The organism is Kribbella sp. NBC_01510 (assembly GCF_045040325.1).
Lineage (GTDB): Bacteria > Actinomycetota > Actinomycetes > Propionibacteriales > Kribbellaceae > Kribbella.
The window spans coordinates 4,526,878-4,582,460 of sequence record NZ_CP109418.1 but is presented as its reverse complement, the minus strand read 5'-3'; the positions used below and the strand labels follow the sequence as shown (position 1 = coordinate 4,582,460).

Here is a 55,583-nt window from a genome sequence, read left to right as displayed (position 1 = left end):
CCGCGGTACAGGCCGGCGATCACCACCTCGGGCCGGGCGATCGGCCCGAGCACGCCACCGATCAAAAACTCCCGGGAGGCCCTGTGCTTCACCTTCAGCCACTCGCGGCGGCCTCCGACGTACCGGGTCGCCGCGCCCTTCACGACCAGACCCTCGACACCCATCGCCGCAGGCAATACCTCGAACCACTCCCGGGCTTCCTCGAGGTCCGCGGTAACCGGTGTCAGCTCCAGGGGGGCGAGAAGCTGCCGGCGAGCTGCTCCAAGCGGCCGCGGCGAACAGTCCACCGCTGGGTGCGCAGATCGACCCCGGCCACCGCGAGCAGACCGAACGCGACGTACGACGCCGGTACGGCGCCGACCAGCCGCCTCGCCTTGGCCGGTGATGTGACCAGGCGGCGCTGCAACGCGTCGAAGGACAGCCGGCCCTCGACCAGCATCAACAGCTCCCCGTCCAATACGACGCCCTCCTCGACCTGGCGAACCGCGGCCGCGGCAATGTCGGGAAACCGATCGGTCAGGTCTTTGCACTGCCGTGCACAGCCTCGCCTGGTCACCGCGCCGAACGATGGTGCAGCGGCTCCGTCCCACTTCGGTTCGTAGCGCGATCCGCCCGGCAACGCGCGCTCCCCCGGGATCTCATCAACGGCCTTGGCCAGCTCGAGGTCGTCCGGACCGACCAGATCCGCAGGCAGCCGGACCACGCCCGCGTCAGCGCGGCGAGCCGGACTCATCAACATCCCCGTCACGGCCGAACCGCGGCCACACCACCCGGACGATCCGCTTGATCTCCAGGCGCTGATCCCGCTTCGGGCACAACCGGTGATGCTCCGGGACATCCGCCCCACGTGATGCTCGAGTCGTTCCTGCGGGAGGGTCGCCAGGACCTCGACCCGACCCGGGAGCTGACCCACGGGCAGTCGATCACCGACGCCTGCCTGGGCTGGGAGACCACCGAGAAGGTGCTCGAAAACCTGTGGGACGCGGCGGTCGCCCGGCGGGGATAGCCGTTTCATCTGCAGCTGACCCGTGACGTCCGAAGAAGTGAGGGTCAGAGCCCTCGCTTCTTCGGACGCCAGCGCGTTGTCAGTCCTGCAGGGTCGCGGCGCCGGTCATGATTGCCACGCCTTCGCTCATCGTGTGGCTGGCCGGGGTGATGACGCCGGCGCATCGGCCGAGCCGCTGGATGTGGATCCGGTCGGCGACGTCCCATACGTGCGGCATGTTGTGGCTGATCAGGATGACCGGCAGGCCGCGCTCGCGCAGCCCTTTGATCAACTCCAGTACCTGGTTGGATTCCTTCACCCCGAGCGCGGCGGTGGGTTCGTCGAGCACCACCACCTTGCTGCCGAACGCGGCGGCCCGTGCGACCGCCACGGCCTGACGCTGTCCTCCGGACAAGGTCTCGACCGGTTGCTGGATGTTCTGGATGGTCTGGATGCCGAGGTCCTGCACCGCGCCGGCCGCACGCTTGCGCATACCGCGGTGGTCGAGCATCCGGAACACCGATCCGAGAATCCCCGGCCGTCGTTCCTCGCGGCCGAGATACAGGTTGCTGGCGATGTCGAGTGCCGGCGCGACGGCCAGTGTCTGGTACACGGTCTCGATGCCTGCCGCGCGAGCGTCCTGAGGGCGCCGGAAGGTCACCGGCTGGTTCTCCAGCATCAGGTCACCGGCGTCGGGCACGAGCGCGCCGGTCAGGCACTTGATCAACGTGGACTTGCCGGCGCCGTTGTCGCCGATGATCGCGAGCACCTCCCCGGCGTGCAGGTCCAGGTCGACACCGTCCAAGCCGATGACACGGCCGAACGTCTTGACCAGCCCCCGTGCGGACAGCACCGGGACCTTGACCTGGGTGTCCTCGGCTTTGCTGATGATCGCTGTCATGAGCGCACCTTCCTGATCCACTGGTCGACCGAGACCGCCACGATGACGAGGACCCCGACGGCCAGCAGCCGGTACTGCGCGTCGACTCCGGCCAGCGAGAGCCCGACGGTGAACGACTGGACGATAAGTGCTCCGAGCAACGTTCCGAGCAGGCCGCCCCGGCCGCCGAACAGGCTGGTCCCGCCGATGACGACGGCGGTGATGCTGTCGAGGTTGGCGTCGACGATCGCGTTCGGGCTGGCGGCCCCGGCCCGGCCGATCAGGACCCAGCCGGCGATGCCGTAGATGAGTCCCGCCACAGCGTACACGCTGAACAGAACCCGCCCGGACCGTACGCCGCTGAGCCGTGAGGCCTCCGGTTCGTCACCGACGGCGTACACATGGCGACCCCAGGCCGTTTGGCTGAGGGCGAACCCCACGACCAGGTACAGGGCGCCGACGATGACGACCCCGGTCGTGACCCTGAAGCTCCCGATCGAGAAGCCTTCGCCGGTCCAGTTGAGCAGTGCCGGCAGCTGGTTGTTCTGGATGCTCTGACCGCTGGAGTAGAGCAGCGCGATCGCCGTGAAGATGCTCAGTGTTCCGAGCGTCACGATGAACGGTGGCAGGCCGACCCGGGTCACCAGGAACCCGTTCAGCGAGCCGGCAGCCAGTCCCAGGACGATCCCGGCCCCCAGTGCGAGCGGCGCCGGCCAGCCGTTCTCCGCGGCCAGGGTCGCCATCACCATGGTGGACAGGATGGCGATCGCACCCACGGACAGGTCGATGCCGGCGGTCAGGATGATCAGCGTCTGGCCGACGGCGAGGGCCGCCACGACCGCGGTTTGCTGGACAAGCAGGGACAGCGCCGCCGGGTTCGCGAACCGGCTGTTCACGATGGTGAAGCCCACCACCGTGAGCACGAGGATGATCGCCGGGCTGAGCGCGGGCCGCTGGTGGAGCAGATGCTGGACCCGTTGTCCGAACGTGTGCTCACGACGGGCCAGCTCCTGCGCCGCGGCTCCGGGGGTGGTGCTCTGAACGGTCATGTCGTCACTCCTGGACGTGCCTGTGCCCTACGGCAGAGGGCGATTCTCAGCCCCAGCACAGCGAGGTTCCCTTCGTGGTGTCAATGCTTGGGACGCCGGCGGCGGCCTTGTCGGTCACCAGGGCGACTCCGGTGTTGTAGAAGTCGAGACCTTCGGTGTTCTTCGGCTTCTCACCGCCGCGGGCGATCTTGGCGATCGCCTCGACGCCGAGCGCGGCCATCTTCAGCGGGTACTGCTGGGACGTCGCCCCGATGACCCCGTCCTTCACCGACTTCACGCCGGCGCAACCGCCGTCGACCGAGACGACCAGCACACCCTGCGCCTTGCCTGCCGCCTTCAGGGCGTTGTACGCACCGATGGCCGCCGGCTCATTGATGGTGTAGACCACGTTGATGTCCGAGTTCTTGGTGAGGCAGTTCTCCATCGCCGACCGGCCGCCGTCCTCGGCGCCCTGGGTGGGCTCGTTGCAGACGATGGTGTAGTTCCCTCCGCTGTAGGACCCGGTCTTGGCCTCGTCGCCGTTCTTCTTGGCGTCCTTCACGTCGACCCCGAGACCGGTCAGGAAGCCTTGGTCACGGTTGTAGTCGACCGAGACGACCTTGTCGTTGAACAGGTCGAGCATGGCGATCGTGGCGGGCTTGCCGGCCAGTTGCTTGCCGGTCCACTGACCGATCAGCTTGCCGGCCTCGAAGTTGTCGGTCGCGAACGTGATGTCGACGGTGTCGGCCGGATCCGGCGGAGTGTCCAGCGCGATGACGAACAACCCCGCGTCCCGGGCCTTCTTGATCGCCGAATTGACACCAGGTCCGTTCGGCGTGATCAGGATGCCCTTCTGGCCCTTGGCGATGGCGTTCTCGATCGCCTGGACCTGCCCTTGCTCGTCGCCGTCGGCCTTTCCGGACGCCACCGTGAGGTCGACGTTGCTCTTCGTCGCGTCCTCCTTGGCGCCCTTCTGCATGGCCACGAAGAACGGGTTGGTGGAGTCCTTGGTGATGAGCGAGACGCCGACCGGCTTGGTCGAAGAGGACTGGTTGTCGTTGTTGGACCCGCCGCAGGCCGCCGCGGCCAGCAGGCCGGTCAGTGCGGCCGCGACGGCGCCGAGGCGCGCCGTACGGGCGAAGAAACGCATGGTGGATCCCTCCAGGAGAACAACTCACAAGGTTGGTTTACGTCAACGTTGACGTAAGCAGGAGACACTCCCGAAGCCTTGTGGTCAAGGTCTTGGTCAGAAATACTTGGTTTCATGACGACAACGATGACGCAGCCGGGTGCCGACGGCGCGAGGCCGAGCAGGGCGACGATGAAGGACGTTGCCCGGCTGGCCGGCGTGAGCATCAAGACTGTGTCGCGGGTGGTCAACGGGGAGCCTGGAGCCGGCGACGCGGTGCGACAGCGGGTGCTGGCTGCCGCCGACCGGCTCGACTACCGTCACAATCACGGCGCCAGCACCTTGCGGCGCAAGGACGCCCGGTCCGGCATCGTGGGAGCCCTGCTGCAAGACGTCGGGAACAGCTTCTCGGCCGGCCTGTTGCGCGCGCTCGAGGACGCACTGCGGGGCGCGGGTCTGTCGGTCCTGGCCGCGAGCCTCGACGAGGAGCCCGAGCGGGAACGCGGCATCGTCGCGGACCTGGTCGCCCGGCGCGCCGACGGACTCGTCCTGATGCCGGCTTCACGGCGCCACGAATACCTGATCAGTGAGTACCGGGCCGGTCTTCCGCTGGTCTTCGTGGACCGCGAACCGCACGGCTTGGACTGCGACTCCGTCACTGTCAACAATCACGGCGGCGCGCTGGCCGCGACCGCTCATCTCATCGCCGCTGGACACCGCCGGATCGCAATGCTGAGCGACCTGCACGACATCGAGACGGCCGTGCAGCGCAGAGCCGGATACCGGGCCGCGATCGACGCGGCCGGGATCGCGTTCGATCCCGCGTTGCTCGTCCACAGCGTCCGCAGCGAGCAAGAGGCCGCTGAGGTGGTGACGCGACTGCTCGCGCTGGCCGATCCACCGACCGCGATCCTTGCCGGACGCAACATCATTACCATCGGATCCGTCCGGGCGCTGCGGACCGCGGGACTGATCCACCAGGTCGCCCTGGTCGGCTTTGACGATTTCCCCATGGCCGACCTGGTGGAGCCGGGGCTCACGGTCGTACGCCAGGACGTCAGGCGGATCGGTGCCGAGGTGAGCCGCATCCTGCTCGACCGCCTGGGCGGATCCATCGCCCCACCTCAGCACGTCGTCCTTGAACCCAGCCTGGTCCTCCGCGGCAGTGGTGAAATCCGGCCGGGTCCGCAGGCCCGCACACGGTGATGGTCAGCGGGCGATGGCCGCCGTACGGGCCTTGGTGACGGCGATCAGCTCGGCGGGAGACAGGCCGATGTCGAGACCGCGCCGGCCGCCCGAAACGTAGACCGTCGGGTGGCCGGTAGCGGTGTTGTCGACATCGTGGGCAGAGCGCGCTTCTGGCCGATCGGGCTGATGCCGCCGACGGTCGGCTCCGCGCGCAGCACCTGAATCGCATCTGCCTACGACTGTCTGATCCACAACTCCCCCTGGCGTAGACCACTCCCCCAACAACCACCATCGCATCAGTCTCCCGACGACGGCATACCGCGCGCGTCACCTGGAACTGGGGTTGTTGGTAAGGAACGTGTCACCAGCGGCAAACGGTGAGGGTAGCGCTGGGGGCGGGGAGGATCGCCGATCTGGCCGTACTGTTCACGGTTTCGCGGCCCACGGTGTACCGAGTCCTCGAACGCCACCGCGCCAGCACCGCTGATGCCTAGCGGACCTCGTTTGCCGCTGGTGACACGTTCCTTACCAGCACCCCAACGAGGTAGAAGCCCAGGGCATCAAGGCCATGGAGCTCGCCGCAGCAGCGTGACGCAGCCACCCCGGGAGACGCGACCCGTAGCCGCGCCTCCCGGGGCTGCGCGGGAGGCGAATCTGCGGGGCATCGAGCCCGCAGACACGACGCTGCCGCCCAGTGGCCGGGTGCGATCTGCACCCTCACCGAGATGCGCCCTCAGCAGCAACGAACGACCAGGACCACCGCGCCGTAGCATCGAACCGCGTCATGTGGCTGCTGCTGCCGGGAAGGTCGGCACGTCGTCAGGGGCCAGATCCAGCTGTGCGGGGATGTCTTGCGGGATCTGGGCGGTGCGCTGGGAGTAGGCGTTATCCGAGTCGTGCGGTATGGCCGGCATGGGGGCGGTCAGTCGGCCATGCCCGGAAGCGGCCGAGGCCAGCTAGCTCGTCTCGAGGGTGGCCACCGACCATGCCGCGACCTCCACCACCCAGGTTGAACACACTATCTCGACCGCCTAGCCGGACGCGCAACTTCACCTGCGCCGCAGGGATCGTCAGCGGGGGACGGCACCTGCGTCGTCGATGAAGTTGTAGATCGTGTAGACAACGCCGTCCAACTCGAAGGTCTTCTTACCCGGCAGCGCACATGCGACGCCGTTGTTGTTGCCCTGCTCATCGACGTTGTTGTCGGCCTGGTACGGCTCCGTTGTCACATCCCAGCGGATGTAGCCGCTAACCGGTGGCGGACAATGCCCTTCGGCCACCCCAGCCCACGCGGGCCCAGGCACTCCCAGCAACCCTGCGACAACGAATCCCCCAACCACGAACTTCCTCATGACAACCCCTCCCCTTGTCTCCTGCCACGCTCCTCCCGCTACGACACGTCGTCCAGTACCTGCGCGAGAACTCTTGAATTTCTACGGTTTGATTGAGCAACCTCTCGTCGAGAGGGGTTGCAACTCAGCCTCGGCAGCCAGCTCTCGCCACCGAGCCCTTCGACCAGGACCAGCCGGGCAGACCCCGGCAGCTCGCCACCATCCCCTGTTGCATCTAACGCAACATTGAATTACGTCGATTTCTTGATCGCGGAAGTATCTCGCGCCAAGGTCTGTCATGTCTTCGTCGAACCACGGTGGATGGACCAGGGCGACTCGGTGTACGCCGAAAGTCTTCAACGCCTGCGTGGCGGCGAGCCCGCTTGTCACAACCGGCACGCCAGCCATGTGGTGGAGGCGTCTGATCAGGTTGGCCTCGGCCGCGTGCCCGATCGCGTATCCGGACGTGGTTGAGGCGTGAGCGATGACGTCGACCGACGCCTCGCGAAGCGATGCGACGGCCGGCCGCAGGGCCGAGGGGGTAGCCAGCGCGCGAAGGTGCGCGGCCGCGGAAGGGGGCTTCGGATTGGGCACGGTGGTGTCAGGCCGTCGCGATATGCGCTCGATTACCACGTCGAGAGTTGCTGACGCCATTTCGGGGATCTCGACTTCGGGCCCCGACGCGGCATGCGGCGTCAGCACTCCAACCGTGAGCGCCGCGGTAGCCGCGTCGGTTGGTTGCCTGGTCCTGGTGCTGATTGTCCTGTGGTGCCGCACCCTGATGTCCCTCCCGCGGGTCACCGTGGAACCGGGAACACGAGGTGGGTGACCCGGTCGCCCTGGACGCATGCCGTCTGGTTGCCGAGCAGGACCTCTGAGGAGAGTTCGCCGAAGAAGGGCCGGTTTCCATCGCCCATCACCACCGGCACCAGGTCGATGGCCACATCGTCGAGCAACCCCAGTTCCAGGCACTGCCGGGCGATGGTCCCCCCAGCGATGGCGACGACACGATCGCCGGCGAGCTCCTGGGCCCGTCCGACCGCGGCCGCCACCCCGTCGGTCACGAAGGAAAACGGCGCGTCGGGGTGGGCCTCGACCCAGACCGTGGGCACCCGGTGTGTCACCACGACAACGGGGACGTCCAAGGTGTGCCGACCCTGCCAGCCCTCGGCCACATCGAACAGGGTTCGACCACAGACCAGCGCGCCCAGCGAGGACACCCACCGCCGCAAGTGTTCCGCGCTCGGCGGGGTGAGGTGGACGGTGAAGTCGCCGGCGGGAGTCGGGATCGCGACCTCGCCGTTTTGCATCCAGTCGAACAACCGGCCGATGGTGTTGTCCTGCTTGGCGACGTACCCGTCGAGCGACATGTTCGCCTGCGCCACCACCTTGCCCATGGTGCTTCCCTCCTCAGGTGTGCTGCGGCCGGTAGGTGTGTACGACGACGCCGTTGGGGAAAGGTGTGGCCTCGACGAGCGTCAGGTGCCGCGACTCCGGCAGCTGGTCGAACAACGCCCGCCCTCGACCCAGGACCAACGGCTGGATCAAGAGGCGGTACTAGTCGATCAGGTCCGCCGCTGCCAGGGCGCCGGCGAATCGAGCACCGCCCCACGCGATCACGTCCGGGCCGGACTCGGCCTTGACCGCGGCGATCTCCGTCGCGAGATCACCGCGCGCGACCCGGCTGACCGGCCAGGACGCCTCGGAGTCGCGGAGCGTCGTGGAGAAGACGACCTTCGGGATCTCGTTCATCGGGGCGGCGTACGGGTCGTCCGACTGCGGCCAGGCCGACGACATCTGTTCGTACGTCACCCGGCCCATCAGGTGTGCTCCCGCTTTGCTGATCCGGTCGAGCTTCCACTGCTTGAGCTCAGCACCCTCGCGGATCGCCATCCCGGGGAGCTCGCGGTCGCTGTCGACCAGCCCGTCCAGCGACATCGACATGTACAAAATGACGTTTCGCATGACTACCTCTCGTTGCTCGTGTCGCTCCGTTACTCCTGCCTCGACGGTCGCAGGCGGCCAAGCGGGCATCAAGGTCGGTCTCGGTCATCCATCGTGTAGCGTGACTTCGCGATGGTCGACATCGAGCTGCGAGAGCTCCGCCTGTTCCTCGCGCTGGCCGAGGAACTGCACTTCGGCCGCACCGCGGAACGGCTCGGGCTCACCACGTCGCGAGCCAGCCAGACACTGCGAGCCCTGGAGCGCAAGCTCGGCGGACGACGCTTGTTCGACCGCACCAGCCGCGTGGTCACACTGACCGCGGCCGGACACGCCCTCCACGACGAGCTCGCACCCATCGTGACCGGCTTGGACAACACGCTCACACGCGCCCGAGTGCGGGCGGCGGGCCCGGGGGTCATCCGCCTAGGGGTCCTCAACGCCGCGTCCGGAACCCTCGTACTGAACGAGGCGGTACAGCTCTTCGAAGAGGCTCACGACGGCGCCGCCGTGCGACTGGTCGCAACGCCCCTGAACGACCGGCTCGGGCCGCTCCGCCGACGCGAGGTGGACCTGTCGGTGACTCGGCTGCCTCTCGACCAACCCGACATCGTGATCGGCCCTCTGCTCTCCCAGGATGATCCCCGTGTGGTCACGGTGGCCATCGACCATCCACTCGCAGGTCGGCGCCACGTCTCGGTGGAAGACTTCGCGGACTACCCGGTGCGCAAGCCAGCCGACGTACCCGAGTTGGCGGAGGCCAGCTGTCCGAGCCACACGCCCAGCGGCTGCCCGATCGTGCCCTCCGACGTGGAAGTCAACGACATCTCTGAGCTGCTACTGCTCATCGCCCAGGGACGGCTGATCCACCCGACCGTGGCCCCGTTCGCGGAGCACTTTCGACACCCGGGCATCGCCATCGTGCCGGTTCCGGACCTACCACCCTCATCGACCGCGCTGGCATGGCTGAAGGGGTACGAACACCCTGCCCGCGACACCTTCGTGGCCACCGTCGAACAAGTCGTCGCGACACGCCCACTGCCCGCCCGGCGCACCTGATCCACCACAACACGACGCCGACAACGAGCCCGGCTTGACTTGTTCAGTGAAGGCTAGTTGACTGAACTCTTAAGCGCGCCGATGGAGGTCTTGGATCGAGCGTGGAGGCTGGAGAAGGTGCCGGGAGCCTACAAATCGAGTGCCTGGAGCGGGACTGGATCTCCTCCCACTGCGGCCGGGTGGGCTCGGCGAAGCGGTAGATCGTCAGGCCCGGCCAACCCCGTCGTTGCCCCCGAGCCGTGGCGATCGTGCCGCGAGCTCGGCGATCAGGTCGCCCGTGGTGATCAGCTGCTCCAGCTGGGACATCGACTTGTCCGCCTCCTCACCATTGGCCTCACACGCCGCTGAGGCGGGCTCATTCTACGTGACCCCGATCACATCACCGGCCAAGGGTGAACGGGTCTCGCGCGACAGTACGCCCGAGTCGTCGCCGCCTGTCACGAAGTCCCACGGCGGAGGAACGAGTCCTTCTTGACACAGAGGGCGGGCCATGAGCGGTCACGCTGTGCCGTCCATGTCAGTGGCATGTGCCGACTCACCAGCGTCGTCGACTCGCTCTGAGGAATCAGGCTCCATCGGGGTGGCGCTCCAGCTGGACAGCAGCGCGAGCTTCTCCTCCGAGGGCGAGCCCTTGTCGGCGGGTGTAGACGATCACGGTCTGTCCGTGATCACCGGGCAGCGGAAGGGCCTCGTAGTTGAGCTGCATCTCGCCGACAGCCTCGTGGAAGAACCGCTTGATGCCGTGGGTGTGCTCGAAGAGCCGGTAGTCGGCCCAGAGCCTGGCGAACTCCGGGGAGGACACGCTCAGCTCGCCGACCAGCTGGACGAGCCGGTCGTTGCAGACACCGGCGACCGCCGCAGCCCGCAGGATGGCGACCATCTCAGCGGCGATGTCCGCCCAGTCGAGATAGACCTGCTTCGCTCGTGGGTCGAGGAACATCCAGCGCGCCATGTTGCGCTCCCGGATCGGCATGGCGTCGAAATCGTCGAGGAGCGCCTTGGCCGCCTGGTTGATGCCGAGCACCCTCGAGATGGGGGCCGTGGATGACCGCCGGCACCGGGTCGAGCGCGTTGATCATCGCGAGTGCCGCGGGCCGCGCCTTGACCGTCGGCGCGGGCCGGGGCGTGTGGACGCTCTAGGAGCTCAGCAGCGACCGCAGGTGCTGGCGCTCCAGCTCGTCCAGACGCAGCGCAGCCTCGACCGAGGCCAGCACCTGCTCAGAGATGTTGCCTACCCGGCCCTGCTCGAGCTTTGCGCAGTAATCGACGCTGACCCCAGCCAGGATGGCGACCTCCTCGCGCCGCAGTCCCTTGACCCGACGGTGCGAGTGCGAGGGCGGCAGGCCGACCTCCTCGGGGGTCAGCGACGCCCTCCTGGAGGTGAGAAAGTCGCGCAACTCGCGACTACCGTGCATGTTCACCATTATGCCGTCGGTCGACCGCAGGAGCGTGGGCGAAGGTGGCTCGCTGAGTACCAGGATGAGCCGTACCAGGCATCGCCTTCTGTCGGCGGTCCGACGCGGCTGGAATCGAGGTATCGACCGGTCGCACCGTGCGACCGGCACAGACACAAGGACCATTGGATGCCTCTGCCCCCAGCCCCGGCGATTATCACCACCTCGCCGTTTTCCTCGATGCGCGGCCATCACGCCGCGATCCGCTACCCCGACTTCGAGGCGGCCCGTTCGTTCTGGGTCGACACGATGGACTGGCGGATCCTGCAGACCTGGCCCTACGGCGACCTGACCCTGGCTTACGTGATGCCGCCCGAGCAGAACGACTTCCACCTCGAGATCTTGGCCGGACCAGGCGCCGGCGCCCAGACCCTCTACCCCGATGTCGACGCCTGCCTGTCCGCGCCGGGCTTCAACCACGTCTGCCTGTCCGTCGACTCGGTCGACGACACCCTGGCGGCCCTGCGCGAGCGTGGCGTCGACGTCGTCAACCCACCCTTCGAGATAGACGACATCAGCGCCCGCCTGGCCTTCTTCCGCGACCCATGGGGCAACATGTTCGAACTCTCCGAGCGCACCGGCCCGAACGACCACGGAGCGATCTCTTTCGCCCGCCCGTTGGCAGGCTGGCTCGACTCTTCCCAGACATCATGAAGCGGTCCTCCGGGTTGGATGACAAACGCGACGAGGTACCTGTGGCGCAGATCGCTGGGCGGAGCGCTGCAGGCGGCGAGGAGCTGACGCTGGCTTCGGCGTGGCAAGCGATCAGCGGTGACGGGTTTACCGACGACTTGCTCGCATGGCCGCCTGACGTGTTCGCGCTCACCAATGTGCTGCTCGATCGCTCGGAGGCGTTCCGTTTCGCGTTGGCGCCACCGGCGGGGGCGCAGTGGCCGCCGGCCGGTGCGGATGACTGGTCCGCTGCCGTGGTGGACGCGGGCCGGGAGTGGAGCGCGTGGGTCGAGGATCCTAGAGGTTCGCTGCCGAGCATGGTGGCCGAGGAATGGGCTATCGCACTGAAGCACGCCGATCTGCCGCTGGCCGATCTGGCGGCCGGCCACGATTGGCGGGCCTGTCAGGCGCTGTTGTCGCTGCATGCGATGGCCGACGAGGCGTGCGCCGGGCTTGGGAGCGCCACCGAGCGCGCGGAGGGACCGGGCGCCCGGTATCGCGCTCGGGCGCGGGAGGTGCTGGCAACGACGGGATCACTGGCGCGAATAGCGCCGCGGCGGGTGCGTGTGCTGCCGAAAGTCCGTACGCCGCCGAGCGGGCGAACCGCGTTCTCACGCTACGCCTCCGTGCGGGGGGCCGGACCCGAGGCATCCTGGCACAAGACGCCGTCCCGTCACCTCGGGACCGATCCGCGGGCGGAACATGTCAACTTGTTGTTGCTGCCCTGGCCGCTGCGGATCCGCGCGTCCGACTTCCGCGCCGTGGAGGGATCGGTGCAGCGGCTGGAGCGCGACCCATTCGGATTCTTCGAGTTCGCCCCCGCCGAGCGGCTCGACCTGGACCTCGTGGATCGTGTGCTCACCGCGGCTCTCGAGGAGGTCGACGACGTCGATGTCGTCGTACTGCCGGAGGCCGCCATCGATGAGACCGAGATCGAGGACCTCGAGGCCGTCCTGCGCCGGCACGGGGTCACCTGTCTCACCGCAGGGATTCGTCAACGCTCACCAGGCCCGTGCCAGCTCCCTCGCAATGGGGTGCATATCGGCGTGGATCCAAGGCTGCGCAAGGGCGCAGGGCCGCCCGACGGCCCTCACCGGGAGTGGTTTCACATCCGCCAGAACAAGCACCATCGGTGGTCGCTCGACGAGAACCAGATCTACCAGTACCACCTCGCAGGTGCCCTGCACCCGCAGGTGCAGTGGTTGGAGGCGATGGACGTACCGCCTCGCTCGCTGCAGTTCGTGTCGCTCGGCGAGGAGATCACGATCGCCTCGCTCGTGTGCCAGGACCTGGCAGAAACCGACGAAATCGCCGACGTCATCCGGGCCGTCGGCCCCACCGTGGTGTTCGCGGTCTGACTCGACGGACCGCAACTGGCATCTCGATGGGCGGCGCGGTACGCGAGCGTCTTGGCCGACGACCCAGGATCGGTGGTGCTCACGCTGACCTCGTTCGGGATGGCGCAGCGAAGCCGCCCGCCGGGTCACGAGGCCTCTTCGATCGTTGCGCTGTTGAAGGACGCCGACCAAGGGTTCCGCGAGATTCCACTCGAGCCGGGCGCGCAGGCGGTGCTCCTGACGGCAAGCGGCTCGCACGCGACCCGGCGTACCGCCGACGGCCGCCGACCCGTCGACACCGGCACGCACTACTTCGGCACCGCCGTGCACCAGATCCGCGCCTCCGACGCCGGCTCGAAACCATCGGCGGCCGAAACCCGGGCTCCTGTGCCCCGAGTCCTTGACGTCGACGACCTCACGATCCTGACCGGGTGGGCCGAGGCGGTGGCAGAAACCCTCGCCCACGCTCCCGAGCGCATCCCGGCACTGGTAGCAGATCTCCGGCCGGGCGCACCGTGGCGATCCGAGCTCGGGATCGCAGAACCCTCGCAACGCCTCGTCGGGGCGATCGAGTCCCTCAATCACACGATGCAAGCGGCCGCGCGGACAGCCGGCACACCGACATTCGACGCCGTGCTGGCCGCCGTCCGCGAAGACCGGGCGGACGAACAGCCACTCGACGAGCTCGTGCGCGCCGTACTGCGATCCACCCTCGAGCAACTCCGCTCCCGCCAGGCGGCAATGCCCGAACGACCTGCCGCCTCTTGACACACAGGGACCGCCACCCGACGACGCCTGGAGTCCGCCGCGAAGTCTCCTCGACCACGGCCTGCCGGACATCGTCGGGTACACCCCAGCCGACGTCACGACCGGACAGCTCGACCCTGAGGGCGAAACGATCCTGCGCCGAAACGCGTACGGCATTCACCCCTCAGGGATGATCCGTGTCGTCCCAACGCAATGTCAGCCTACTGGGATGCCTTCACCTGCGCTTCGGGAGGTCTATCGTGGCACCGACTACTGAGCAGCGAGCCGACGCGATCCGTCCGTTCTCCGTGGCTATACCGCACGAGGCTCTCGATGATCTGAGGCGTCGCCTTGCCGCGACGCGCTGGCCGACCAGGGAGCTCGTCGAGGACCGCTCACAGGGCGTGCAGCTGGCCGCGATGCAGGCGGTCTGCAGCTACTGGGCGAACGGTTACGACCTAGGCCGGGTCCAGGCGCGGCTGAACGCGCTGCCGCAGTTCACCACCGAGATCGATGCTGTGGGCATCCACTTTCTGCACGTGCCGTCGCACCACGACGACGCACTGCCGCTGATCATGACGCACGGCTGGCCCGGCTCGGTCATCGAGCTGCTCGATTCCATCGGACCGCTCACCGACCCGACCAAGTACGGCGGCACCGCCCAGGACGCGTTTCACGTGGTGCTACCGTCCCTGCCCGGATACGGCTTCTCCGCCGAGCCGGCCGAGGTCGGCTGGGACCTCGGCCGCACAGCTCGCGCCTGGGCAGAGTTGATGCACCGCCTCGGCTACACCCGCTTCGTGGCGCAGGGCGGCGACGTCGGCGCCGGCGTCACCGACGCAATGGGCCGCCAAGCACCCGACGGACTGGTGGGCATCCACACCAACCTCCTCGTGCCCGCACTGAACGACCCCGCCGCCCTGCCTTCGGGAACCGAGCAGGAACGTGCGGCGCAGGCGGCGATCAAGACGTTCCAGACCAGCGGCAACGGCTACTTCGTTGAGCAGTCCACCCGCCCGCAGACGCTCGGCTACGCGCTCCAGGACTCGCCCGCAGCCCTCGCCGCCTGGATGCTCGACCACGACACCGACGCCTACTACAAGATCTCCCGGGCCTTCGTCGACGGACAACCCACCGGCAACCTGACCCCCGACCACATCCTGGACAACATCACGACGTACTGGCTGACCGGCACCGGGACCTCGGCCGCACGGTCGTACTGGGAGGCATACGGTCCCGACGCACCCGCCGCGCAGAACCAGACGCCGCCACCCCCGGTCCAGATCCCGGTCGGGTTCACCACCTTCCCCGGCGAGATCTGGCAGACACCGCGCAGTTGGGCCGAACAGGCCTATCCCACCCTCAACTACTTCCATCAGGCCGAGCGGGGCGGTCACTTCGCGGCGTGGGAAGAACCCGAGCTGTTCGCGGCCGAACTCCGGGCCGCATTCCAACCGCTGCGGGCAGACAGCATTACCGAGCCGAGTCGCTGATCCCGGCTCACCCACACGCAACAGGATGTCCCGAAGAAGGAACCTGCCGCTCCTGGCGGCCCCTCCGCAGGAGGTTCTGCTTGCCACGCCTCGCACGTCGAGCAACGAGCGCCGCCAACCCGCGACCCGACCCGTATGCAGTGCAGTTCCGCACCGAAAGAGTCCCGGCGATTCCGAGACGCTGAAGATCCCTAACCGACTGGTTTCCCGACGAAGGTACCGCTCGTCGGCACGCACGCTATTCGGCTGCCATGTGCCTGCGTCGGCCGGCGGCAGCACGGGTCGCCAGGCTTCAAGCTGGCACAAATCAGTTGGCGGACATGTGTCGCGCCGCTGCGGGCGGATCACTGTGCTGAGTGATTCTGCCCAGCAAGCCAGGCGCAGTCTCCGCTGCAAATCAGCGGGTTCGGGGTTCGAGTCCCTGGCGGCGCACAACAGCCCAGGTCACCAAGGTGACCTGGGCTTCTTCATGCCCGCTGCATCCCTTTTACGTCACTCTCTGCTGGAACTTGGCCATCGGGTCCGGCCTCACCTCACCCTCACGGCCGATCGAGCGAGCCGGTCGATCTTCACCTGATCGTGACTGTGCGTCACGTCACATCAGTTCGCATCGTTCCCGGATACCCGGATTCTCGGTGACGAGCACATCGAGCTTTCCGGCGTGTCCCTCAATCGTGCTGAAGAGATGATCCAGGTCGGTGAGGTCGGACATGTCACTCACAATCGCCGTCACACCAGTGCCGCGATTGTGAACAGGCACGAACTGCAGGACGCCGGCAGGCGTACGGTGAACGGGGATCTGCGCTCAGTCGTTCACTCGTTCGACTGAGCCGCCCGGTACGAGTTGGGCGGGGAGGAATCGCACAACGGGCGACCGCGGTAGAGGGGGGCCGGAGCCATCGAGTCGTCGGCGCAGCAGATCGGCGGCGCTCGTCGCGATGTCCTGGGTGGGCTGGGCGATGACGGTGAGGCGCGGCACCGTGGCCTGAGCGAGCTCCGCGCCGTCAAAGCCCACGAGCGAGATGTCGCGTCCCAGCCGAAGGCCCGACTCGTTGATCGCGATCAGGGCACCGAGCGTGAGCTCGTAGTTGGCGCAGAAGATTGCGGTGGGCCGGTCGCGCATGGCAAGGAAACCACTGATCGAATCATGTCCGGTACGGACGACCAGTGGACCGCGCGCCTCGTACTCCGGGGACAGGACAACGCCCGCCTCCGCGAGCCGCTCGGTGAAGCCCGATGCTCGCAGGCGCATGGTGGAGACCGAGGGATGCCCGGTCACGATCGCGATGCGCCGATGCCCGTGATCCAGCAGGAGGCGAGCAGCCATCGCGCCCGCACCAGCATTGTCGAGGAAGACCCCATCGGTATGGAGTTCGTCCGCCGCCCAGTCGATGAGCACCACCGGCACCCGCTGCATTGCCGTGCGGAGGGGCTCGATGTCGTGAGCGGACGGCACGGCAATGATGCCGTCCACCATCTGGCTCAGCAGCAGTCCCACCGTATCCTCCTGGCCAGACGGGCTGGCGGCAACGATGACGTTGATGCCGGCGGATCTGAGGGCAGCCTCGACTCCAGCGATGATCGTCAGATGGAAGTCGTTGTTGAGCGCCGGCAGGACGACGCCGATGGTTCCCGATCGCCTCGACCGTAAGCCCCGGGCCATCGCATTGGGCCGGAAGTCGAGCGCGGCAGCGGCAGCCTCGATCGCAACGCGATTCGACTCGAGCACGGTTCGGCCGTTGAAGTACTTCGAGATTGTGGCAAGAGACAGACCCGTCTCGCGCTGGATGTCCTTGTAGGTGGCCATCCCCCTCCTCTCATCCGCGCAGGCTGTCGACCAGGAGCACGAATCGTATCGTTTCGTCGGCTCCAAGTAAGTACATGACGCGACCGAGCGCCGCGAAATCTCCCGCAGATCTGATCGTAGACAGGGCGAAACGTTACGTGCTAACTTGCCTGACAAGCTGACTGGTGAGTCGAATATGCAGTCGCAAACGACAGCTTCGACGAGGAGTATCTGGTGTTGATCGAGTCCAATCCCGTGGCGAATGCCAGTGCCGAGGGCAACGCAGCTGATCGCGTCGAGTGGTTCCGCGACCTCGGGCTGGGGTTGTTCATCCACTGGAGCGTCGATACGCAGCTCGGCTCGGACGTGAGCCATCCGCTCGTCGGCGCGTCCCAGGATTTTGTCGAGAGGTACTACGACGAGCTCCCGCGGCGCTTCCGTCCACGGCGCTTCGACCCCACGGAATGGGCCGAGCTCGCCGACCTCGCGGGGATCCGATACGTGGTGTTCACCACCAAGCACCACAACGGGTTCTGCATGTTCCGCACTGCCACGACCGAGCGCCATGTGGGCAACACCCCGTTCGGCAGGGACACGACCGCAGAGATCCTCGATGCCTTCCGGGAGCACGGAATCGCCGCCGGCGTTTACTTCTCACCGGACGACTTCGCGTGGCTCTGGGAGCACGACATGCCGATCCAGCGGTCGATTCCGAGCGTGCAACCGGCCGCGAATCCAGGGCTGATGGAGCTGGCAAAGGCCCAGATCACCGAACTGCTCACCGAATTCGGCCCGGTTGATCTGGTCTTCTTCGACGGCGAGGCCGAAGGTCTACGCGAACATGCGTGGGCGACGGACCCCGGTGTCGTGGTGACTCGCGGCGCGCTGCCTACCCCCGAGCAGTACATCCCGGGCCAGCCGATCGACGGTGCCTGGGAATCCAACCTCACCATGGGCACGCAGTGGACCTACAAGCCGACGAACGAGAGCTACAAGTCCGGAACCCGTTTGATCGAGATCCTGATCGAGACCCGGGCCAAGGGCGGCAACCTGTTGCTCAACATCGGCCCGAAGCCGGACGGAACGATTCCGGTCGAGCAGGAGGCACGGCTCCAAGAGCTCGGACTGTGGATGTTCGTCAACCGGGAGGCGATCTACGCCACCCGCCCATGGGTCGTCACGAATGAAGGCGAGCTCTGGTTCACGGCATCGAAGGACGCCAAGACCGTGTACGTCGTTGTCACCGGCGAGCGCTGGAAGTGGGGCGAACGGCGGGAGTTCGTACTCCGATCGATCAAGGCCACCGAACTCACCGAGGTGTCCATCTTGGGGCAGAGCGGACAGCTGATGGAGTACCGGCCGGAGCTCGACGTGACACCGCGTTGGGAGCAGACGGAGGCGGGGCTCGTGGTCTCGGCTCTGAACGCCCAGCGGCTGTACAACGACAAGAAATGGCCCAACCCGGTCGTCATCAAGCTGACCAACGTGGACCCGGCCGCCGAGCCGACCCGGATCTCTACGGTGGACGCCTCGTGGGAGGAGGTCAGCTCAACGGTCTCGGTCGGGGTGGCGGTTCTGGCCCGCGGGTCGTCGGAGTCCGTGCTGCTCGGAGCGGAGTACCAGGACATCACCGGCATGGACACCATGGAACGCCCGGACGAGTGGACACCTACCGAACTCGTCGCCGAGGTGGACACCGGCGTACGTGCTGTATTCCCAGCGGAACCCGGCCGGCTTTATGCCGTCCGTGCGCTCGGCCGGACCGCGCTTCTCGACGTACGCGGCCCGGAGCTGAAGATCCGCACATCAGGTACAGCGAGCAACTGACGCCTCTCAGGCTCGGCATGAACACGGTTCGACATTGTCATTGAGGAGGAATGATGCATGTACCAAGCATTCCTGCAAAAGCGGGATTGAGCCGGCGCACGTTCTTGCGGGCGGCGGGTGCAACCGCGTTTGCGGCCACCGGGGCGAGCGCCCTCGCAGCGTGTTCGTCGTCGAGCCCGACCACGACCTCGTTGGTCGAGTCCAAGCTCTACCCTGCCGCAGGCGCCCAGAAACTCAACGACAGCTTCGATTGGGGGAAGTCGGCCGTGGCCGACCCGAAGTCATCGGTGACCATCACGGTGGCGCATTCGTGGTCGCCGGCGGACTTCGTACGTCAGCAGCAGTTCGACTACTTCTTCCAGAAGCGCCATCCGAACATCAAGATCGTGGCCGAGAACGCCGGTGACAGTTCAGCCGACTACTTGAAGAAGTACTCGAGCCAGGCCGCGGGCGGCAGCCTGCCGGACGTCATGTACAACGGGTTCGGCTTCGCGCAGAACTTCATCGGTTCGGGTGCGTTCCTGGCGCTCAACGACTACATCTCCGCCGAGCCCGGCTTCGATCCCTCGGATTTCGCCGACGTGTCGACCGGGTATTACAAGCGCGACGGAAAGCAGTATTCGGTGCCGTACGACTGCGGACCCGTCATGATCTACTACAACAAGAGTATTTTCTCGAAGGCGGGCGTCGACCTGCCGAGTGCGAGCTGGAAGTTCGACGACCTGCGCAACGCGGTCCTTGCGACGACCAGCGGCCAGGGCGGCTCCAAGATCTTCGGCCTGTCCCTGCCGGTTACCCCCGCGGACACGTTCTGGGACCCGGTGCGCCTGGCTCCACTCGGTGGCCACTATCTGAGCGACGACGAGTCGCAGGTCCTCCTGGACCAGCCCGAGTCGATCGCCGCAGTGGAGTGGTGGGTGGACATGTACCTGCAGAAGGGTGTGTTCCCCTCTCCGTCGGAGTTGCAGGGGTTGTCGCAGGCCGACGCCTTCACCCTCGGCCGGGCCGCCATGAAGGTGGACGGATCCTGGGGAGCCCCATCGCTGCGCGAGCAGGCGAACTTCGAGTGGGGCATCGCGGACTGGCCGGCCGGCCCGAAGGGCCACTCCACGGCCGCTGTCGGCAGCGCCTACTCGATCACCACCAAGAGCGGGAACAAAGACGCGGCCTGGATCTACCTCAACGAGTACCTCTCGACGTCGGGCCAGGTGTTCATGTTCGCCAGCACGGGCAAGGGCAACATGACGAGGAAGTCGGCATGGCCGGCATATCTCAAGTCGGAGGCTGCGCCGGAGGGCGTCGACGCCATCTACCGCGCGCTCAACACTTATGCGACCAGCAAGGGCGTCGTGTTCGGTCCGGCGACCCCGCAGATCACCAATGCGGCGACCCCGATCTGGGATCAGGTGATGGGAAAGTCGCTCGGCGTCTCCGACGCGTGCAAGAAGATCGCGGCGACGATCCAGCCGCTCCTGAAGAAGAACGTCGCGGGCTGAGACAGGAATCGGTATGGCACAGGCTGCACCCGCACTCGAGACGAGGACTCGACGGACTCGACCGAACCGGCGCACCAGCAAACTGGCGCGCCGCGAGGCGCGAGCATTCTACGGCTTCGCGTCTCCGTGGATCCTCGGCTTCATCCTGTTCGGTGGCGGCCCGGTCGTTGCCGCACTCCTGTTGAGCTTCGCCCACTGGTCGCTGCTCTCCACGCCCAGCTGGGCAGGCCTGGCGAACTACCGCAAGATGTTCGCAGACCCCCTCTTCTACAAATCGATCGTCAACACTGTCTACTTCGGCGCGGGCTCAGTCTGCCTCGGGGTGGTCACGAGTTTCCTGCTCGCGATCCTGCTCAACCAGAAGGTGCGCGGCCTCGGGTTCTTCCGCACTGTCTTCTACCTGCCTTCTGTCGTGGCCGGCGTCGCCACAGCCATCCTGTGGGTCAACATCCTGCAACCAGACTCAGGCCTTATCAACAGCTTCCTGAGGTTCCTCGGCATCAAGGGACCGGGCTGGCTGGTGGACGAGCACTGGGCGATCCCCGGTCTCATCCTCATGTCGGTGTGGGGCGCGGGCAACACCATCGTGATCTACCTGGCCGGTCTCCAAAGCATCTCCCCCACGCTCTACGAAGCTGCCCGCCTCGACGGCGCCGGATGGTGGAACCGGTTCTGGAACGTCACCGTTCCGATGATGTCGCCGGTCATCTTCTTCAACGTCGTCACGAGTCTCATCGCCAGCTTGCAGGCCTACACGCTGGTCCTGGTCATGACCGAGGGCGGACCGAACAACGCGACTCTGATGCTGGGTCTCTACATCTACCGTCAGGCGTTCGAGTACTTCGACATGGGCTACGCGGCCGCCCTGTCGTGGGCGATGTTCGCCCTCATCGGCGTTGCGACCGCCCTGCAGTTCGTTCTCGCTCGCCGCTGGGTCCACTACGACGCCTGACCCGACCATGGATCGGAGCTCCACCATGACCTTGACAGCGACGCGGCCCAGCCAGGCCCGGCCGGTGCAACCCCGGCCCCGCACCCCCAGCCAGACCTCCGTCGCGCGAGTCCAGAAGACGAGCACCTACATCCTGCTGATCGCCGGCACCGCGGTCTTCGTCATCCCGTTCCTGTGGATGTTGACAACCTCCCTGAAAACTGCGCAGGAAGTGCTCGCCTACCCGCCCAAATTGCTGCCGGCCACGCCACAGTTCGACAACTATCCCACGGCGTGGACCTCGCTGCCGTTCACCACGTTCCTCATCAACTCGATCATCATCACCGGCCTGTCGGTGATCGGGAACCTGGTGTCGTGCGTGCTACCCGCGTACGCGTTCGCCCGCCTTCGGGCCCGCACCCGATCCGCGATGTTCGCCCTCATGGTCGCAACCATGGCGATCCCCGCCGAGGTGACGCTGGTGCCGACGTTCATCATGTTCAGCAAGTTGAACATGGTGAACACCTACTGGCCGCTGTTCCTGCCGGCCTGGTTCGGCTACGCCTTCTTCATCTTCCTGCTGCGCCAGTTCTTCCGGTCCATCCCACAGGAGATCACCGACGCTGCCGCCATCGACGGCGCCGGTCACCTTCGCACCCTCTGGTCGATCTTCCTGCCGATGTCCAAACCAGCGATCGCGGCCGTCGCCATCTTCAGCTTCGTCGGCAACTGGAACAACTTCCTCACACCGCTCATCTATCTGCGGACGCAGAACAACTTCACGCTCGCCCTCGGCCTCAGCTTGTTCAAAGGCCAGTACGAGACGCAGTACAACCTGATGATGGCGGTCGGGATCATCTCCCTGCTCCCGATCCTCATTGTCTTCTTCCTCGCACAACGGACATTCGTCGAAGGCGTGCGGCTGAGCGGACTGGGGGGCCGATGAGCACCGTGTATCTCGTCAGCGAAGTGCGGTCACCCCTTGTGGACTTCGGTCTCGCAGAGATCCGCCAGGCTCTCCAGACAGCCGGCCACGATGTCGTCGGTCCTTCGCCGGTGCTCCGCAACGACCCACGTCTCACGCCGGTGATCGTCGTACGAGCAGCCGGCTCGTACGACGAGGTCGACGCGTTCATCGCCGGAGCCGACGGCCGGCCAGGCCCGACGTACCCGGACGAGTCCTTCACCATCGCCGGCGACGGGAGCCGGATCGTCATCGAAGCCGCCCACCCCCGCGGTCTCCTGTACGGCTGCCTCGAGGTCGCCGACCTCGTCCGGGCGGAGAGATGGGCCGATGACGGACTCGAGGTGACGAAATCGCCATCGCTCGCGGTCCGCGGCGTCAAGTTCAACCTGCCGTACGAGCCGTACTCCAACGGCGATCCGTTCAAGCAGAACCTGGAGACCTGTTTCGATCTCGAATTCTGGCGAGACTACCTCGACGAGCTCGCCCGCAATCGCTACAACTGCCTGAGCTTGTGGTCGCTCCACCCGTTCCATCTGATGGTGAGCTCTCCCGAATTCCGCGACGCGAATCCTTTCACCGACGAGGAGATCGCCGACCACGAGAGGTTCTTCCACGCGCTGTTCGGCCACGCCCGCGATCGCGGTATCGACATCTATCTGTTCACCTGGAACATCTACCTGCCCGAACCGGTGGCTCGTGGCCTCGGCCTGCCGGCCGCCTTGGCGAACAGCAGCGAAGGCACCGAGACCATCAATCGCTGGGATGCTGCGCGCGCCAGGCAACGCGCCCCACAGGTGTCGGCCTACTACGAGGAGATGATCTATCGCCTCCTCATCACCTATCCCGAACTGGACGGCATCGGCACCAGTGGTAGCGAAGCCATGAGCGGGACGGGCAGCGAGAAGGAGCAGTGGGTGGTCGACACCTACCTCCGGGGAATCGAGCGGTCGGGGCGGCGGGTGAAGTTCCTGAACCGCACCAATATGCAAAGCACCGCCGACATCATCGCCCTGGCGAAGCCGAGGATAGACCCGAGTCGCTTCTACATCAGCTGGAAGTACTCGATCGCGCACTGCTACTCACATCCCCGTCCTGCCTTCGAGGACTTGATCCACGCGTGGGACGGGGTGGATCTCGAGGAGACACAGCTCCTCTTCACCGTGCGGAACGACGATGTCCACACGCACCGCTGGGGTGACGTGGAATACGTTCGGGAGTATGTCCGCGGGATAGTCGAGAAGACCTACGTCCACGGCTTCTACTGGGGCGCGGACGGGTATCTCTGGGCCCGTGACTTCCAGCATGTCGACCACGGCCACAAGGCCTGGCGCTGGGATTTCGAACGACACCGATTGCAGTTCCAGCTTTGGGGCCGGCTTGCCTATGATCCCGACACCGCTTCGGAGGTCTTCGAACGCTTGGCGCGAATCGACTACGGCGACGACGCTTCGAACCTGTACGAAGGGCTCCGGCACGCGTCGAGAATCATCCCCGCGGTCAATCGACTGTGTTGGCGGGACCTCGACTTCCAGTGGCATCCAGAAGGATGCCTGACTCGCGACCACGGGCTTCGGACCGTGCTCGACTTCCTCGACAGCTCTCCCATGCCGGGTGCCGGGACGCTGGGTATCCGCGAGTTCGCGCGGGCCGAACGACGCGGCGAAACGTCTGCCGAGACTCCCCTCGACGTGATCGCAGTACTGACCGAGGAGTCACGCGCGGCCGAAGAATTCGCAGCGGCGGCAGAGGACCGCAACCCGGAATGGCGAGAACCGCTCGCCACCTGCGCCATCCTCGACCTCCGAGCCACGGCTGCACTGGGCAGGTACTACGCGGCGAAGATCGAGGCAGCATTGGAGCTGGCCCGTGCCGAGGAGCGCGGGGAGCCGGAGCGCGCCGTACGGTCGGCCGAACTGCTCGACGAGGCAGTCGAACACTGGACAGCCCTCGGCTTCTTCTGGAGTCAGCACTATCGGCCGTACCAGATGGCTCGCGTCGACCGAATCTTCGGCTACCCCTTCTACCTCGACGACGTGCGCCGCGACGTGCACCTTGCGCGCAGTTTCGGGGACAACCTTCTACTAGGAGAACTCACGCCATGACGTTCCTGCCGACCGAGGTTGATCCTGGTCTGGTGCCCTCGCGGGTGCTCGCATCCGGAGCACCTATCCCCCCGATCGGAATGGGCACCTTCGGCTCCGACCGCTATTCCGCGGACGAGATTGCTACCGCAGTCGCGGGGGCAATCCGCAGCGGCTATCGCCTCATCGACTGCGCCGCCGTCTACGGCAACGAGTCGGAGATCGGCGTCGTACTGGAAAGCGCCATCGCGGAAGTCGCACCTCGCGAGGACCTCTTCGTCATGTCGAAGGTCTGGAACGATGCGCACGCCCCCGCAGATGCAGTGGCCTCTGTCCACGAGTCCTTGCGACGGCTTCGACTGGAGTACCTCGACGCCGTGTTCGTGCACTGGCCGTTCCCCAACCATCACCCGCCGCACGCGGTGGCCGAGATGCGCGACCCGCGGGCCACGCCGTACGTGCATGAGCGGTACATGGAGATGTGGCACGCTCTTGAGAACCTCGTCGACGCAGGTCTGGTGCGCCACCTGGGCACGTCGAACGTGACGATCCCGAAGCTCGCGCTCATCCTCCGGGGCGCTCGAATCGCTCCCGCTCTCATCGAGATGGAGCTCCACCCGTGCTTTCAGCAGCCGGAGTTGTTCCGGTACGCCGTTGACCACGGCGTCCAGCCAATCGGCTACTCCCCCTTGGGCTCGCCATCACGTCCCGAGCGCGACCGCAGCGAAGACGATCTGGTTGACGTGGATCACCCCACCGTCCGTCGCATCGCACGCAACCATGGAGTGCATCCGGCCCTCGTCTGCCTGAAGTGGGCCGTCACGCGCGGTCAGATCCCCATCCCGTTCTCTGTCAAGCCGGAGCAGTACGCCGCGAACATCGCCGCCGTCCTGTCCGACCCGCTGACGCCCGCCGAGATCGAGGACATGCGCGGAGTCGAACGCAACAACCGCCTCATCAAGGGACAGGTGTTCCTCTGGGAGGGATCGGAGTCGTGGCTGGACCTGTGGGACGTCGACGGCACGATCCCGGGCTGGAACGGCTACGGATCCCCGCGCGCCCAAGACGACCGCTGATCAGGGAGAGAAATCCATATGCTCAACCACGAGCTCATCCACCCACCGCTCCTCGAGGCCCTGGCAGTTGCCGGGCACGGTTCACGGATTCTTCTCGCAGACGGGAACTATCCCTACCTGACGATGATCAATCCGTTGGCCCGTCTCGTGCATCTCAATCTCGCACCCGGCATGCTCACGGTGACCGACGTCCTGCCGCTGATCCAAACCGCGGTGAACTTCGAGAGCGCCGTCGTGATGCGCCCCGCCGAAGGAGTGGACGCATCCGTGCAGGAGGAGTACCGCCAACACCTCGGGAACGACGTGCCGATGGAGCAGGTCGACCGATTCGACTTCTACGACATAGTCCGCTCCCCCGATGTCGGCCTGGTGATCGCGACCGGCGAAGAGCGTTTGTACGCGAACCTTCTACTGACCATCGGGCTTCGCTCCGCGGCAACGGCGAATCCAGTCGATTAAGATGCGCATACCGACCGAGACCCGAGTCGGGTGCACAAGCTGAAGGAGGCGGCACGAGTGAGTATCGAACTCGAGAACACCTCGCTGACCGACTCGCTCACCACGGCACTGCGCAAGCAGATCATCACCAGTGAGATCCCACCGGGTGAAAAGCTCTCGGAGATCTGGGTCGCAAATCGATTCACTGTCGCCCGGCCCACCGCCAAGGCCGCCCTGGATCGACTCACGAACGAAGGACTTCTCCGCCGCGGCCCCCGCCGTACCGCCGTCGTGCCGCAGCTGTCGGCCGATGATGTCAGTGACCTCTACTTCGCCCGGGAGCCGATCGAGTCCCGGGCAGTGGTGACGCTCGCGCGCCGCGCCGAGGTGCCCGGTGACGCGGACCGCTCGTTGGTTCTGATGCGAATGGCCGCCGACCGCAACCAGCACGGCGAGCACACCGAGGCCGACATCTCGCTGCACCGAGCGTTGGTCGCCGCCACCGGCAGCAAACGCCTGCGCCGCATGCACGAAACCGTGATGGGCGAGACGCAACTGTGCATCGCACAGGTTCGCGCCCACGCCGGCGTCGACCTCATGGCCCTGACCGACCGCCACGCTGCGATCCTCGATGCCATCCGCGGCGGCAATCCGGACGAGGCCGTGACCGCGCTGCTCACCGACCTCAACAACTGCCGCGACACCCTCCTGTCCGATCTCAGGGCCGCACAACGGCGAGGCGAGGTCGGAGCCTGAGCGTGCATGCACCATCGATCACCTCGATCGTGACCGTTAGGTTCTCACCGGCACGGCGTTCCAGGACGCCACGGAAGAACGCGATGACGTCGGCGCGGACGTGCACCGGGCGGTCACCACGGCCGTCGAATCACCAACCGGCCAGACCGCGACCGTCCATGTCCGCATCGTCGAAATCGACCTAGAACCTCACCACGGCTGACGTTCACCGGACTATGACCACGGCGTTGTGCAGAGCCGCTCGAGCCGTTCGGGCGCGGCGGGGCCTGGTCGGCGGTCTGTACCCGCCCGGTACCGTCGGTGGCCCGAACAGTCAGCTTGTGGTTGCCTGACGTCGCATTCCATCGGAAGACCCACTGCCGCCACCTGTCGACCGTGTCCTGTACAGCGAGCTGAGCCTCTTACCACGGACCGTCGTCCACCTGGACCTCGACCTTCCGCACACCACGCCGCTAGGCCAAGGACGCGATCATCGGGCCGCCCGTCAGTATGACGAGGCCGATCAGCCAAGGACCGAGGAACAGCAGCGCCCACTTCCCCTGGCCGCGGCGGCGCACCCTTCCGTCCTGGACGTCCAGTGAGCCCGCCGCTTCGCCGGCGCAGTGCTCGGCCTCAGGTCCAACTCGGGCCGAGACGCAGCCAGTAGGGTCACGCGTAACAGCGCTGACCAGCCTGAGTCCGCCTCGACCCGTGGAGACTCCAGATGGACGTGAAACACCGAATGATCGTGTTCGACGCCGCGGACATTGACGCCGAGAGCGCCTTCTGGGCCGGGCTGCTCGGCGGAACAGTGGTTGAAGACGGCACACACTGGCGCAACATCTGGGTCGACGGCGAGTGGCAAATAGGCGTCCAACTGGCTCCAGACCACGTCCAGCCAGAATGGCCCGACGGTACGCCACAGCAAGTCCACTTCGACTTCTACGTTGTCGGCACCGAAGGGCTCGATGCCGCCCACGACGAGGTCATCGGGCTGGGAGGCCGGCTGTTGAAAGCTGCCAACGATCGTACGGCCGCGCGAGGAGTTCAGACCTACGCCGACCCTGCAGGCCACCCCTTCCGCATCTGCTGGCTGCCCGCCGATTGACACTGGGAGCCCTCCGATGCCCGTCCACCGTGAGGACACCACGGGACACCCACCCCACGTGGATGTTCACGCGGTCACCCCCGACCGCTGGAACGATCTAGTCCGACTGTTCGAACGCAAGGGCCCACGCGGCGGCGTTCCGATTCCGGGCCACTGTTGGTGCATGCTCTGGCGAGACGAGCAGGGGCCGACCGACCTCCGCAGAGCGGCGCTGAAGGCCACCGTCGATCAAGGCCGATATCCAGGGCTGGTCGCCTACATGGACGGCCGTCCGGCTGGCTGGGTCGCCGTCGCGCCGCGTGAGGACCACAGCAGGCTTCAACGGTCTCGGCAGTACGGGCCCATGCCTGGGGACCATGATGTCTTTGCTGTCACCTGTTTCTACGTCGATCGCGAAGTCCGGGGAACCGGGGTTGCCAGCGCGTTGCTAGACGCAGCGATCGACCACGCGCGAGATTCGGGCGCCGTCGCTCTTGACGCGTTCCCGAAGACGAACCTCGCGCCGCACGCGCTAGCCAGCCGCAGGGCCGAGGAGAACGACAGTTGGATGGGACGCCGCGCCTCGTATGAGGCGCGCGGGTTCGTCACCATCCGCGACGCCGGTGCCAGAACCGTGATGCGCCTGACGTTCAACTCCGATCGATCGCACTCCCCACGACCACCACGGGACTTGACCAACTAGGCGAATCATGAAGGCGGCTGGGGATGCTTTGTCCGACGCGGGCGATCGTCACCCAAGGCCAAGCCCCGCAAGGAGCCTCGGCAAAACGCGGTTGACCGCGAGAGGGGGATGGCGAAGGGTGCTCAGCATGCTGACAGATGCCGAAGTTGCGTCGTTCCTGCGGGACGGGTTTGTCGTCGTTCGCGGAGCCGTGCCGCGTGCGGTGGTGGATGCGTGTGTGGATGTGATCTGGGAGGAGCTGGAGGAGCGCGGCATCAGGAGGGCTGATGCCGGGTCCTGGAAGGCACCTGCCGAGCGGATCATCTGTCCCGAGGAAGGCGACAAGGCACGGCCGTTCGCCGACGCAGGCACAGCCGGCGTGCTGTGGGAGGCGTACGACCAACTGATCGGCCCGGACATATGGTGGAAGCGCGACGGAATGGGCGGCACGATTCCCGTTCGCTTCCCCCATCCCGCCGATCCGGGAGACGCAGGCTGGCACATCGAGGCCAGCTACTGGGACGGCACCGATTGGCGGGCAAACGTCCGCAGCCGCGAACGCGGTTTGCTCTCCCTGTTCCTCCTCACCGATGTCGGCTCAAACGACGCCCCGACACGAATCCGGGTCGGCTCACACACCGACGCTGCGCGCGTCCTGGCTCCAGCAGGCGACGCCGGACTCACTCCGGCTGAGTCAGGTCCGCCGATCGTCGAGGCAAGCGCCGACCGCCCCGTCATCGAGGCCACGGGCACCGCAGGTGACGTCTACTTATGCCATCCCTTCCTCGTCCACGCCGCCTCGTGGCCACACCGCGGTACCAGCCCACGGATCATCACCCAGCCCGGAGTCGCTCTCCTGGAACCCTTCGAACTGACCGACCGAACCACCGCCCACCCCGTAGAAGCCACCATCCTCACCGCAATCTCCGGATAGCCAACCGAGCGCCGTCCGCACCCATTCCCGTCGTGCGGCGCAGCCTGAACTATGCGTGAGTTCGCGCAGCCGTCGTCAACAGCGTCCGGTATGTCTGTGTCAGGCGCTCAGGCCACGGAGTGAAGTGGATCAGTGCGTCGTCAGCATGGGTGAGTTGATCGATCGCGCCAACGGCGGTCATCTTGCGCAGCGCCGGATCGGTGATGGCCGCGATTGTCGCTGCGACGAAGTCCGAGGTGTTCAGGACCGGGTATGGCCGGACGGCGTCGTTGATGTTGACTTGGAAGTCGCCGATGACCGGTTTGACCGGTTCGGTCAATGCCAGGGCTGTATGGCGATCGCCGAGTGTGGTCAGGGCGCGGGAGATCGCGCTGTCTACTCCGATTTTGGGGGTGTGTTCCAGCGCGGCGTCTACGAGGGGCCCGAGAGTTGCTGCCGCTTCGAGCTCGGCGAAGGCGGTGCCGAGCCACTTGTCGTAAGGCCAGTAGCGACGTTCCTGAAGGAACGCCATGTGAATGGTCAGCTTGCACAGCTTGGCGGTGAGGAGCCGTGCGCCGCGTTGGTCGCCGGCTTCCAGAGTGCGTCCGATCAGGGGTTCGGTGTTTCCGATGAGATACCACTGGCTGGCCAGAAGCCATCGCCAGACGTCGGCGGGGTACCAGGCGAGCGCCGAGCGCACGCGCGAGAGTTCACCGTCATCATCCCTGAAGACTTTCCCGCGCGTCACATACAGCAGTCGCTGCTGCGCCAACCCGAGCCAGGCGGCGTGATCCATGCCCTGCCGCGGGTCGGTCCCGATCTGGCCGAGGATCCACTCGTCGAACGTCGTGACCTCGATGTGGTGCGTCACAGTGTTGGTCGCCAACGAGTACCACGCCGTGGGGAGCCCATCGTACTCCGTGGGCAGGCTGCGAGTGATCGTGCTGTGGACGCGATCAATCTGGTCTGCGCTCACGAATATCTGGACCCGCGGACCCCACTCGTGGTCAGTGGATCGGGCGCTGTCGTAACCGAGAATCTCGGATCCCTCGCCGAGCAGGCAGGCGGTGTGTGGGACGTCGATGAGCGGGGCAACCACATCTGCATAGAAGGCCTCGGCGAGCGCAAGACCGGGTTTGAAAGCGGCGCTTGTCATCTCGTGAACGCTATTGGATCTCGTCCGTGTGTCAACGGGCTTTCAGTCTCCCGGCAGAGTTGGTCGTCTTACAGTCGGCGCTGAGACAGATCCAGCACGGACGAAGCGATCGTAGAGGTCAGGCTTCAACAAGGACGTCGCTCGCGCGAGCCAACGCGAGACGGCGCACCTCGGTGATGGGTGGGTACATCGAGTCGGGTCGAACGCTGTGTTGCTCGTCCGCCAGCCGCTCCCGAATGCGCACCTTCCACTTGGCCGGGATCCGGGTTGTCCACCCGGTCGCGGGCCAGCAAGCATTTCGCGCCGTGCGTAGCTGTTTGAGGAAGTTGATCCCCAACGACGTGACGTCCGCGAACTCGTCCTTGGGCACGCGGTACAAATTGCGGCCGGCGCTGCGTCGGTTGAGTCCGCCGACAAGAAACCTTCCGCGCTGAGCACGCATCCGGGGATCGAGTGGGTCGGCGTCGACCAGTGCAAGAGTCTGAGTCCACTGGTTTTGAGCTTGAAGCTTGCCCCAGCGCCGTAGCTCGCCATGGAAGGTCATCACCCGGCGAAGTGAAGACGCGGTCGCCGGCACGCCTCGCGTCCAAGCGGACGATGAATAGCCTCCCATCGGCTGCGTCTTCCTTCTCAACGGCGAAGAAGAGAGCTTCCAGCGGTCCCGTCGATACGTCGACAAGCCGGGTGGGAATGCCATGGTGCTGAAGCACCTGTAGCAGCTCCAGGTCGGTCATCAACCGGCCAAGTCCCTCGGATCGCATCGCTTCGAGCGATCGCCGACTCCGCTGTCACCAGGTCGGATTCGCGGACGACGCGACGAAGCTTCTGCTGACAGTGGCGGTACAGGGACGATGTCAGTCCGTACTGTGCGTTCGGCTGGCCTCTGTACACGATGTCAGGGTGCGCAAGAGCAGCCGAAGACGATCCGGAGACAGAGGTCCTGGCACCGGCCGCAAGCCAGTCGTACAGCGAGTCCGCGGAGCTGAACTCCAGCTGTGAACGAGCGTCGATCGACGCAAAGAACCTTCCTGCCCGTGTCGGCGACGGGTCATACTTTGTGAGATCGACGGCCACAGCTTCCCCCGGCTTGATCGTAGGACAGTCGCGCATGAACACCGGCCGACACTCTGGCAGGATCGCTACAGACCACGTACTGAGAGAGCCCGGTGTGGCGCCGATCGGGATTGACGCAATGCCTCGGCATTCGGTGTACGACGTGCGGCGGTGACCTTGGTGCGCGGCGCAACCAGTCGCGACAAGGCAGTCGACGCCGGCGGGAATGAGAACGACATCTGGGAGAGGTTTAGCGAACTACTGACCAAGTCTGGGGACGGCTAGCTACTGGAACTGCAGCGGATCCAGCACGACCGTTCCGTGCTTGCCGGCAACCTACTGGCAGGACGGCTGCCGACCACACGCACCGAATCAGCTTCTCGTATCTTCCGCGATCTGCTCGTGGTGGCGAATGACCTCGCTGATGATGAAGCCGAGGAGCTTTTCAGCGAAGGCCGGGTCGAGCTTGGCGGTCTCGGCAAGTCGGCGCGGCCGGGCGATCTGGCTGGCTTCGCGGGCGGGGTCGCCCGGCGGCAGAGCGTGCACGGCCTTGAGTTGCCCGACCTGCTGCGTGTACTTGAAGCGTTCGGCGAGGATGTGAACGAGAGCCGCGTCGATGTTGTCGATGCTGTCGCGAAGACGGTCCAACTCGGCGCGGACCGCCGGGTCGACTTCCAGCTGCCGTGCGGCGTTGCTCATGGTCATGACGTTCAGCATAGGCAGCCCATCCAGACGCGGACCGACACGGCTCTCCCAGACCGTTCGCCTACGCACTGTGGTCGTCGTCACGCCGGCAGCGCCCTGCGCGAAGGCACCCTCGGTGTGACTCGCGCCGGCTTGGACTCGTGAACTTCGCAGCCGAGCACCACTACCGGCGCACCTCCTTACGCACCTCTTTACGCACTCAATCAGCGCGAGAGGATGGTTGCCGATGAGAACCTATGTGCAACAGGTCGCCATGCAACCCGTTATCAGTAAGAGCTTTCGCCCATCGTCGACAAACGATGATCAACCTCCGCTGGAAATCAGCGGGTTCGGGGTTCGAGTCCCTGGCGGCGCACAGTAGCCCAGGTCACGCAAGTGCCTTGGGCTTAGTCATGCCAGGCACGGGCCCTTTACGTGCCTCTTTGCCAGAACTTCCCCTCGCAGCGAGCTCTCACCGTCTTCATCAGATCGGTTTGCACCCCTTGGCCTGATCATTACTGTGCGTCACATCACGTCGGTTCGCAACGCTGCGGACTTCTCGCACTCTCCGCCGCGCCCAGCGTTGAGCAGGGCCAACCATCACCCCGGTTGGCGGCATGACATGTCGAGACCACCGATGTCGATCGGAAGCTGTCAGCCCCGGTGGAGACTGGTCGATCAACCAGCGCTCGAGGCTGGCGACGAGATGACTCTCGATCTGAGGTCGGCCGGCAGGGACCTCAGAGTCATCCGGTTTCGCCAGAATCTGGCCGCGATTTGCGTTCGGCGCTGGCTGGACGGGTCTCGGCTCCTCGAGACGGAACGCCTTCGCCGGCAGGCCACACCTGATCCGGGGACGCAGTCGACCGCCATAGTCGGCTCGGGGCGCGGGTGTGTGGGCGTCCACGAGCCAACGTTGGTTTAGGTTGTCATTCGGTGTGCCGGGAAGCCTGGTCGGCTGTGCTCTTCTCCGCATTGGAGCACCGGGTGTTCTTCCGGTCTCCGCGGGGTCGAGCTGGCACGATCGAGGCAACTACTCGAGGGAGGAACCACCGTGGCTGACAACGAGAACTCCACGGCCCATGCAAGCATGGGTCACGATGACCGGCCGTGAGGAGACGTCAGCCAGTTCGTCGACGTCTGACAGCACGAGCTCTCGCGCCGCCTTGCGTTTCGGGTCCTCGATCGCCTTTGGCACGGCCGGCGTTACGGTCGTCGCCTTCGCCTTGGCGTTGACGGCTCTTCCGAACGACGTCCCCTATCCGTTCGCGAGCGATGTCATCGCCGAGCAATGGCCGGGAGACTACCTGTGGATGTACCCGGCCATGCTGGTGCTGCTCCTCTTCGTCGCGTTGCTCGCGTCGGTTCACGAGTACGCCGCTCCGAGGCGGAAGATCTTCAGCTTGCTCGGGGTGTGCCTCGCGACTATCGCTGCCGCGGTGCTTCTGATCGACTACTTCATCCAAGTCACTGTGATGCAACCGAGTCTCGAGAAGGGCCAGCTCGACGGCTGGGCGATCCTCACGCAATACAACCCGAACGGCGTCTTTATCGCTCTCGAGGAGCTCGGATACTTTCTGATGAGCCTCGCCCTCGCTTGTGTCGCTCCGGTCTTCATGCAGGGGAGCAAGATCGAGCGCACGATCCGCTGGCTCTTCGTTGGGAGCTTCGCGGCCGTGCTCGCCGCGCTCGTCGCCGTCTCGGCAGCGCGCGGAATCGATCGCGGAGATCTCTTCGAGATCATCGTGATCTCCATCGTCTGGTTGACACTCATCGTCGCCGGGCCGCTCGTCGCGGTCGTGCTCCGGCGTGCGGCTGCCTGCTCCCAAAGCGCGTGACGCGCGGGCTGGGACCCGATGACAGGCCACGCCCGCGTGCGCTACGTAGCTCCAGAACCGCGGGGACTGGCGACGAAGATGGGGTGCAGGATCGCACGAGCGCGACAAGCTGTCTCCAGGCGCTTCGAGGACGGCCACTGTCCGAAATCGAACCGACAACCTTCTCATTACGAGAAGGACCGACACCGTGTGATTCAGCCTCTACCAGCAGTTTTACGTACGGCCATTCCCGCATCACACCCGGATTTCCTCCTCGGTACTGATGATTTCGCACCACGACCGGCACCACGCCTCGCCGGCTGACTGCTCGTCGGCTCGTCGTCAAAGGGCCCGCAGGTGACGCCCGCGTACCCACCCGGCTTCGGCGCCTCGGAAAGGATGACCATCGACTCAGCCTGAGCGCCCTCATGACTGAGCTGCCGCCACTCAAGGGTCTGGTGAGCACTTCGTTGCGCTGTTCTGAGGCCGCACGCCCCGCGATTGCATCATGACTTCAACTGACAGTCTGGCCGCCTTTGGGTCAATGAAAACCCTCGGTGTGGGCCGCGTACCGCTTGAGGTACTCGACACCGTTCTGCCTGCTGGCCTCGGTGACTCGCAAGAAGAGGTCCAGCAGGCCGTCGGGGCCGTTGTCGACCGCATTGACGCTGCATGTGACAACGGTGGTCCACCTGTGCATTTCTTGGCGGTTGGTCGGTCAGCTGGTGGCACGGGCGGCGTCGACGATCACGCCGGTCACCGCGTCCGGGTCGGAGATCATCGACAGGTGCGGCGCGTCGACCTCGGTGATGTGCGCGCCGGCGCGATGTGCCATGACTTCCTGCTCCGCCGGTGGCAGCACCTTGTCCGCCGTACCGATGAGATCCCAGGACGGGATGGTCTTCCACGCCGGAACACCGGCGAGGGTCTCACCGAGCGTGCTGGAGGTCAGTGGCCGCTGGGTGGCGGCCAGGACGGCGGCCTGCTTGGTCGGGATGCCACCGGCGAACAGGCCCGCGAACTGATCTGGCTTGATGTACACATCGGCGTTGATGACGTTTCCGCTGGCGTCGTGGATCGGCACCGCGTTGATCGAGCTGTTCGGGTCCAGGTCCGAGCCGGGCTGTGCGGCGGCGAGCGCGCCTACGCTATCGCCTTGGTCGGGGATGAAGGCGTCGACGTAGACGAGGGCCTTGACGTTGGGGTTGCCGGTGGCAGCGCTGGTGGTCACCATGCCGCCGTAGGAGTGCCCGACGAGCACGACTGGGCCAGGGATGGTGGCCAGCAGATCATGCAGGTACTGCGCGTCGGAGGCGAGGCCGCGCAGCGGGTTTGCCTCGACATCGACGGTGTATCCGGCGCTCTGCAGCTTTGATGTGACGGCAGACCAGCTCGAGCCGTCAGCCCACGCGCCGTGCACGAGCACGATCGTCGGTTTGAGCGGCTTGTCGTTCTGCAGGGTGTGCGCGCTGCTGCTGGTCGCGGTGCCGATGCCCAGCGCGAGCACGCTAGTGGTGAGGACCGCGACGGCCGCGGGGAGTGACTTCTTCGGTGTACGCATGGCTTGTCCTTTGCGGGTGTGGTTATCTGCTCGGCGGGCTCTCCGAGTTGGGGTCAGCGGCGGTGCCGAACTAGCAGAGGAGCTTCAGCAGCGCGGCGTTGACCTGCTCGGCGCGCGTCCAGATGATGGCTTGCCGACCGCCCGCCGAGGACACCGTTCGTGGTGTCGGAATAGACGCTAGGGCGCGACGCAGCCGCCGGCGCCGTTGCGCGCGTTAGCCTGCACAACGTGCAGATAGCCGTGCACGAGTGGTCCACCGCCGCCTTCGCGCCGTACGAGATGACCGACCGGCAGCGGCAAGAGCTCGACCAACTGCCACCCCGCTGAGGTAGCGGCCATCGCTAGACAGCAGCTTCGGTAGGTCGACCTAGGGTCGGCCTCGGCGCGGTCTGCGCTCCTGGTGACCGATCTCCGAGAGCGCGTAGCATGATCTATTGCGAGCCGGTGCCGACAGCGCATGTCGCGCCTTGCTCGCGGCACGCTCAGCCTGCGCTCGGGGAGCAGGGGGAACTACGAAGGACTAGGCCCGTGATCCAGATCGTCGACTCGAGGACGATTGCGGCCGGCGTGCGGGCCGAGTCCATGCACGCGGTGGCCGCCAGGATCATTCCGGTCGAGCTCGACTTCCCCGTAACGGGCCCTGTCGTGCGAGGCATGCTCGCCGACATTGGTGCGTTGCGGATCTCCTCCATCCGATCCAACGTCACCAAAGTCGAGCGGAGCCCGCGCCTGGCGCGCGATGATCTGGCACCCAGCCTGATGCTCGGTCTGCAGGTCAGCGGGTCGAGCCTCGTCGTTCAAGAGGGCCGCGAAGCTGTTGTGCGCCCGGGCGACCTGGTGGTGTACAGCTCGACATCTCAGTACACACTGGTCGACTCCGAGGGTTACCGACAGCACCAGTTCCGCATGCCGTTGGAGAAGCTGGCCCTGCCGTGGGATGTCGTGCGGCAGGTAACGGCAACGCGACTGAGTCCTGGACATCCGGTCGCAGACTTGGCCGCGGTCTACTTCCGGCGCCTCGCGGGCCGGCCGAGAGCGTTCGCGGACGCCGGCGCCAACGCGGTAAGCCAGCCCTCGATGGAACTCATCCGGGCAGTGATCAGCACGCACCTTGACGTCACCTCAACGGCGGCCAGGGAATCACTGCGGGCCACGTTGCAGATGCGGATCTTGGAGTACGTGCGTGCGCACCTGGGCGATCCGACCCTCAGCGCCGCTCAAATCGCGGCCGCACACCACATCTCCGTTCGCCACCTGTACAACGTCCTCGCCGCCGGCGGCATCTCCCTCGGCGCGTGGATCCGCAGCCGCCGCCTGGAGGCGTGCCGGGACGAGCTCGGTCGTGGCCTGTCTCAGCACGTCACCATCGCCGCCGTGGCCCGACGCTGGGGATTTCGCGATGCATCCAGCTTCGGGCGCCTCTTCCGCGCCGAGTACGGACTCTCACCACGGGAGTGGCGCGAGACGGCGACGAACGCGCAACCTGCCCGAGCGAGCGACTCCACACCGCGACGTCCGTGAGGATCGTCCGCTGAAGCACCATGCAACAGCGGTACACGCGCGGTCCCGATCAGCTCGAGCTGGCAGCCTCTGCTCGTTCCGCACGAGCCGCAGCGGGTGCCGGTTGTGGCCGGCCTGCATCTCGGCGTCGGCGACGCCGGCTGGTTGACATGTTCAGTGAAGGAACCCGTCCCACTTCAATTCGTAGGGAGCCGCCAGGCATAACGGCCGGGCAGCTGCTCGACAGGCCGGGCCAGCTCCAGTCCGACCGGCCACCCCGCCAGTGTTGCCCTCGGCAAGCGCTTCGCGCCACCCCACGCAGTCTCGCCCCGCGTGCCGAGTCCTGGCCGCATTCGGGCGACGTTGGGGTCGCCCGTCCGAATCGAACCGGCGACCTTCTCATTACGAGGAGGAAGGTCATCTCCACATCTGCCGTCTTCAGACGTGATTCGTTGCAAGGAACCTATCTCCGGTGCCCGTATTTTTCATCCGTATCGGGCAGTTCGCTCCACGAATGGCTCCACGCCGCCGCTACAACTCCCCCGTAGCGCGGGCGCGCAAGCGGCACCCACGGTGATCCTCGCCGCCGCACGACCTCGTCCTCTCCGGCCGCGCCCCGGCGCTTGCCGCGGCCTATGCCGCTACGGACGGCGACGCTGCCGCCGGCGCGGCGATCGACACGCTGCTGCGAATGACCGACTCGGTCGTGGCCACCGCCGTGCGCCGGCGAGGCGTTGCAGGATGTCGGCCCTCGGACTTGTGCCAGGTGAGCGTTTTGGGGTTTCCAGGTCTCGACCCAGCTGCGATTGTCGGCGGAGAGATCTTTGACGGTGTGGTGGGCTGAGCGTTGCACTGCACCACTGGTTACGCCGTCTTCGGCGTGGAAGTGGGGGCCGGGATCCCGTCATCGATGGCAGGTGATTTGCGACTAGCAGGCTTACCGTCGTTGCGCGAGAATGTCGTGGATGGTGTCGGAGCTGTCGCGTCCTGGCTGGCGGTCCTCGGATCCCCCGCAACGACCGGTGTTGTTTGTCAACCCGAGATCTGGCGGGGGCACGGCCGCACGCGCTGCGGTTGCCGAGCGGGCACGCGACCGAGGGATCAAGACCGTCATCTTTGCGCCGAGCCAGAGCCTGGAAGCGCTGGCCGGGAAACCGTGGCCGATGGTGCGGACGCGCTGGGAGTTGCCGGTGGCGACGGGTCGCTGGCGGTCGTGGCCGCGGCAGCCGGCACGCATGGGCTTCCTTTCCGTTCGTGTGTGTGCCGGCCGGGACGCGCAACCACTTCGCTCTCGATCTCGGGGTGGATCCGCACGATGCGCTCGGCGCGCTCGAGGCGTTCACAGGTGGGCTCGAGCGCCTGATCGACGTGGCGGAGGTGAATGGCCGCCTGTTTCTCAACAACGTCTCGCTGGGTATCTACGGCGACGCCGTCCGCAGTCCCGGCTACCGCGATGCCAAGATGCGCACGCTCCTGGAGACCGCCGAGAAGGTGCTCGGCCCAAGCGCAGAGGTGCCAGCGCTGCGCCTGGTTGACGATATCGGGCGCGAGCACCAGCATCTCGCGGTTGTGCTCGTGTCGAACAACCCGTACACGCTCGATCGCCCGCTGATGCCCGGTGCTCGTCCGGCCCTCGACAGCGGCCGCCTCGGGATCATCGTTCTCGACGCGCCCGGCGCGGCCCCGCGCCCCATGGGGGCTGCCCCCCACAGTCCAGGGCGAGCGTGGAGCGCGCCCCGTCTGGACGTCAGCGCGCTGACACCGGTACACGCCGGGATTGGTGGCGAGGCGATCGATCTAAGCCCGCCGCTGCACTTCGCTATCCGGCCCAGGGCTCTGCGAGTCCGAATCTCGCCACGCCATTTAGGCATGCCACCATCGGCGCAGTTGTCGCCTCCCAGGCAAACGCGGCCGCTGCCAGAGGGCTGATACCGAGAAGGTGCTGGCCCGTCAGGGCTGCCGATTACGCACGTTCGCGGTTCGGGTCCTGCACTCGGTAGATGCGGTCGCATCCTGCAGCGACTGTCGCTGCGGTTCCGGCCCCCACGATGGAACCAATGATCATCTCACCCGGATAGTGCACGCCGGTGTGGACTCGCGAGTAGGCGACGCCGCCTGCCAGCAACCGGATCGGCACGGCGAGGCCTGGCAGGTGCCGGCCGATCGCGTAGGCGAACGCGAACGCCGACGCGGCGTGGCCGGACGGGAAAGAGTCGGATTCCGGCGTCGGTACACGGCGGGCCGCAGACATGGCGTGTTCGGCGCGATCCGGGCGCCGCCGCTGGGCAAGCGGCTTGATGCCGAGATTCACGGTCGCCGAGGTCACCCCGATCGCCAGCACGCCCTCCAGCGCCGCGCGGCGTCCACGCCTGCCACCGAGCACGGCGATCACGGCGGCGATAGTGGCCATAGCCGCGAGTAGTTCGCCGCGTTCGAGAGCCGGCGAGCGGGGCCGTCCAGCTCCGGGGTGGGGGTATCCGCCACAGCCTCATACACCGCCAGGTCCACCGCCCCCAGCTCACGCAACGCCGCGACCCACACGGATTCGGCGCCCCGCCGCACCTCAACCCGCCGCGCCAGCGCGTCCGCGACGCTCTGTTGCTGTGTGCCAGCAGGGGAGGACATGAGGAGGATCCTTCGATTCGCTGGTGGCCGGACATGAGGTGCCAGCGCGCAGCACCCAGGCAAGACCAAGGCTAGACCGGACCTGGCGGTCAGCGCCTACGGCCACCCAGCAGTGGCGGCGCCGCCGAGCGCACCCGGATCCATGGGCGGCACCGCGAAAGACGCGCTCGACACCGCCTGCGGCCTCTACCTCGCCGACCCCACCGCCTGGACCTGACCCCCGACGAACTAACGGAGATGCCCACTCGCCAATGGCTGGGCGCGACCGTCCTGCACCGGGTAGAAGAGCACCGGCGATGACGGAGACAGGATGCCACCGACCACGTCGCTATGGCCGTCTCTCAGCTTCACCGGGACTGGCCTGCGAGACGTCGGTGTCGGCAAGCGCGGCAGCAGCGCGGGCGGCGTGGATCGTGTCCCTATCCGCTCGCCGCTGAGGACCCTGGCGGCGTTGATCAGGGCCCGTGCGGTGACCGCCTGGTTGCGGTTCAGGCAGCCGTGCGTGAGTTCGGCGCCCTTTGGCTTGCCGGTAGTGCCGGAGGTGTAGAGGATGACCGCGATGTCGTCGTCGGACCGGCAGACCGGGTCAATCGCCGGCGGCGTCGCTGCCAGCGCGGCTTGGAAGTCCCAGTCCCCGGGCGCGACCGCCAGGCAGTTGGGGCCTGCGGCCTTCGCACCTGCCTCCGCCTCGGCGGCACAGTCGTGCCAGGCAAGCAGCAGTTTGGCGGCGGAGTCGCGGAGGTAGTACTCCACCTCGCGCGCCTTGAGCAGCGGGTTCATCGGCACGACGACCCCGCCGGCGCGGAGGATGCCGTAGTACGAGATCGCGAAATGCACGTTGGGAAGCATCAGCCCGACGCGGTCGCCAGGCTCGAGGCCGCTGCCGCGCAGCAGCGTGACCATTCGGGACGCGGCGTCGTCCAGGGCCGCGTACGTCAGCACGTGGTCATCCATCCGGACGGCTGGGTGGTCCGGGTATATCGAGGCGGATTCGGTGAGGTTCTGGCTGAGGTTGGTCATGTCGGCCTCTTCGTCAGATCTTGCCGAGTGCGAGCCACAGATAGGCCACGAGCAGCACGATGACGACGAGCGCTGGTGCCATCTCGGCTACGCCGTCGTGCTGGCGCAGGTGCGCGCCGAGGGCTCCAACCATGAGGAGCAGCAAACCCGCTGCGGCGAGCAGGCCGAGCGGGGGTATCGCGAGGCCGATCAGGACTCCTGCGGCACCCGCGACCTCCAGGACCCCGATGCGCTGGTAGGCACCGACACTGAAGCCAACATGCGCGGCCCGGGCCTGCATCGACGGAACGGCTCGGATCTTGCTTGCGCCCAGCACCGCAAAGGCGACAGCGATGAGCGCGGCCAAGCAAACAAGGAGTGCGGCAGTCATGGCTGGATCTCCAACTTCCAGGGAATGGTGAATGCGTCGACGACACCCTTGCCTGCTGCTCGGTCGACCGCGTCCCGATCCAGATCCGGCTTCTCGAACTCCAGCCAGGCGAGGTCGTGCACCTTGACCGCCGACGCGTCCTGGGCGGCGCCGGCCCGCATCGTGTCGGGCACCGGGTCGGGGGTCTTCATGTCGTTAGCCATTGCAAACTTCCTTTGGGTGATGCCGCCCGGGCAGGTCGTCAAACATTCCTGCCCGGCGCGGAGGGCTGTAAGGAGAACTGGGGCTTCGTGGCCACCGGTCCGATTCGGGGACTACGAGTTGTCTGCGGCTTTGGCGAGCTTGTCGGCGTAGGCGCGGGCGTGGATGGAATCGAGGATGACCAGCTGCGCGTTGTCGACCGCCCAGTCGGCGAAGTCGAGGGCTTCGGCCGCGTCAGCTTCTGCCCAGTCGGCGTCGTCGGCGGCGACCTTGGCGTCCATGTGGCGGGTCCGCTTGTCCATGTTTGCCTTGACGTCGCTCATCTTGTCCGCGGCGTCGGCCCTTACCTGCGCCCACTTCGCCCGAGCGCTGCCGGCGGCCTGCGAGGTCTCCTGCCGTGCGTTCTGGGCCGACTGGTCCAGGTTGGACTGAGCCCGATCGATCCGCTCCTTGAGTTGCGCTTCGGACTCGGTCGCGGCCGTCTGCACCGCCGACTTCGCCGTCGCAACCCGCTTCTGCAGATCATCCAGCCGCGTGGAGAAGTTCGTGTGCTGCGTCATGAGCTACCACCTTCGTTAGATTCGGGCCCAATGAGAGCCTCTTGTAATGTTTCTGCAGTCCTGACGATATCGTCAGTACTGCAATCTGGTCAAGCGGTCATGGCGAAGACATGACGAAATCCTCAGTTAGCTGCTCGTCCGCGATCGGCACTCTGGTCGAGCGGACCATCCGTTCACGCTGCTGCACCTGCCCGCATGGACGGCTACGACCGCCCGGCAGACCGAACCGTCGCCCGCGTCATCGGTCCCAGCGCCAAGGACCGCCGATGAACTGGTCGTCGCCTCACTCGGAGAGATCGTGCATGCCCGCTCCGGCGACAAGGGCGGCGACGCGAATCTCGGCTTGTAGGTATGCGACTGTGAGGCCTGGGTCTGGCTCAAGTCGACCCTCACCATCGACGAGCTCCGCCCAGCTCCTTCCGGAAACGCGTGAGTTGGCAAATCTCGCGCTGCGAACTGCCTAACCTGGGCGCGGTGAACTTCGTCATCCGGGGACTCCTCGGGGCCGGCGCCACCTCGACTCTGCGGCTGGACGCGCCGGCAAGGCGCTCGGTGAATGACTGCGCTCACGCAGCACCGAGGTGTCGCATCCGTTGGTGAAGACGTAGCTCGACGGACAGCTCGATGCGCGTACGTCGACGGCCAGAAGAAGTTGCGATCCTGTGTTCGCCGAGCGAACGGACCTCGGGAGAGCGGGCAGCGAGCCGTCAGTGGCTCGATGAGATCCCATCGGCTCTGGGTGCGGTCAGGAACCGCGAGACGAGCGGGCCGAGCTCGTCGGCGGCGGTGAGCAGGCCGAGGTGGCCGTCGTCGAAGACGTGCAGTGTGGCGTTGGGTAGCAACGCCCGCATGATCCGCGCGTTCACCAGCGGGATCATCGGGTCGTCGTTCCCGGCGAGGACGAGGGTGGGCTGCCGGATGAGTGGCAGAGCCGGGAGGCTCGACCAGCCGAGCCCGGCGAGGAGCTGGAGGGAGTAACCGGTCCTGGACCCGAGGCGCTCCTGGTCGTACACCACGTGCTTCACCTCGTCGGGCTGCCGGCGCATCCGGCCGCCGTACAGCACCGGTGCGATGGCCTTTGCGTACGCCGGGTCGCGGTAGCGCCTCGGGGTGAGCATCTTCCTGAGCACGCTGAGGCGGGCCGGGACCATCAGCATGCCGGTCCCGGTGCTGACCAGCACCAGTCGTCGACAGCGACGTGGGTATTGGAAGGCCAGCTGTTGGGCCAGGCCGCCGCCCCACGAGATGCCGAGGGCGTCGAACCCGTCGTAGCCGAGCCGGTCGACCAGCGTCCCGACGAGCCACGCGAGCATCGCGAAGTTGAACGGCACCTTCGGCATCGGGGAACCACCCACGCCCGGTACGTCGAACCGGACCACCTCGATCCGCGGGTCGACCTCGTCGACGAACGGCTGGAGCAGGTCGAGGCTGGCCCCGATGCCGTTGCAGAGCACCAGCGGCGGCCCCGGTGCCGTGCCCGGCCGGACGGCAACCCGGACGTCGTGGCCGAGGACACGGACCCGGAGGAACCTGGTCACTTGTCGAAGACGTAGGTGCCGGGCGCCTCCGCGAGCACGCTCAGGCGGTGAGACCCGAGCGCCTTGGGTGCCGGACGCTGCGCGCCGCAGCGTTCGTCGAGCCACAGACCGAGGTCGGTCCACCAGGTGTCTGGGTGGACGTCGGAGCCCTCGAGCCAGACCTTGGCGTCGGAGGTCAGGTCGTCGTTGGTGTGGAAGGACGCCTTGGGGTTGCCCGGCGGGTTGACCAGGGCAGCGATGTGACCACTGGTGGACAGCACGAAGCGGGTCGTGCCGCCGAAGAGCTGGGCGCTGCGGTAGCAGTTCTCCCACGGGGTGATGTGGTCGGCGATGGCCGCCAGCACGTAGGAGTCGACTGTGATCCTGCCGAGGTCGATCGGCACGCCGAGGACGGTGAGGGTGCCGGGCCGGGTCAGGGAGTTCTCCATCGCCAGGTCGACGAAGTCGGCGTGCAGTGCGGCGGTCATCCGAGTGGTGTCGGAGTTCCAGAACAGGATGTCGAACGCCGGCGGTCGCTTGCCGAGCAGGTAGTTGTTGACCCAGTAGTTCCAGACCAGGTCGCCGGGCCGGAGCCACGCGAACACCTCGGCCAGCGCCCGGCCGTCGAGGTATCCCTTGCGCGCCGACTTCGCCTTGGCCCGGCCCGCCAACCTCTCGTCGACGAGGGCGGACACCGTTCCGGCATCGTGGTTGTCGATGACCGTCATTGCCAGGCAGAGCGCGGCCAGCCGGTCCTGCCGGCCGATACCGGCGAGGTAGGCCGCTGTCATGCTCGCGAGGATGCCGCCGGAGCACACTCCACCGAGCACCGTCCGCGTACTGCCCGTGATGTCCTCGACGGCGTCCAGGGCGTCCAGGATGGCACGAACATAGGTGTCGAGGTTCCAGGAGGCGTGCCGCGAGTCCGGGTTACGCCAGGAGACGACGAACATCTGCCTGCCCTGCCGGACGCCGAACTCCACGAGGCTGCGCTGCGGGGCGAGGTCGAGCGCGTAGAACTTGTTGATCGTGGGCGGGATCACCAGCGTCGGCACCTCGGAGACCTCGTCGGTCTGCGGTGCGTACTGGATCAGCTCCAGCACCTCGTTGCGAAAGACGACCCCGCCCGGCGTCGCGGCGATGTTGTCGCCCAGGACGAAGCCGCTGCCGTCGACCATCTCCGGCAAACGGGGGGCCGAGGACAGGTCCGTCACCAGCTGCTTGCCCCCGCGCACCAGGCTCAGCCCGGCAGTATCTATGACGGCCTTGGCCGAGGCCGGGTTGACCAGCGGGACGTTACTGGGAGCGGTCGCCTGGATGACGTTCTCGAAGAAGAACCGCACGCGCTTGCGGTCGCGTGGGTCGAGGTCGGCGTCGATCAGCAGCTGCTCGACGGTCTGCCCACCGGCCAGGTAGAGCTGGACCAGCCGCTTCAGCAACGGGTTGTCGGTCCACGCGATATCGGTGAACCTGCGGTCCCCGCGGTGCGGCGCGAGCCTCGAGGCGCCGGTGAGGATGCGCCGAGCCTCGGCGCCCAGCCCGCCCAGCCGCCGCGCGGTGATGTCCGGCTTGCGCGCGAGAGAGACCGCCCACTTCGCGGTCGACATGTCGGGGACGAAGCGGCGTACCGGGCCGAGGGCGGCGTCGACCAGAAGTACGTCGGGGGAAGCAGCGCTCTCGGTGAGCCTGGAGGTGGTGGCGGTGTTCATCGAAGGATCTCCTCGTGGTCACAGGTGGCGACCTTCGCAGGTGGTTCCCGGTTATCGCCGCCAATTGACTGAAGGATACCTCGGGAGTGACGATTTCGTCAGTATGGTTAGTCCGGCGTAGCGGGAGAGGTGTGGGCGACGTCGCGGGAGACAGGCAGGCGAGCGGCCAGGCCGAGGAGGCGCGCAGCGTCCAGGCGCCGTCCGAGCCGACGCCACCGCGGAAGGCTTGGCGCACCGAGGGTCCGGAGGGGATCCGGGCGCGCCGCGGTTGCGGCTGCCCGTCGTGCGCTGGTAGCTGGTCGACCCCGGGCCGCGGGGGCGAATTGAAGCGTCAGGCCGCCGAGCCGTCGCCTCGAACGGCGCCGATCTCCGGCAGCGGCAGCGAGCAGATCCGCTGCGCCTGCCGCCGCGTGATGCCGAACATCCGCAGCAGGTCCGCGGTCAACCGGTCGGTGGTCTCCTCGACGTCGCGCTCCGGCTGGTCGTGCAGCAGCTGACCGAGGGCGATCAGGGCGCCGGCAGCCATCGTGACTGCGACGTCGAGGTCCTCGACGTCGAAGCGGCCGGCATCCACGGCGGCCGCGATGTCGCGCCGGGCGCGCGGTGCCAGGCCGTTGTCGGCGCTGAGCAGCCGGAGCACGTTGTTGAGCAGGACCCGGCTGAGTTCGGGCTCCCGGCGTTGGAGCCGTCCGGTGAGCCGGAAACTACAGGCGAACACCTCCGCGGGGTCCTCGATGTCGGCGGTCAGGTCGTCGAGTAGCTGACCGTAGCCGTCCATCACTGCCTCGACAGCAGCTTCGAACAGCTGCTCCTTGGTCTCGAAGTGGTTGTAGAAGGAGCCCATCCCGACGTCGGCGGCCTGGGTGATCTCCAGGATCGGAACGTTCGTCCTGCCCTCGGCGATGAGGGTCTGCGCAGCCCGGATGAGGGCCGCTCGGGTCCGGGCCTTGCGACGGTCCAGTCGGTTGGCCTGCTGCGTTGGTGCGTTGCTCATGATCTCCTCGGCGTCTCCATCGGTGGGTGGCGTGCACCCATTCTAACGTGATGCTGTCAGAAATGACGTTTTCCTCAAATGCTCTTGACTGAGCATATACTCGTGAGTGACGATATCGTCAGAAACGAATCGAGGAGCAGCAGATGACCAGTCACCACGGGACTCACAACGACCTACACAGCGAGCGGGGTGCGCTGCCCGCCGAGCACCCGGGGCGTGCGAAGAACCCCGTCATCAAGGTGCTCGATCTGGCCTGGCTCCAGTTCGTCAAGCCCGACCTGGTCGCCTCGGAGCGCTTCGCGCACGCGTTCGGGTTCACCACGGTGAGCCGGACGGCGGACGAGTTGCTGTTGCGCGGGACCGACGCCGGCGATCCGTGTGTGGTCGTCCGGCGCGGACCCTGCTCGAGGTACCTCGGTGCGGCCTTCCGGGCGGCGGACTCCACCGATTTGGTGCGGCTCGCCGACGCCACCGGGACGAGGGTCGAGAAGCTGCCGGAGCACCTGGGCGGGTTCACTGTGGACCTGAGCGACCCGAGTGGGGTCATGGTCCGGGTTGTCGCCGACACCCACGAGCTCGCAACCCTGCCGCCCCAGTCGACGCAGGTGTTGAACTCCGGGCACGATGTGCGGCGTGCCAACGCTACGCAGCGCCCGCCGCGTGAGCCCGCGAAGGTCCAGCGGCTGGGCCATGTCGTGCTGCAGACCACGAGGTACATCGAGTCCCTGAACTGGTATCTGGAGAATCTCGGTCTGATCGTCAGCGACTTCAAGTACTACGAGGGGCAGCGCGAGCGCGGCCCCACGATGAGCTTCATCCGCTGTGACCGAGGCATGACTCCCACCGACCACCACACGCTGGCGATGATGCTCGGTCCCAGTAACCGGTACGTGCACTCGGCGTACCAGGTCGGGGACCTGGACGCGATGGCCGCGGGCGGGGAGTACCTCCGCGAGCTGGGCTTCCATCGCTCGTGGGGGATCGGTCGTCACATCGAGGGTAGCCAGATCTTCGATTACTGGCGCGACCCGGACGGGCTGCTGGTCGAGCACTTCGCCGACGGTGACCTGTTCGACTGCACCCTCGAGCCTGGTTGGTCCCCGATGACGGTGTCCGGGCTGGCCCAGTGGGGACCGCCGGCCACCAAGGACTTCCTGGGTCTCACCCCGGGACGAGAGACGTTGCACGAGCTGGTGTCGATGGCTCGCTCGCTGCGTGACGACAACGAGTTCGACCTGACCCGCCTGCGCGGCCTCCTGAAAGTGACGAGTTCATGAGCACCACGATCCTTCGTACGCCCGACGCCTGGTGGGTCCGCACTCCCGGCGGCGCCGCCCGCATCGACACCGACGCCACGACCACCAGCAAGCTGCTCGCCGAGCCCGAGCAGATCGAGGCCACCCGGGGCAGCAGAACAACCGTCGACCCGGCCAGCCTCGAGCTGGTGTCCCCGGTGACGGCGCCCTGCCGGGTGGTGGCGCAGATGACGAACTTCGCCAGCCATGTGAAGGACTCAGGGCTCGACCCGGACACCATCCCGCTGACGTTCTTCCGCAAGACGTCGGGCTCGATCAGCGGCCCCTTCGACGACATCATCCGCCCCGAGCACGTGCGCTGCCTGGACTACGAGGTCGAGATCGGCCTGGTGATCGGCCGAGAGCTGCGAGTGGGTACGCAGGTCACGGCAGACAACTGGGCCTCGTTCGTGGCCGGCCTGGTGGTGACCAACGACGTCTCGGCCCGCGACGTGCAGCTGCCCAAGACGCAGTTCTTCGAGTCCAAGTCGTACCCGACCTTCACGCCGGTGGGACCGTCGCTGGTCCTGCTCGACGACGACGAGCTCAAGCGGTTCGGCGACCTACGCCTGCGCCTCTGGGTCAACGGCGAACTGCGCCAGGACTCGGTCGTCGACGACGACATGGTCTACTCCCCGCTGAAGGCGCTGCAGGCGCTGAGCCGGTTCCAGCGGCTGGACGCGGGTGACCTGCTGCTCACCGGGACCCCGGAGGGCACCGCCCTGAGCGCACCACCCAAGCCGCTCGAAATCATCGCCACATTCTTGCCGCCCGCAGTGAAGTGGAAGATCTTCTTCCAGCGGCAGGCCCAGAACCCCAAGTACCTGAAGCACGGCGACGTCGTCGAAGTCACCATCGGCACCGACGACGGTGCGATCGACCTCGGCCGGCAGCGCACCGTGGTGAGGAGCGACTGATGCGCGACCGCCTCTGGCCGACGTACGACACGCCGGACGACCTCGCGGGGATCGAGGCCGTGCCGCTGGGCGACCGTTGCCTGCCGGGCACGACGTACGAGCTCCTCTTCCGGGCCGCCCGGCTGTGGCCGGACCGCGTCGCCCTGTCGGTGCTCCCGGACGGCGAACGGTGGGAGCAGCCGGCGGAGCGAACCTACGCCGAGCTGCTGGGCGACGTACATCGCTACGCCAACGTGCTCCACGCCCTGGGGGTGCGCCGGACCGACGGGGTCGCGCTCCTCGCCCCGAACTGCGACGAGCTCATCACCGCAACCCTCGCGGCGGAACTCGCCGGCATCGCCGCGCCGATCAACAGCGGGCTGTCCCGAGAGCACATCGCCGAGCTGCTGCGCAGGTCGGGCGCCCGGGTGCTCGTTGCTGCAGGCCCCGACCTCGCGCCGGAGGTTTGGGAGAGCGCACGGGAGCTCGCCGTCGAGGCCGGGATGGAAGCCCTGCTCGCCCTCGGCCCGACGAGGGTAGGCCCAGGAGGGCCGGAGCTGCACCCGATCGACGGCCTCCGGATTGCCCACGTCTCCGCGCTGGCGGCCGAGCAGCCACCCGACGCCTTCGTCGGGCAGGCGCCCTCGGCCACCGACCTGGCCGCTGTCTTCCACACGGGCGGCACGACCGGCACGCCGAAGCTCGCAGCACACACCCACGCCAACGAGGTCAGCGACGCCTGGATGATCGCTGCCAACGGGCTGCTGAGCGACGCGGTGATGTTCGCTGCGCTGCCGCTATTCCACGTCAACGCCCTCCTCGTCACCGTTCTGGCCCCGCTGTTCAGGGGCCTCAGGGTCATCTGGGCAGGCCCCCTCGGGTACCGCGACCAGGCGCTGTACTCGCGCTTCTGGAAGCTCGTCGAACGCTACGGGGTCACCACGATGAGCGCCGTGCCCACCGTGTACACCGTCCTCGCCGGCTGCCCGGTCGACGCCGACATCAGCAGCCTCCGCTTCGCTGTCGTCGGCGCTTCACCCCTGCCGCCAGCGGTCCGGGACGGCTTCGAATCCGCCACCGGCATCCGGCTGGTCGAGGGCTACGGCCTCACCGAGGCCACGTGCGTCAGCGCACTGAGCTTTCCCCACCATCCGCGGCCCAGATCCGTCGGCCAGCGCCTGCCGTACCAGCAGGCGAAGGCCGTCCAGGTCACCGCCGACGGTGAGTGGACCGACCTACCGGCCGGTCAGGTCGGCGTGCTCGCCATCAGCGGGCCGACCGTCTTCCCCGGCTACGTCACCGACCGTGATCCTGACGGGCCTGTGCTGGACGGACTGGGCAAGCTGCGCGACGGCTGGCTGGACACCGGAGACCTCGCGAGGGTCGACCCGGACGGCTTCATCCACCTCGCCGGCCGAGCCAAGGACCTGATCATCCGGGGCGGCCACAACATCGACCCGGCGGTCATCGAGAACGCGCTGCTGGCGCATCCGGAGGTCACGGCCGCGCAGGCAGTGGGTCGTCCGGACGTGCACGCCGGCGAGGTGCCGGTCGCGTTCGTCACGCTCGCCCCGGGCGCCGACGCGACCCCCGAGGAGCTGCGTGCCTGGGCGTCCGACCACGTGCCCGAGAAGGCGGCGGCACCCAAGGCCGTCACCGTGCTGGACACACTCCCCGTCACCCTCGTCGGCAAGCCGTTCAAACCCGCCCTCCGCGCCGAGGCCACCCGAGAGGCCGTCATCGAAGCGCTCTGTGACATGCCCTCGGTCACCGGCGTCCAGGGAACGGTCGAGGACGGTGCGGTCGTCGTCCTCGTCGGCCTGGCCTCCGGTGCCGACCAGTCCTCGGTCAAGGAAGCACTCGACCGCTTCGCGATCACCTGGAGATTGGAACTGTCATGAACCCGACATCGATCCTTGCGGGCCTTCTCATCGTGGCCTTCGCCGCCCTCGGGTCGGCCAAGCTCGCCGCCGTACCCGCCATGCGCGCAAAGGCCCAACACGTGGGCCTCAGCGTCTCGGCGTACCGACGCCTCGGCTTCGCCGAGGTCCTCGCCGTCATCGGTCTGCTCGTCGGCGCGTTCGTACCGGTGGTCGGTGCCCTGGCCGCCGCGGGACTCCTGATGCTCCTCGGTGGGGCAGTCGTCGCGCACCTGCGCACCGGCGACGGTGTGCGCGAGATCGCCCCGGCCGTCGTCCTCGGCCTGGTGACCCTGACCTTCCTCCTTCTCGTGGTCGGAGACCTTCGATGAATAGGTCTCGGCGGACGAGCACCGACCCGATTCCTGTCGTCATCGTTGGGGCCGGTCCCGTCGGTGTCACCGCCGCCACCCTGCTCGGGCAGTACGGCGTCGACTGCCTCGTGCTTGACCGCTGGGACGGCGTCTACCCGCAGCCGCGCGCCGTCCACCTCGACGACGAGATCTACCGGGTCCTGGTGCGGCTCGGCGTCGGTGAGCAGTTCGCTGCCGTGTCCCGTCCCACCCGCGGGCTGCAGCTGACCGACCGGAACCACCGGGCGTTCGCGGTGTTCGACCGGGCCGGCGACCACGGCCGGCACGGGCACCCGAGAGCCAACCTGTTCGACCAGCCCGAACTCGAGCACCTGCTGCGCACCAACCTCAAGGACCAGACCACGGTCGGCCTGCGCGAGAACGTCGAAGTCACCGACGTCGCCCAGGACGGCCAGGGCCGGGTCCGGGTGGACTTCACCGACCGGCTCACCGGCGAGCACGAGTCCGTGCTGGCCACCCATGTGCTGGGTTGCGACGGAGCCAACAGTGTGGTGCGCACGGCGATCGGTTCGACGATGGAGGACCTTGAGTTCGAGCAGCGCTGGCTGGTGATCGACGTGGCTAGCAAGGTCGAGCTCGACCAGTGGGAAGGCGTGCACCAGGTCTGCGACCCCCAGCGCGCTGCGACATACATGCGCATCGGGGATAGCCGCTATCGCTGGGAGTTCCGTCTGCTCGAGGGCGAGACCGCCGCTGACTTCGACTCCATCGAAGCCCTGCGTCCTCTCATAGGTCCGTGGCTCGAGGGCATCCCGTGCGACAAGCTCGAGCTGGTGCGTGTCGCGGAGTACACCTTCCGGGCCCAGCTGGCCGACCGCTGGCGTGACCGCAACGTGTTTCTCCTCGGCGACGCCGCCCACCTGACGCCGCCGTTCATCGGACAAGGGCTCTGCGCCGGTGTCCGCGACTCCATGAACCTCAGCTGGAAGATTGCAGGGGTCCTCTCCGGCGACCTGCCCGACTCGGTGCTCGACACCTACGAGGTGGAGCGCAAACCGCATGCCCGGGCGCTCATCAAGCTCGCCAAGCTCATTGGTGTCTCCATGACTCAGGGCGGCAGGGCCGGTGACATGCTCCGCAGGGCCATCGCCCCGCGGCTCCACTGGATCCCCGGCCTGCGCGACCGCCTCCTCGATAGCGAGACGCCGCCGCTACGCCGGTCCGCACTGGTAGAAGGACGCGGACTCCGCAAGTCCCTCAACGGACGGCTGTGCCCGAACGCGCTCCTGGCGGATGACATCCGGTACGACGACGTGACCCGTGCCGGCTTCGTGATCGTGACCGGCGTACCGCTCTCGCCTCAGCAGCAGGCGCTACTCGCCGGCCGCGGGACCGAGGTGCTCGAGGTGCAACCCGACTCGCCCCTGTACAACTGGCTCGCAGACGGCAACGCCGCAGCCGCACTCGTGCGGCCGGACTTAACGGTACTGCGAGCCGGACGCGACGTCGCAGGGCTCTGCGCCGCAGCACCGAGGTTCCTGGTTACCTGAGGAACGATTCCGCCCGCAAGACGACGGTCGCGGTCCGGTCCGTCGTCGGCGGCGCACAACGGGTCAGTTCAGGCCGAGCCAGCCGGCGACGGTGATGACCCAGCACGGCGATGGCCAGGACGGCGACCACGCCGACGCAGACGCTGGCGAGAGCCTTCAGGCGGGTCGGTTGGCGGCGACGCCAAGGACGCTGCGCCGGTCGGCCAGGACGAGGATGAACGTTTAGATGATCAGGGTGATTACGCCGTTCAGCAGCTGCATGTTGATCAGTAGTTGGATCAGGTTGCCGGGGGCCTTTCGCCGGAGGGGGGCATCCGCGCCTCGCGAAGCCCTTCAACGGGGTGCGTTCGCGGTCGCCGCGCTCCTTGCAACGTGCGAAGGAGGCCGACGGTGATCGAGTGCCCGTCGATCCGAGCGAGCCGTCGATTTGGTTGCACGTGTGCGCGGAGAAGCGGCCGTTGGTGTGGCGGCAGGTCAAGTCGGACGTCTTCCTGCTGGGCGCCGCTTGAGCGGCTGGCCGGCGTCGGCCAGCTACAGCCAGCCGTAGTGCCGGAAGGCGCGGTACAGTCCCAAGCAGATGGCCACCATCACCACCAGCACCAGCGGGTAGCCGAAGCGCCAGCCCAGCTCGGGCATGTGCCGGAAGTTCATTCCGTAGATGCCGGCGAGCAGGGTTGGGACGGCCCAGATCGCGGCCCAGGCCGAGATCCGGCGCATATCGGTGTTCTGCCGCACCGACACCTCGGCCAGGTAAGCCTGGAGCGCGTTGGCGAGCAGGTTGCCGAGCGCGTCGGCTCCATCGACCAGATGCTGCAGGTGGGGGCGCTGCAGGCGGAAGTGCCGCCTGAACCGGTCGCCGGTGGGCGCTGGCAACTCGGTGGCCAGACGGTCGAGCATCTCGACCAGTGGGGCGGCGGCCCGCCGGAACTCCAGCACCTGCCGGGCGAGGTGGTAGAGGCGCTCGGTCGGCCGGGACCGATCGGCGTTGAAGACGGCCTGCGTGGCCTCGTCGACCGCGTCGTTGAGGGCGCTGAGGACGGGGCCGTAGCGCTCCACGGCATGGTCGAGGACGCAGGTGAGCACCGCCGCCGGGCCGGCGCCGGCCAACTCGGCGTCGGCCCGGAGGTCCTGACTCACCCGCTCCACGGCAGGCTCGTTGCGGTCGACACTGATTACGAAGCCGTCGCCAAGCACCAGCTGGACCCTCGCGAGCCGTACGACTTCCTCGGCGGCCACCCAACTGATCGTGTTGACCTCCGCGAATACCAGCTGGTCGGAAACCTCCAGGGCCGGCCGATTGGCCGACGTGTCCGGGTCTTCGATCAGCGACCCCGGCAGCGCGAACTCGTGCTGGACGGACGCCAACTCCTCCGGGCTGGGGTCGCGCAGGCTGACCCAGACGAACGTGTGGCCGGTCGGCGCGGCACCCTCCGCGCCGCGCCCGTCCTGATACGTGGTTCGCGCGGTGGCCATCACGCTCCCGCCACTTCGTCCAACAGCTGGCCCGCAGCCGTCCGCTTCCGCCGGACGGCGGAAAGCACCGCTCGGTCCCGGTCCGGGCTCGACAAGCATCGCCCAGCATATGGCGCCCTCGCGCTCACGCCTCCTCCTTAGTCCCTGACCTACGCACCTTCACTGCCGCCGGCCGTGGCAGGGAAGCTGGCTTCTCGAAGCGGTGGTGATCAGCCGGCCAGCCGCTCGGCCTCCTTGCCGCCTCACGTAAGGCAAAGGCGGCGAAGATTTCGTTCACCCGGTAGAAGACGGCCCACACCCCGACCACGGTGACCAGGGTCAGCAGCGACCGCCCCCAGGAGCGGACCGCCCAGATTCCCTGGACCGCCTCCCGCAATGGGATCCTCGAGGATGTCTCATCGCGTGTCATCACAGCCTCCCTTGCCGCCCGCCACCGCCGGGGACCCCGATTCCCATGTCCATGAGCTCGCGGCGGTGCGGCTGCTTCTACCTTTGCGGTCGTGCGTCCTGCCACGCCTGCCGTTCGGGGGGTTGTCCTTGCCGGTCTGGAAGCTGGCGCTCAGCTGTCGTTCGGCGCCGCTGGGCCGTCGTTGGCGGGGTCCTCAGGTGATGGGTTGGATCGGCTGGCCAGGACGACATCGACGGCGATGACTTTGATGGTGGCGGCGATCGGGAGGGCGAGCAGTGCGCCGGCGAAGCCCGCCAGGATCCCGCCGGCGAGGGTGCTGATGATGACGGCCGCTGGTGAGAGGTCGATGGAGCTCTTGTACACCCGCGGGGCCAGGAGGTAGTTCTCGAACAGCTGGTAGGCGATGAAGAACAGGACGGTCGCGACGCCGTAGGCGGGTCCTTCGGTCAGGGCGACCAATACCGCCGGCACGGCACCGAGGTAGGCGCCGACCTGCGGGATCAAGTCGGCGACGCCGGCCCACAGGCCCAGCGGTACCGCGTAGTCGATGCGCAGGGCGAGCAGCGCGACCACGGTCGCTGCTGCGCACACGGCCGAAGTGATCAGGTTGCCGGAGACGTAGCCGCCGATCTTGTCGAACGACCGTTGGAGCAGCAGGTCGACGTGGGCGCGGCGGTCCCGGCTGACCAGCTTGGCGATGGTCGCGGGCATGCGCGGCAGCGCGACCATGAAGTAGATGCACAAGATGCCGACGGTGAACACGTCGAAGACGCGGCCGAACGCCGTCCCCGCGGCGCCGACGATCGCGGTGAACGACTCGCCGATCTTGCTCGGAAGGTCGGCGATGAACTGCCTGACTTCGGCCGAGACGCTGGCGTGCCGGAAGGCGTTGCCGAGCCAGTCGTCGCGCCGTTGCAGGTCGGCGAGATAGCCCGGCAGCGCCGCGGCGAACTGCGGCACCTCCCGAGCCAGCAGCGGGATCAGCAACGCCACGAACAAGGCCAGGAACACGACCAGCCCGACGAAGATGATGGCCACCGCCCAGCCCCGGCGGATCCGCAGCTTGCCGAGCCACTGGACGGCCGGATCCAGGCCGATGGCCAGCACGAACGCGAGTAGCGCGAGGAGCAGCACGTGGGAGATCCGCCGCGCCGCGGCGACCACGAGCAGCGTGGCGACGACGGCCAGCGTGGTCCGCACCCAGTACGTCCACGGCGGCCAGACCTGGGACCACGCCGGCCGCCCCGGCGCCGGCGCCGGCGCCGGCTCAGGTCCCGACATGATCGTGGATCCGGTCTGCGCCTGCGCGGCCTCCGCTGGCTCGCTTCGGTCAGGTCTGCCGGGCCTGTGGTCGGCGGTGCCGTCTCCGGGCTCGGTGACCATCCGCACCTCCTGGTCCAGGCGTTACCTTTCGGCCGCCGGTCCGCACTCCGGCTCCAGTCGGTTCCGGCCTAACGGTTCGATCTCCCACCGCGCCGGACGTCGAGATCCGGGCTCGTGCGGCGGATGGGGAGCAGGCGGGAGGGACGCTCGACCCGACCAAGCGTCCCTTTGAAGGCAGCGAAGGCGTGATTATGGAGCGTTTGCTGCGGCCCTGGCCCGCTCGTCGGCGTATGCCCGCGCGTCCATGGCATCGAGGGCTGCGAGCCGCGCGTTCTCGACCGTCCATGCGGCGTAGTCGATGGCGTCGGCTGCGT

At 66.9% G+C, this 55,583-nt stretch carries 57 protein-coding genes, 1 tRNA gene and 1 pseudogene (2 of these 59 only partly in view); 27 read left to right on the top strand and 32 right to left on the bottom strand.

Going from position 1 to position 55,583, the window contains the following annotated elements; all coding sequences use genetic code 11:
• Positions 1-164, bottom strand: the 5' end (the start) of a protein-coding gene (locus OG558_RS22990) for a hypothetical protein (RefSeq protein ID WP_405064802.1). 292 nt of this gene lie to the left of the window's left edge; only the first 164 of its 456 coding nucleotides appear in the window; its start codon is at positions 162-164; its stop codon lies off the left edge, out of view.
• A 59-nt stretch (positions 165-223) separates the two neighbouring features.
• A complete protein-coding gene (locus OG558_RS22985; protein ID WP_405064800.1) occupies positions 224-733 on the bottom strand; it encodes a hypothetical protein in 510 nt (169 codons plus the stop codon).
• 117 nt (positions 734-850) lie between these two features.
• On the opposite strand from OG558_RS22985, the gene OG558_RS22980 reads away from it, so the two are divergent.
• Positions 851-1,006: a hypothetical protein gene (locus OG558_RS22980; RefSeq protein ID WP_405072200.1), complete on the top strand. Its 156-nt coding sequence runs from the start codon at positions 851-853 to the stop codon at positions 1,004-1,006.
• A 79-nt stretch (positions 1,007-1,085) separates the two neighbouring features.
• Here the strand turns inward: OG558_RS22980 and OG558_RS22975 are convergent, their stop codons facing one another.
• Genes OG558_RS22975 through OG558_RS22965 form a run of 3 tightly spaced genes read right to left on the bottom strand, consistent with a single transcriptional unit; the run spans position 1,086 to position 4,043 of the window.
• A complete protein-coding gene (locus tag OG558_RS22975; protein WP_405064798.1) occupies positions 1,086-1,886 on the bottom strand; it encodes an ATP-binding cassette domain-containing protein in 801 nt (266 codons plus the stop codon).
• Positions 1,883-2,914, bottom strand: a complete 1,032-nt coding sequence (locus OG558_RS22970; protein WP_405064797.1) for an ABC transporter permease — start codon at positions 2,912-2,914, stop codon at positions 1,883-1,885. Before OG558_RS22970 ends, OG558_RS22975 begins: the two co-directional genes overlap by 4 nt.
• Before the next feature lie 46 nt (positions 2,915-2,960).
• Positions 2,961-4,043, bottom strand: coding sequence for a substrate-binding domain-containing protein (locus OG558_RS22965; RefSeq protein ID WP_405064795.1), 1,083 nt, complete (start codon positions 4,041-4,043; stop codon positions 2,961-2,963).
• A 114-nt stretch (positions 4,044-4,157) separates the two neighbouring features.
• Between OG558_RS22965 and OG558_RS22960 the strand changes: the two genes are divergently transcribed.
• Positions 4,158-5,228: a LacI family DNA-binding transcriptional regulator gene (locus OG558_RS22960; RefSeq protein ID WP_405064794.1), complete on the top strand. Its 1,071-nt coding sequence runs from the start codon at positions 4,158-4,160 to the stop codon at positions 5,226-5,228.
• Between the two features lie 3 nt (positions 5,229-5,231).
• On the opposite strand, the gene OG558_RS22955 is transcribed toward OG558_RS22960, so the two are convergent.
• From OG558_RS22955 to OG558_RS22935, 5 genes are all read right to left on the bottom strand, one after another.
• Positions 5,232-5,462 (bottom strand): hypothetical protein, encoded by a 231-nt coding sequence (locus OG558_RS22955; RefSeq protein WP_405064793.1) that lies wholly within the window; start codon positions 5,460-5,462, stop codon positions 5,232-5,234.
• Between the two features lie 818 nt (positions 5,463-6,280).
• Positions 6,281-6,562, bottom strand: coding sequence for a hypothetical protein (locus OG558_RS22950; RefSeq protein WP_405064792.1), 282 nt, complete (start codon positions 6,560-6,562; stop codon positions 6,281-6,283).
• A 776-nt stretch (positions 6,563-7,338) separates the two neighbouring features.
• The gene (locus tag OG558_RS22945) at positions 7,339-7,938 is read right to left on the bottom strand and encodes a dihydrofolate reductase family protein (protein ID WP_405064791.1); all 600 of its coding nucleotides are present in this window, start codon (positions 7,936-7,938) and stop codon (positions 7,339-7,341) included.
• Positions 7,939-7,951: 13 nt separating this feature from the next.
• On the bottom strand, positions 7,952-8,089 hold the full coding sequence (locus tag OG558_RS22940) for a hypothetical protein (RefSeq protein ID WP_405064789.1): 138 nt from the start codon (positions 8,087-8,089) through the stop codon (positions 7,952-7,954).
• A gap of 9 nt (positions 8,090-8,098) precedes the next feature.
• A complete protein-coding gene (locus OG558_RS22935; RefSeq protein WP_405064788.1) occupies positions 8,099-8,506 on the bottom strand; it encodes a dihydrofolate reductase family protein in 408 nt (135 codons plus the stop codon).
• A 111-nt stretch (positions 8,507-8,617) separates the two neighbouring features.
• On the opposite strand from OG558_RS22935, the gene OG558_RS22930 reads away from it, so the two are divergent.
• Complete coding sequence (locus OG558_RS22930) at positions 8,618-9,541, top strand: LysR family transcriptional regulator (RefSeq protein ID WP_405064787.1); 924 nt, start codon at positions 8,618-8,620, stop codon at positions 9,539-9,541.
• A 565-nt stretch (positions 9,542-10,106) separates the two neighbouring features.
• On the opposite strand, the gene OG558_RS22925 is transcribed toward OG558_RS22930, so the two are convergent.
• Together OG558_RS22925 and OG558_RS22920 are read right to left on the bottom strand one after the other, a co-directional pair.
• Positions 10,107-10,565 (bottom strand): hypothetical protein, encoded by a 459-nt coding sequence (locus tag OG558_RS22925; protein ID WP_405064786.1) that lies wholly within the window; start codon positions 10,563-10,565, stop codon positions 10,107-10,109.
• A 112-nt stretch (positions 10,566-10,677) separates the two neighbouring features.
• Positions 10,678-10,956, bottom strand: a complete 279-nt coding sequence (locus OG558_RS22920) for a helix-turn-helix domain-containing protein (RefSeq protein ID WP_405064785.1) — start codon at positions 10,954-10,956, stop codon at positions 10,678-10,680.
• 168 nt (positions 10,957-11,124) lie between these two features.
• On the opposite strand from OG558_RS22920, the gene OG558_RS22915 reads away from it, so the two are divergent.
• From OG558_RS22915 to OG558_RS22895, 5 genes are all read left to right on the top strand, one after another.
• On the top strand, positions 11,125-11,649 hold the full coding sequence (locus OG558_RS22915) for a VOC family protein (protein ID WP_405064784.1): 525 nt from the start codon (positions 11,125-11,127) through the stop codon (positions 11,647-11,649).
• 41 nt (positions 11,650-11,690) lie between these two features.
• Entirely contained in the window at positions 11,691-13,025 is a 1,335-nt protein-coding gene (locus tag OG558_RS22910; RefSeq protein WP_405064783.1) for a hypothetical protein, read from the top strand.
• Between the two features lie 51 nt (positions 13,026-13,076).
• The gene (locus OG558_RS22905) at positions 13,077-13,772 is read left to right on the top strand and encodes a hypothetical protein (RefSeq protein ID WP_405064782.1); all 696 of its coding nucleotides are present in this window, start codon (positions 13,077-13,079) and stop codon (positions 13,770-13,772) included.
• Between the two features lie 239 nt (positions 13,773-14,011).
• Positions 14,012-15,244: an epoxide hydrolase family protein gene (locus OG558_RS22900; protein ID WP_405064781.1), complete on the top strand. Its 1,233-nt coding sequence runs from the start codon at positions 14,012-14,014 to the stop codon at positions 15,242-15,244.
• Positions 15,245-15,571: 327 nt separating this feature from the next.
• Positions 15,572-15,676 (top strand) — tRNA-OTHER (locus OG558_RS22895).
• A 373-nt stretch (positions 15,677-16,049) separates the two neighbouring features.
• On the opposite strand, the gene OG558_RS22890 is transcribed toward OG558_RS22895, so the two are convergent.
• Positions 16,050-17,051, bottom strand: a complete 1,002-nt coding sequence (locus OG558_RS22890) for a LacI family DNA-binding transcriptional regulator (protein WP_405064779.1) — start codon at positions 17,049-17,051, stop codon at positions 16,050-16,052.
• Positions 17,052-17,264: 213 nt separating this feature from the next.
• Here OG558_RS22890 and OG558_RS22885 point away from each other — a divergent pair, with 213 nt between their 5' ends.
• From OG558_RS22885 to OG558_RS22835, 11 genes are all read left to right on the top strand, one after another.
• Complete coding sequence (locus OG558_RS22885) at positions 17,265-18,857, top strand: alpha-L-fucosidase (protein WP_405064778.1); 1,593 nt, start codon at positions 17,265-17,267, stop codon at positions 18,855-18,857.
• A 191-nt stretch (positions 18,858-19,048) separates the two neighbouring features.
• On the top strand, positions 19,049-20,353 hold the full coding sequence (locus OG558_RS22880; RefSeq protein WP_405064777.1) for an ABC transporter substrate-binding protein: 1,305 nt from the start codon (positions 19,049-19,051) through the stop codon (positions 20,351-20,353).
• Between the two features lie 13 nt (positions 20,354-20,366).
• Complete coding sequence (locus tag OG558_RS22875; protein ID WP_405064776.1) at positions 20,367-21,305, top strand: carbohydrate ABC transporter permease; 939 nt, start codon at positions 20,367-20,369, stop codon at positions 21,303-21,305.
• 25 nt (positions 21,306-21,330) lie between these two features.
• Entirely contained in the window at positions 21,331-22,230 is a 900-nt protein-coding gene (locus OG558_RS22870) for a carbohydrate ABC transporter permease (protein ID WP_405064775.1), read from the top strand.
• Positions 22,227-24,353 (top strand): hypothetical protein, encoded by a 2,127-nt coding sequence (locus OG558_RS22865; RefSeq protein ID WP_405064774.1) that lies wholly within the window; start codon positions 22,227-22,229, stop codon positions 24,351-24,353. The genes OG558_RS22870 and OG558_RS22865 overlap by 4 nt, the downstream gene beginning before the upstream one ends.
• Positions 24,350-25,408, top strand: coding sequence for an aldo/keto reductase family protein (locus OG558_RS22860; protein WP_405064773.1), 1,059 nt, complete (start codon positions 24,350-24,352; stop codon positions 25,406-25,408). The genes OG558_RS22865 and OG558_RS22860 overlap by 4 nt, the downstream gene beginning before the upstream one ends.
• Positions 25,409-25,426: 18 nt before the next feature.
• Positions 25,427-25,867, top strand: a complete 441-nt coding sequence (locus tag OG558_RS22855; protein WP_405064772.1) for an RbsD/FucU family protein — start codon at positions 25,427-25,429, stop codon at positions 25,865-25,867.
• Positions 25,868-25,924: 57 nt separating this feature from the next.
• Complete coding sequence (locus tag OG558_RS22850; RefSeq protein ID WP_405064771.1) at positions 25,925-26,602, top strand: GntR family transcriptional regulator; 678 nt, start codon at positions 25,925-25,927, stop codon at positions 26,600-26,602.
• Positions 26,603-27,305: 703 nt separating this feature from the next.
• Positions 27,306-27,689 (top strand): VOC family protein, encoded by a 384-nt coding sequence (locus OG558_RS22845; protein ID WP_405064770.1) that lies wholly within the window; start codon positions 27,306-27,308, stop codon positions 27,687-27,689.
• A 163-nt stretch (positions 27,690-27,852) separates the two neighbouring features.
• A complete protein-coding gene (locus OG558_RS22840) occupies positions 27,853-28,371 on the top strand; it encodes a GNAT family N-acetyltransferase (protein WP_405064768.1) in 519 nt (172 codons plus the stop codon).
• Between the two features lie 127 nt (positions 28,372-28,498).
• A complete protein-coding gene (locus OG558_RS22835; protein ID WP_405064767.1) occupies positions 28,499-29,284 on the top strand; it encodes a phytanoyl-CoA dioxygenase family protein in 786 nt (261 codons plus the stop codon).
• 49 nt (positions 29,285-29,333) lie between these two features.
• On the opposite strand, the gene OG558_RS22830 is transcribed toward OG558_RS22835, so the two are convergent.
• The 4 genes and pseudogenes from OG558_RS22830 to OG558_RS22815 all read right to left on the bottom strand — a co-directional run bounded on the left by OG558_RS22830 (position 29,334) and on the right by OG558_RS22815 (position 32,171).
• Complete coding sequence (locus OG558_RS22830; RefSeq protein ID WP_405064765.1) at positions 29,334-30,419, bottom strand: DUF4037 domain-containing protein; 1,086 nt, start codon at positions 30,417-30,419, stop codon at positions 29,334-29,336.
• 118 nt (positions 30,420-30,537) lie between these two features.
• A complete protein-coding gene (locus tag OG558_RS22825; RefSeq protein ID WP_405072297.1) occupies positions 30,538-30,966 on the bottom strand; it encodes a hypothetical protein in 429 nt (142 codons plus the stop codon).
• A 76-nt stretch (positions 30,967-31,042) separates the two neighbouring features.
• Positions 31,043-31,153 (bottom strand): annotated as a pseudogene (locus tag OG558_RS22820) (FRG domain-containing protein); the annotation flags it as partial.
• A 691-nt stretch (positions 31,154-31,844) separates the two neighbouring features.
• Positions 31,845-32,171 carry a chorismate mutase gene (locus OG558_RS22815; RefSeq protein ID WP_405072199.1) on the bottom strand — a complete coding sequence of 109 codons (327 nt, stop codon included), beginning with the start codon at positions 32,169-32,171 and terminating at the stop codon, positions 31,845-31,847.
• A gap of 1,085 nt (positions 32,172-33,256) precedes the next feature.
• Between OG558_RS22815 and OG558_RS22810 the strand changes: the two genes are divergently transcribed.
• Positions 33,257-33,994, top strand: a complete 738-nt coding sequence (locus tag OG558_RS22810) for a hypothetical protein (RefSeq protein WP_405064763.1) — start codon at positions 33,257-33,259, stop codon at positions 33,992-33,994.
• Between the two features lie 520 nt (positions 33,995-34,514).
• Here OG558_RS22810 and OG558_RS22805 read toward each other — a convergent pair.
• Both OG558_RS22805 and OG558_RS22800 read right to left on the bottom strand, forming a co-directional pair.
• Positions 34,515-34,673, bottom strand: a complete 159-nt coding sequence (locus OG558_RS22805) for a hypothetical protein (RefSeq protein WP_329474965.1) — start codon at positions 34,671-34,673, stop codon at positions 34,515-34,517.
• An 18-nt stretch (positions 34,674-34,691) separates the two neighbouring features.
• Positions 34,692-35,534 (bottom strand): alpha/beta fold hydrolase, encoded by an 843-nt coding sequence (locus OG558_RS22800; protein WP_405064762.1) that lies wholly within the window; start codon positions 35,532-35,534, stop codon positions 34,692-34,694.
• Positions 35,535-36,116: 582 nt separating this feature from the next.
• On the opposite strand from OG558_RS22800, the gene OG558_RS22795 reads away from it, so the two are divergent.
• Together OG558_RS22795 and OG558_RS22790 are read left to right on the top strand one after the other, a co-directional pair.
• Entirely contained in the window at positions 36,117-37,055 is a 939-nt protein-coding gene (locus tag OG558_RS22795; protein ID WP_405064761.1) for a helix-turn-helix domain-containing protein, read from the top strand.
• Between the two features lie 1,281 nt (positions 37,056-38,336).
• Entirely contained in the window at positions 38,337-38,963 is a 627-nt protein-coding gene (locus OG558_RS22790) for a diacylglycerol/lipid kinase family protein (RefSeq protein ID WP_405064760.1), read from the top strand.
• Between the two features lie 34 nt (positions 38,964-38,997).
• On the opposite strand, the gene OG558_RS22785 is transcribed toward OG558_RS22790, so the two are convergent.
• From OG558_RS22785 to OG558_RS22745, 9 genes are all read right to left on the bottom strand, one after another.
• A complete protein-coding gene (locus OG558_RS22785) occupies positions 38,998-39,444 on the bottom strand; it encodes a phosphatase PAP2 family protein (RefSeq protein WP_405064758.1) in 447 nt (148 codons plus the stop codon).
• A complete protein-coding gene (locus OG558_RS22780; RefSeq protein WP_405064757.1) occupies positions 39,423-39,659 on the bottom strand; it encodes a hypothetical protein in 237 nt (78 codons plus the stop codon). Before OG558_RS22780 ends, OG558_RS22785 begins: the two co-directional genes overlap by 22 nt.
• Before the next feature lie 228 nt (positions 39,660-39,887).
• Positions 39,888-40,679, bottom strand: coding sequence for an AMP-binding protein (locus OG558_RS22775; RefSeq protein ID WP_405064756.1), 792 nt, complete (start codon positions 40,677-40,679; stop codon positions 39,888-39,890).
• A gap of 13 nt (positions 40,680-40,692) precedes the next feature.
• Positions 40,693-41,049 carry a DoxX family protein gene (locus tag OG558_RS22770; protein WP_405064755.1) on the bottom strand — a complete coding sequence of 119 codons (357 nt, stop codon included), beginning with the start codon at positions 41,047-41,049 and terminating at the stop codon, positions 40,693-40,695.
• On the bottom strand, positions 41,046-41,252 hold the full coding sequence (locus tag OG558_RS22765; protein WP_405064754.1) for a hypothetical protein: 207 nt from the start codon (positions 41,250-41,252) through the stop codon (positions 41,046-41,048). Before OG558_RS22765 ends, OG558_RS22770 begins: the two co-directional genes overlap by 4 nt.
• 111 nt (positions 41,253-41,363) lie before the next feature.
• A complete protein-coding gene (locus OG558_RS22760) occupies positions 41,364-41,810 on the bottom strand; it encodes a hypothetical protein (protein ID WP_405064753.1) in 447 nt (148 codons plus the stop codon).
• A 707-nt stretch (positions 41,811-42,517) separates the two neighbouring features.
• Positions 42,518-43,348 (bottom strand): poly(3-hydroxyalkanoate) depolymerase, encoded by an 831-nt coding sequence (gene phaZ / locus OG558_RS22755; RefSeq protein ID WP_405064751.1) that lies wholly within the window; start codon positions 43,346-43,348, stop codon positions 42,518-42,520.
• Positions 43,345-45,036, bottom strand: a complete 1,692-nt coding sequence (locus OG558_RS22750; protein WP_405064750.1) for a PHA/PHB synthase family protein — start codon at positions 45,034-45,036, stop codon at positions 43,345-43,347. The genes phaZ and OG558_RS22750 overlap by 4 nt, the downstream gene beginning before the upstream one ends.
• Positions 45,037-45,367: 331 nt before the next feature.
• A complete protein-coding gene (locus OG558_RS22745) occupies positions 45,368-46,030 on the bottom strand; it encodes a TetR/AcrR family transcriptional regulator (protein WP_405064749.1) in 663 nt (220 codons plus the stop codon).
• A 143-nt stretch (positions 46,031-46,173) separates the two neighbouring features.
• Between OG558_RS22745 and OG558_RS22740 the strand changes: the two genes are divergently transcribed.
• Genes OG558_RS22740 through OG558_RS22720 form a run of 5 tightly spaced genes read left to right on the top strand, consistent with a single transcriptional unit; the run spans position 46,174 to position 52,004 of the window.
• Positions 46,174-47,307 (top strand): VOC family protein, encoded by a 1,134-nt coding sequence (locus OG558_RS22740; RefSeq protein ID WP_405072096.1) that lies wholly within the window; start codon positions 46,174-46,176, stop codon positions 47,305-47,307.
• A complete protein-coding gene (locus OG558_RS22735) occupies positions 47,304-48,242 on the top strand; it encodes a fumarylacetoacetate hydrolase family protein (RefSeq protein ID WP_405072095.1) in 939 nt (312 codons plus the stop codon). The genes OG558_RS22740 and OG558_RS22735 overlap by 4 nt, the downstream gene beginning before the upstream one ends.
• On the top strand, positions 48,242-50,122 hold the full coding sequence (locus tag OG558_RS22730) for an acyl-CoA synthetase (protein ID WP_405072094.1): 1,881 nt from the start codon (positions 48,242-48,244) through the stop codon (positions 50,120-50,122). The genes OG558_RS22735 and OG558_RS22730 overlap by 1 nt, the downstream gene beginning before the upstream one ends.
• The gene (locus tag OG558_RS22725) at positions 50,119-50,472 is read left to right on the top strand and encodes a DoxX family protein (RefSeq protein ID WP_405072093.1); all 354 of its coding nucleotides are present in this window, start codon (positions 50,119-50,121) and stop codon (positions 50,470-50,472) included. Before OG558_RS22730 ends, OG558_RS22725 begins: the two co-directional genes overlap by 4 nt.
• Positions 50,469-52,004, top strand: coding sequence for a bifunctional 3-(3-hydroxy-phenyl)propionate/3-hydroxycinnamic acid hydroxylase (locus tag OG558_RS22720; RefSeq protein ID WP_405072092.1), 1,536 nt, complete (start codon positions 50,469-50,471; stop codon positions 52,002-52,004). Before OG558_RS22725 ends, OG558_RS22720 begins: the two co-directional genes overlap by 4 nt.
• Positions 52,005-52,535: 531 nt before the next feature.
• Here the strand turns inward: OG558_RS22720 and OG558_RS22715 are convergent.
• The 4 genes from OG558_RS22715 to OG558_RS22700 all read right to left on the bottom strand — a co-directional run.
• Positions 52,536-53,477 carry a magnesium and cobalt transport protein CorA gene (locus tag OG558_RS22715; RefSeq protein WP_405072091.1) on the bottom strand — a complete coding sequence of 314 codons (942 nt, stop codon included), beginning with the start codon at positions 53,475-53,477 and terminating at the stop codon, positions 52,536-52,538.
• 124 nt (positions 53,478-53,601) lie between these two features.
• A complete protein-coding gene (locus OG558_RS22710) occupies positions 53,602-53,886 on the bottom strand; it encodes a DUF308 domain-containing protein (RefSeq protein WP_405072090.1) in 285 nt (94 codons plus the stop codon).
• Between the two features lie 150 nt (positions 53,887-54,036).
• On the bottom strand, positions 54,037-55,269 hold the full coding sequence (locus OG558_RS22705; RefSeq protein ID WP_405072089.1) for an AI-2E family transporter: 1,233 nt from the start codon (positions 55,267-55,269) through the stop codon (positions 54,037-54,039).
• A gap of 189 nt (positions 55,270-55,458) precedes the next feature.
• A protein-coding gene (locus OG558_RS22700) for a hypothetical protein (protein WP_405072088.1) crosses the window boundary here: on the bottom strand, positions 55,459-55,583 show its 3' end. 301 nt of this gene lie beyond the right edge of the window; the window shows 125 of its 426 coding nt (coding positions 302-426); the start codon falls outside the window, past its right edge — the gene reads right to left on this strand; it ends in the stop codon at positions 55,459-55,461.

What these genes read in the sequence shown, in the direction of transcription:
- OG558_RS22985 (WP_405064800.1), bottom strand. Translation starts at nt 733, where the DNA reads ATGAGTCCGGCTCGCCGCGCTGACGCGGGCGTGGTCCGGCTGCCTGCG.
- OG558_RS22980 (WP_405072200.1), top strand. Translation starts at nt 851, where the DNA reads ATGCTCGAGTCGTTCCTGCGGGAGGGTCGCCAGGACCTCGACCCGACC.
- OG558_RS22975 (WP_405064798.1), bottom strand. Translation starts at nt 1,886, where the DNA reads ATGACAGCGATCATCAGCAAAGCCGAGGACACCCAGGTCAAGGTCCCG.
- OG558_RS22970 (WP_405064797.1), bottom strand. Translation starts at nt 2,914, where the DNA reads ATGACCGTTCAGAGCACCACCCCCGGAGCCGCGGCGCAGGAGCTGGCC.
- OG558_RS22965 (WP_405064795.1), bottom strand. Translation starts at nt 4,043, where the DNA reads ATGCGTTTCTTCGCCCGTACGGCGCGCCTCGGCGCCGTCGCGGCCGCA.
- OG558_RS22960 (WP_405064794.1), top strand. Translation starts at nt 4,158, where the DNA reads ATGACGACAACGATGACGCAGCCGGGTGCCGACGGCGCGAGGCCGAGC.
- OG558_RS22950 (WP_405064792.1), bottom strand. Translation starts at nt 6,562, where the DNA reads ATGAGGAAGTTCGTGGTTGGGGGATTCGTTGTCGCAGGGTTGCTGGGA.
- OG558_RS22945 (WP_405064791.1), bottom strand. Translation starts at nt 7,938, where the DNA reads ATGGGCAAGGTGGTGGCGCAGGCGAACATGTCGCTCGACGGGTACGTC.
- OG558_RS22935 (WP_405064788.1), bottom strand. Translation starts at nt 8,506, where the DNA reads ATGCGAAACGTCATTTTGTACATGTCGATGTCGCTGGACGGGCTGGTC.
- OG558_RS22930 (WP_405064787.1), top strand. Translation starts at nt 8,618, where the DNA reads ATGGTCGACATCGAGCTGCGAGAGCTCCGCCTGTTCCTCGCGCTGGCC.
- OG558_RS22920 (WP_405064785.1), bottom strand. Translation starts at nt 10,956, where the DNA reads ATGCACGGTAGTCGCGAGTTGCGCGACTTTCTCACCTCCAGGAGGGCG.
- OG558_RS22915 (WP_405064784.1), top strand. Translation starts at nt 11,125, where the DNA reads ATGCCTCTGCCCCCAGCCCCGGCGATTATCACCACCTCGCCGTTTTCC.
- OG558_RS22890 (WP_405064779.1), bottom strand. Translation starts at nt 17,051, where the DNA reads ATGGCCACCTACAAGGACATCCAGCGCGAGACGGGTCTGTCTCTTGCC.
- OG558_RS22875 (WP_405064776.1), top strand. Translation starts at nt 20,367, where the DNA reads ATGGCACAGGCTGCACCCGCACTCGAGACGAGGACTCGACGGACTCGA.
- OG558_RS22870 (WP_405064775.1), top strand. Translation starts at nt 21,331, where the DNA reads ATGACCTTGACAGCGACGCGGCCCAGCCAGGCCCGGCCGGTGCAACCC.
- OG558_RS22865 (WP_405064774.1), top strand. Translation starts at nt 22,227, where the DNA reads ATGAGCACCGTGTATCTCGTCAGCGAAGTGCGGTCACCCCTTGTGGAC.
- OG558_RS22860 (WP_405064773.1), top strand. Translation starts at nt 24,350, where the DNA reads ATGACGTTCCTGCCGACCGAGGTTGATCCTGGTCTGGTGCCCTCGCGG.
- OG558_RS22855 (WP_405064772.1), top strand. Translation starts at nt 25,427, where the DNA reads ATGCTCAACCACGAGCTCATCCACCCACCGCTCCTCGAGGCCCTGGCA.
- OG558_RS22845 (WP_405064770.1), top strand. Translation starts at nt 27,306, where the DNA reads ATGGACGTGAAACACCGAATGATCGTGTTCGACGCCGCGGACATTGAC.
- OG558_RS22840 (WP_405064768.1), top strand. Translation starts at nt 27,853, where the DNA reads ATGCTCTGGCGAGACGAGCAGGGGCCGACCGACCTCCGCAGAGCGGCG.
- OG558_RS22835 (WP_405064767.1), top strand. Translation starts at nt 28,499, where the DNA reads ATGCTGACAGATGCCGAAGTTGCGTCGTTCCTGCGGGACGGGTTTGTC.
- OG558_RS22830 (WP_405064765.1), bottom strand. Translation starts at nt 30,419, where the DNA reads ATGACAAGCGCCGCTTTCAAACCCGGTCTTGCGCTCGCCGAGGCCTTC.
- OG558_RS22815 (WP_405072199.1), bottom strand. Translation starts at nt 32,171, where the DNA reads ATGAGCAACGCCGCACGGCAGCTGGAAGTCGACCCGGCGGTCCGCGCC.
- OG558_RS22810 (WP_405064763.1), top strand. Translation starts at nt 33,257, where the DNA reads ATGACCGGCCGTGAGGAGACGTCAGCCAGTTCGTCGACGTCTGACAGC.
- OG558_RS22805 (WP_329474965.1), bottom strand. Translation starts at nt 34,673, where the DNA reads ATGCACAGGTGGACCACCGTTGTCACATGCAGCGTCAATGCGGTCGAC.
- OG558_RS22800 (WP_405064762.1), bottom strand. Translation starts at nt 35,534, where the DNA reads ATGCGTACACCGAAGAAGTCACTCCCCGCGGCCGTCGCGGTCCTCACC.
- OG558_RS22795 (WP_405064761.1), top strand. Translation starts at nt 36,117, where the DNA reads ATGCACGCGGTGGCCGCCAGGATCATTCCGGTCGAGCTCGACTTCCCC.
- OG558_RS22785 (WP_405064758.1), bottom strand. Translation starts at nt 39,444, where the DNA reads ATGGCCACTATCGCCGCCGTGATCGCCGTGCTCGGTGGCAGGCGTGGA.
- OG558_RS22780 (WP_405064757.1), bottom strand. Translation starts at nt 39,659, where the DNA reads ATGTCCTCCCCTGCTGGCACACAGCAACAGAGCGTCGCGGACGCGCTG.
- OG558_RS22775 (WP_405064756.1), bottom strand. Translation starts at nt 40,679, where the DNA reads ATGACCAACCTCAGCCAGAACCTCACCGAATCCGCCTCGATATACCCG.
- OG558_RS22770 (WP_405064755.1), bottom strand. Translation starts at nt 41,049, where the DNA reads ATGACTGCCGCACTCCTTGTTTGCTTGGCCGCGCTCATCGCTGTCGCC.
- OG558_RS22765 (WP_405064754.1), bottom strand. Translation starts at nt 41,252, where the DNA reads ATGGCTAACGACATGAAGACCCCCGACCCGGTGCCCGACACGATGCGG.
- OG558_RS22760 (WP_405064753.1), bottom strand. Translation starts at nt 41,810, where the DNA reads ATGACGCAGCACACGAACTTCTCCACGCGGCTGGATGATCTGCAGAAG.
- OG558_RS22750 (WP_405064750.1), bottom strand. Translation starts at nt 45,036, where the DNA reads ATGAACACCGCCACCACCTCCAGGCTCACCGAGAGCGCTGCTTCCCCC.
- OG558_RS22745 (WP_405064749.1), bottom strand. Translation starts at nt 46,030, where the DNA reads ATGAGCAACGCACCAACGCAGCAGGCCAACCGACTGGACCGTCGCAAG.
- OG558_RS22740 (WP_405072096.1), top strand. Translation starts at nt 46,174, where the DNA reads ATGACCAGTCACCACGGGACTCACAACGACCTACACAGCGAGCGGGGT.
- OG558_RS22735 (WP_405072095.1), top strand. Translation starts at nt 47,304, where the DNA reads ATGAGCACCACGATCCTTCGTACGCCCGACGCCTGGTGGGTCCGCACT.
- OG558_RS22730 (WP_405072094.1), top strand. Translation starts at nt 48,242, where the DNA reads ATGCGCGACCGCCTCTGGCCGACGTACGACACGCCGGACGACCTCGCG.
- OG558_RS22725 (WP_405072093.1), top strand. Translation starts at nt 50,119, where the DNA reads ATGAACCCGACATCGATCCTTGCGGGCCTTCTCATCGTGGCCTTCGCC.
- OG558_RS22720 (WP_405072092.1), top strand. Translation starts at nt 50,469, where the DNA reads ATGAATAGGTCTCGGCGGACGAGCACCGACCCGATTCCTGTCGTCATC.
- OG558_RS22715 (WP_405072091.1), bottom strand. Translation starts at nt 53,477, where the DNA reads ATGGCCACCGCGCGAACCACGTATCAGGACGGGCGCGGCGCGGAGGGT.
- OG558_RS22710 (WP_405072090.1), bottom strand. Translation starts at nt 53,886, where the DNA reads ATGACACGCGATGAGACATCCTCGAGGATCCCATTGCGGGAGGCGGTC.
- OG558_RS22705 (WP_405072089.1), bottom strand. Translation starts at nt 55,269, where the DNA reads ATGGTCACCGAGCCCGGAGACGGCACCGCCGACCACAGGCCCGGCAGA.